This is a genomic window from Pseudomonas sp. SDO524_S393 (assembly GCF_054071875.1).
The window spans coordinates 56080-111847 of the sequence record NZ_JBSVVZ010000007.1; the positions used below are offsets into that span (position 1 = coordinate 56080).

Below are 55768 nucleotides of genomic sequence, written 5' to 3' on the forward strand. Positions count from 1 at the left end.
CGGGGCGCTGTACATGCAAGTGGTGTTGGGCGAGGCGCCGTGCCCGCTGTGCATCCTGCAACGCTATGCCTTGCTGCTGATCGCGATCTTCGCATTCATTGGCGCAGCCATGCGCAGCAAAGGCGCGATCACCCTGTTCGAGGGGCTGGTGGTGCTGAGCGCACTCGGCGGCGTGGCGGCGGCGGGTCACCATGTGTACACCCAGTATTTCCCCAAGGTCAGTTGCGGCATCGATGTGTTGCAGCCGATCGTCGATGACCTGCCCCTGGCCAAGGTGTTCCCCCTGGGCTTCCAGGTCGACGGTTTCTGCGACACCCCGTACCCGCCGATCCTGGGCCTGTCCCTCGCCCAATGGGCATTGGTAGCGTTTGTGCTGACGGTCATCCTGGTGCCGTTGGGTATCTATCGGAATCGTCAACGCCACGCCTGAACCGGTCATGGAAAACGCCCCGTCCTTAATAGAGTGAAGGACGGGGCGTTTTTGTTCGTAGGGAATTGTGAAAGGGGTGTGACGGGGAGCAATTTCAGGTGTGCGCAGTGTGCGACATGTTGTCACACGGATGCTGTCGCAGGACGTTTCCGACTCGATCGACGGCGGCATAAATTTGCGTCAACCGCTCGAATTGTGCTGTCAGTTCGTCGTTCGCGCGCCGCTATGGCGCTGGCGGCGCGCGTGGCATTCGGTGATGTCTGAATGCCTTGTTTTCTGGGGGCTTGGATCCGTTTGCGATGCCCTTACGCGGCGTAAGGACAGCGTCGATTTACCCAATAGCACGGCAATTTTTGTGGTTTTTGTTGAGAATCGAACGCGATAAGATCGCGAACCTTTGCAATATTGGTGAAGGATTATTGCTGTAATCGATAAAAATTATTTCTTTATAAGACATGGTTTATACATCGCCAGCTCACTACAATCGCCCGCACTGAATGTCCGGTGCTGTTCAATATTTGAGCATCGGAGCGGTCGAGGGGCAGATGGAAGGCTCCGTGCGACCCCAAGGTTCCGGCAGCCTTTCAACTATCCGCACCAAATGGAATTGGTCTGTAACAAGGCCTTTAACCACGAAATCGAATAAGAACTCACCGCAGGCTCGTGAAACGCATGGTTATGACGTGACGGGCAGGCTCTTATTCAATCGAAGAGAAATGCCAACCCTTGGCAGGGTGAAGTGTTGGCGATCAAAACCCAACTGCATTGCGCAAGCTGCTTTAGAGGTCGTGAGATGAGTAAAAACAGGTACCCCCGATTACTAGGCTTTTTGCCGCTGCTCGGCATGCTGTTAATGCTGGGAGGCTGCAAGTGGACCTTGATGGACCCAAAAGGACAGATCGGTCTGGATCAACGAAACCTGATCATCACCGCTACTCTGCTGATGCTGCTGGTCGTGGTTCCTGTGATCATCATGACCTTCGCCTTCGCCTGGAAATACCGCGCGTCGAACACCAGCGCCACCTACGCGCCCAAGTGGTCGCACTCCACCAAGATTGAAGTCGCGGTGTGGCTGGTACCGGTCCTCATCATCATCGCCCTGGGTTACATCACCTATAAGTCGACCCACGAGCTGGACCCCTACCGTCCGCTGGAATCCGACGTCAAGCCGATCAACATCGAAGTGGTCGCGCTGGACTGGAAATGGCTGTTCATCTACCCGGACCAGGGTATCGCCACGGTCAACGAGATCAAGTTCCCAGAGAACACCCCGCTTAACTTCCGGATCACCTCCGACGCCGTGATGAACTCGTTCTTCATCCCGGCCCTGGGCGGTCAGATCTACGCGATGGCAGGCATGCAGACTCGCCTGCACCTGATCGCCAACGAAAAAGCTGAAATGGAAGGCATCTCCGCCAACTACAGCGGCGCTGGCTTCACCGGCATGAAATTCAAAGCGATCTCGACGAGCCAGGACGATTTCAACGCCTGGGTAGCCGAAGTCAAGGCCGCACCTAAACAGCTTGATCAAGCTGAATACGATGCCCTGACCAAACCAAGCCAGAACAACCCAGTCGCCCTGTACTCCACGTACGAGCCGAACCTGTTTCAGAAAATCGTCGACAAGTACGAAGGTATGAAGCCAGGCAAGCCGGTCAAGCACGAGAAGAAAGAAGTGGCCGCGGTTGAAGGTTCTGAAACGGGCGCGCATTCAACTGCTGGGGCAGAGGAGTAAACGATGTTTGGTAAATTAAGTTGGGATGCGGTCCCGTTCCACGAGCCGATCGTAATGGTGACTATCGCCATGATCGCGCTGGGTGGTCTGGCGCTCGTAGCAGGTATCACCTATTTCAAGAAATGGTCCTACCTGTGGACCGAGTGGCTGACGTCGGTCGACCACAAGAAAATCGGCGTCATGTACGTCATCGTTGCCATGGTCATGCTGCTGCGTGGTTTTGCCGACGCCATCATGATGCGTACCCAGTTGGCCATGGCCACCGAGGGTTCGCCTGGCTACCTGCCTCCTGAACACTATGACCAGATCTTCACCGCCCACGGTGTGATCATGATCATCTTCATGGCGATGCCATTCTTCACCGGCTTGATGAACCTTGCCTTGCCGCTGCAGATCGGTGCCCGTGACGTTGCCTATCCGTTCCTGAACTCCCTGAGCTTCTGGCTGCTGGTTTCCGGCGTTGTGCTGATCAACGTTTCCCTGGGCGTCGGCGAATTCGCCAAGACCGGCTGGGTTGCGTATCCGCCATTGTCGGGCCTGCAATACAGTCCGGGCGTGGGTGTGGACTACTACATCTGGGCGCTACAGCTATCAGGGCTCGGGACGACGCTGACGGGGGTCAACTTCCTGGCCACCGTCCTGAAAATGCGCGCCCCTGGCATGAAACTGATGGACATGCCGATCTTCACCTGGACCTGCACCTGGGCAAACGTCCTGATCGTGGCTTCGTTCCCGATCCTGGCCGCTACCATGGCGTTGCTGTCGCTTGACCGTTATCTGGATTTCCACATTTTCACCAACGAACTTGGTGGCAATCCAATGATGTACGTGAACCTGTTCTGGGCATGGGGTCACCCTGAGGTGTACATCCTGATCCTGCCAGCGTTCGGTATCTTCTCCGAAGTGATCTCGACCTTTACCGGCAAGCGCCTGTTCGGTCACCACTCGATGATCTACGCATCGGGCGCCATCTCCGTACTGGGCTTCATGGTTTGGCTGCACCACTTCTTCACCATGGGTTCGGGTGCCAGCGTCAACGCCTTCTTCGGCCTGGCGACGATGCTGATTTCCATCCCGACGGGGGTGAAGCTGTTCAACTGGCTGTTCACCATCTACCACGGTCGTCTGCGCTTCACCAGCCATGTGCTGTGGACCCTGGGCTTCATGGTGACCTTCGCCATCGGCGGCATGACCGGCGTACTGCTGGCCGTTCCGGGTGCTGACTTCGTGCTGCACAACAGCCTGTTCGTGATCGCGCACTTCCATAACGTGATCATCGGTGGTGCTGTATTCGGTTACATCGCAGGTTTCGCGTTCTACTTCCCGAAAGCGTTCGGCTTCAAACTGCACGAAGGCTGGGGCAAGGCTGCATTCTGGTTCTGGATCTCGGGCTTCTTCGTCGCGTTCATGCCGCTCTATGCACTGGGCTTCATGGGCATGACCCGTCGTCTGAACGCCACGACCAACCCTGAGTGGGTACCGTACCTGTACGTTGCCATGTTCGGTGCGGTGATGATCGCGGTAGGTATCGCCTGCCAGCTGATCCAGCTGTACGTGAGTATCCGTGACCGCAAGCAGAACGCGTGCGACTCCGGCGACCCATGGAATGGCCACACCCTGGAATGGTCGACTTCGTCGCCACCGCCGTTCTACAACTTCGCCGTGATCCCGACTGCGAACACCGTCGATGCGTTCACCGAAGCCAAGGAAGACGGTACTGCGTACCAGAAGCCGAAGCACTACGAACCGATCCACATGCCAAACAACACCGCCACTGGCGTGGTGATGGGCGGCCTGCTGACCGTATTCGGTTTCGCGATGATCTGGCACATCTGGTGGCTGGCCATCGTGAGCCTGGTGGGCACTATCGGTTACTTCATCATTCACGCTGCCCGTGATGATCAAGGCTACATGGTGCCGGTCGAAACGATCGAGCGCATCGAAGCCGAGCAGCACGCTCGCCTGGTAGCCGAGAAGAAGATTCCGGCCAACCGTGTAGAAACCTCGTTGGAACAGGCTTAAACCATGTCGAACTTAGTGACCAATGCTGGACACGCCCATGTCGATGACCATGGGCACGATGACCATCACCACGACTCGGGGCCAATGACCGTTTTCGGTTTCTGGCTCTACCTGATGACCGACTGCATCCTGTTTGCGTCGATCTTCGCGGTGTACGCGGTACTGGTAAACAACGTAGCGGGTGGCCCGTCGGGCCACGACATCTTCGAACTGCCTTACGTGCTCGGCGAAACCGCCTTGCTGTTGTTCAGTTCGATCACTTACGGCTTCGCCATGTTGGCCTTCTACAAAGGCAACAAGAAAGGCGTTCTGAGCTGGTTGGCACTGACCTTCCTGTTCGGCCTGGGCTTCATCGGCATGGAGATCAACGAGTTCCACCTGCTGATCTCCGAAGGCTATGGCCCGCACCGTAGCGGCTTCCTGTCGGCGTTCTTCACGCTGGTAGGCACCCACGGTCTGCACGTTTCGGCTGGCCTGCTGTGGATGGCGGTGATGATGTATCAGGTCAATAAGCACGGCCTGACCAACACCAACAAGACTCGCCTGACCTGCCTGAGCCTGTTCTGGCACTTCCTGGACGTGGTCTGGATCTGCGTATTCACCGTCGTTTACTTGATGGGGACTCTGTAATGGCTAATGCACACTCCCATGACCATGACAGCCATGATGCAAGCCACGGCAGCGTTAAGTCCTACGCTATCGGCTTCATCCTGTCGGTCATCCTGACGCTCATCCCGTTTGGTCTGGTGATGTACCCGACCCTGCCAAAGTCGATCACTTTGATGATCGTGCTGGCATTCGCGGTGATTCAGGTTCTGGTTCACCTGGTGTACTTCCTGCACCTGGATCGTTCCAAGGAACAGCGCGATAACGTGGTTGCCTTCGTGTTCGCAGGGATCGTAATCGTGCTGCTGGTTGGTCTGTCGATATGGATCATGTTCAGCATCCACACCTACATGATGGCGAAGTGAGGTAAGACCCGATGTCGCTTAAGCACTTTATCCAAATCACCAAACCGGGGATCATTTTCGGTAACGTGCTTTCTGTGGCAGGCGGCTTCTTCCTGGCCTCCAAGGGACATGTCGATCTGGCCATTTTCCTGGCCGCGATGATCGGCACGTCCCTGGTGGTAGCTTCCGGTTGCGTGTTCAACAACTGCATCGACCGCGACATCGACTTCAAGATGGAGCGCACCAAGAATCGGGTGCTGGTCCAGGGCCTCATCTCCCTGAAGCTGGCGCTGATCTACGCGACCGTTCTGGGCGTTGCCGGCGTGGCGTTGTTGTACCAGGTGGCCAACCCGCTGGCGGCGCTGTTTGCCGTGATCGGCTTTGTCATCTACGTCGGCCTCTACAGCCTGTACCTCAAGCGCAAGTCGGTTCACGGCACGCTGGTGGGCAGTCTGTCGGGGGCGATGCCGCCGGTGATTGGTTACGTGGCCGTGACCAATAGCTTCGACATGGCCGCGCTGACGCTACTGGTGATGTTCAGCCTGTGGCAGATGCCGCACTCTTATGCCATTGCGATCTTCCGCTTCAATGACTACCTGGCTGCCTCGATTCCGGTTCTGCCGGTCAAGCGTGGTATCCGCGTGGCCAAGAAACACATCCTGCTCTACATCCTGGCCTTCCTCGTGGCGACCTTGATGTTGACCTTCAGTGGCTACGCCGGCATGAGCTACCTCGCCGTTGCCGCCGCCATGGGCATGTACTGGCTGTACATGGCCTGGACCGGCTACAAGGCGGTGGACGACACCGTCTGGGCGCGCAAGCTGTTCGTGTTCTCGATCTTCACCATCACCGCGCTGAGCGTGATGATGTCGTTGGATTTCCAGGTGCCCAAGGAGCTGTTGCTGACCTACGCACACTGAGTGATGACGCAGTGAAAGAGCCCCGCCTTCGAGAGAAGCGCGGGGCTTTTTCTTGGGCACGGGTTAAATCCGTCGAGGTTTTTCTCGTCATACCCCTCTGTACGCGCTGTGCGAATCCATCACTCGGCTCAAGGAGCAGTCACCATGGTCAGCGTAAGTCGTCGTTCTCTGCTTGCCCTGGGCGCAGCCCTGCCGTTGCTCGGCCGCCTGGACCTGGCCGTGGCCGGCCCGGCGCCGGCCACCCCGGACAAAGTGCGCCTGAACTACAACGAAAGCCCCTATGGCCCGTCCGCCACCGCGCGCGAGGCGATGCAGCGCGGCATTGCCACGGCCGGCCTCTACCCTTACGGACACATGTACGCCCTGGCCGCGCAGTTTGCTCGTCTTCAAGGAATCGATGAAGATCAGGTCGCCGTGTTTTCCGGCTCGATGGCCGCCCTGCGCTATGCGGTGCTGGCGTTCACCAGCCAGACCCGAGGCCTGGTGATGGGCACGCCGTCCTATGAAGTGCCGCGCCAGGCGGCCGAAGCCTGGAAGGCACCGGTACAGGAAGTGAACCTCACCGCCGAACACGCCCACGACGTGCCGGCGATGCTCGCTGCCGATCCCCAGGCCGGCATGCTCTACCTCTGCAACCCCAACAACCCCACCGGCACCCTGACCCCAACCGAGGCCATCCGCGAGGCACTGGCAAACAAACCCAAGGGCAGCGTGCTGGTGGTGGACGAGGCCTATATCGATTTCTCCGACGCACCCAGCTGCGTGAGTTGGGTCAAGGCGCATGACGACCTGCTGGTGCTGCGTACCTTCTCGAAAATCTACGGCATGGCCGGCGCCCGTGTAGGCCTGGCGATCGGTCACCCGGCGCTGCTGGAGCGCCTGGCGGTGTTCGGTGGTGACAACGTGCCCGCCGGCCCCAGCCTGCTCGCCGCCCGCGCGAGTCTCGACGACGTCAAACTGCTGCCCCAGCGCAAGGCGCTCAATGCCAAGGCGCGCGACGAGACCATCGCCTGGCTCCAGGCTCGCGGTTTCACCTGCACGCGGTCCCACAGCAACTGCTTCATGATCGACGTGAAACGCCCTGCCGAAGAGGTCATCGAGCAACTGGCGGCCCAGGGCGTGCTGGTCGGGCGGGTGTGGAAAAACTGGCCGCAGTGGGTACGCGTCACCGTGGGCAGTGCGCAGCAAATGCAGCGGTTCCGCGAAGTGTTCGCGTCGCAGGTGGCTTGATTCGACGGATTGCGCTGCCCCATGGTCGCCCCGCCATGGGAAGCACTGGACAAGGTCTGTAGGGCGTGTTTCATTCTCGTTGTTGCGTAAGGATATTTCTTACGGTGTGAGTCGGCTCCGGGCGGGGCGCTTTGGGATTGATGTGGTCCCGGCAGAACGCTAGCCTCACCCGTAGTCACTCATCAGGGACGAGATTCATGCGAAGCAATGGCCAACCCGACAACACCTCCCCACTTCAGCCCGCCGACGTGCGTCAATTGCTCGATGCGGAGCTGACCCGACGCGGCCTGGGGCACTTCGAGGTCTACCAGTGCGGGCCGACGCTGGACGAGGCCGAGATCATCACCAATTATCCCGATGCCCTGGACCGTGCCGACTCGGCCGACGACTTCTACCAGCGCGGCCAGTTGCTCTCTTTGTCCAAGGGGCGGGTCAAACCGTTTTTCTGGAGCGACGAAAACCTGCTGGCCCCTGCCGAGCAAGCCGTGCCGGTCCCTGGCCCTTGCGCACCGGTGGAGGAGGGGGCGAGTTTCATCGTGCACGGCAACCGTGGGTTCTACTCCATCCTCAACCTGTGCAGCTTCGGCGAAGGCCAGCAGTTTCGTGACACCGTGCTGGCGAACAAGAGCGAGCTGCAAATGTTGCTGGTTTCGGTCTACGACGAAGCGCTGGAGAACTGTGCGCCTCCTGCGTCCCAGCAAAGCGTGCTGACCCCGCGCGAAACCGAAGTGCTGTCATGGACCAGCCTGGGCAAAACATATAACGAGATCGCGCTGTTGACCTCCATGAGCCCGCGCACGGTCAAGTTCCACATGAAAAACGTCTTCGACAAACTGGACGTTACCAACGGCAAATCCGCCATTCGCAAGGCCCTGCAACTGGGCTATATCCGCGAACAAGCCTGATCCCTTCCGTTTGACCCAACGCCCGCCTGCGCCCTTGCGCAGGCGGGCGTTCGCGTGTGCGCGTCACGCTGGCCTACCTGTCTAAAAGGGCAGCTTGTTAGCGATAGGGCGGTGCTTTAGCTTTTTTTGCAGCCGATGAGTTTAGCTCAGGCCAAAAAAACGTTAGCCGCAACCCCCAAAAAAATGCCCGGACCGGCAATGAGCCTTTTGTCCGGGCGGGGTGTTGCAGCGTGCCGCTTAATTATGGAGTGATTATGCTGGTCGATCAGAACAAAGCACCTGTTGGCGAATACGCCGCGGGCATTTCCCGGGAGACCTTCGGGATGCTCAAACACCTGTGCAAAAAAGACAACTATCACTGGGCTATCGCGCTGGGCAAGGACTACGCAATCATCGCCTTTGCCATCTACCTCTCGCTGGGGATCAGCTACTGGTTCTACCCGGTTTCACTGTTTTTGATTGGCACCACGCAGCGTGCCCTGGCCAATGTGTTGCACGAATCGGCCCACAAGCTGTTGGCGCAGAACCGCTTTATCAACTGGGTCTCCGGCACCTTTCTGTCCGGTTACCTGATCTTCCACCTGCACCAGTCCTATAGCAATTCGCACATCAAGAACCACCATGTGCACCTGGGCCACCCGGAAAAAGACCCCGACTACAACTTCCACCTCAAGTGCGGTCTGTACGACGTTCGGCAGAGTGAGCGCGAGTTCTTCCTGAAAAACGTGCTGCTGGCACTTTCCGGCTACCGCACCGTGCAATACATCCGTTACATCATCAAGGACCGCGTCAAAGCCCAGGGTTCGGACAGGATCATCCGCAACGAACGCCTCATGCTGTGGACCTACTGGGCGGTGATCTTCGCTGCCGCCGCCGCGTTCGGCGTGGTCACTGAACTGCTGCTGTTCTGGCTGGTGCCGCTGTTCACCACTGCCGTGGCGGTGGGCTGGATCATCGAGCTGGCCGAACACTACCCGCTGCCGGCCGCCGAGACCGAGAAGCTGCTGCTGACCCGCAACCGCAAAGGCAACGCGCTGGAGAACTTCTTCTTCGGCCGCCATGACGACAACTACCACCTGGTGCACCACCTGCACCCGGCCATTCCCCACTGGAACATGCGCAAGGCCCATGAGCTGCTGATGTCGCACCCCGAGTACGCCCGTTGGGACAACCTCTGGGCCGGGATCTTCACCCGTGACCGTCAGAGCCGCCACAAGGAAACCATGCTCAGCTACGCCGCCAAGTTCCGCGCGCACAAGCTCGCCAACCATGCCGACGACTCGAGTTTCGCCCGGCGCATGCTCAACCAGGCCTACGGGGTTTAAGCCATGACCGACATCGATAACAGCCTGCTGGCGACCCTGGCCCTGAAAAAACTCGCGGCCAACAAGACCTACCGCGACCTGTTTCTGGCCAGCGACACCCTGCGCGATTTCCTGCGTCCGGCGGCCCTGCGCTACATCATTTCCGAAGACCGCCTGGAGATGCTCGACAAACTGGCCGCCCTGCAAGGCAAGGGCTACCGCACGGGCGTCGAATACGTCGGCGAAGAGGCCACCACCCTGGCCGAAGTCACCACGGCCACTGAGGAATACCTCAAGCTGATCGACCTGATGGCGCTGCACCCCACGCTGGCCGAACCGCCGCAACTGGGCTTCGACCTGTCCAACGTCGGCACCATTATTTCCCGTGATCTGGCGATCGAGAACTGCTCGAAAATCCTTACCCATGCCGCCGACAAGGATGTCGGCGTGATCCTCAGCATGGAACGTTCGCAATGGACCGACTCGATCCTGGACATCTTCCTGCACCTGAGCGCGCGCTTTCCCAACCTGGGCATCACCCTTCAGGCGCAGCTCAACCGTACCCCGGATGACCTCGGCGCCATCCTTGAGACCGGCTGCAAGGTGCGCCTGGTCAAGGGCGTCTATGCCGAGCCGGCAGCCATTGCCTTGCCCCGTGGCGCGCAACTGAACGAGCGATATCTCGGGCTGCTGGACCGCATCAACGGCGCCAGCCCGCGCTACGCCTTCGCCACCCAGGACCCACTGCTGGTCGAGGAGATTCTCGCCAGTGGCATCGCCCACCGTGGCGAGCTGGAGATGCTCCACGGCGTGCGCCCCGAGCTGATCAAGGCGGTCAAGGACCAAGGCAGGGTCAAGACGCGCGTCTCCGCGGTCTACGGCACCAACTGGTACCTGCACTTGCTGCATCGCGTGGCGGAGTTCCCGCAGAACATTTTCCTGGCGCTGGACGACGTGGCGTCGCCACGACCTTCCGAAACCGCCACTTTTTACTGAAGAGGACATCCTCATGAAGCCGTACGTTGCCCTGGTTGACGTCTACTCGAGCGGTAACTTCCTGCCGCAATTCTTTCGCGAGGCCGGTGTGGGGCTGATTCATGTGCAAAGCACGCCCGAGCTGATGCCCAGCATGCTCGGGCCGAACCTGGCCGAGTTCGAACACAACCTGATTTTCAACGGCAGCGCCGATGCGGTCGTGCGCCGCCTGCGCGATTTCAACGTAGTCGCGGTGATCGCCGGCCAGGAGCCGGGCGTGCCGTTCGCCGACTACTTGAGCGAGCAGCTGCAACTGCCGACCTCCAACGGCAGCGCCGGCTCCCGGGCCCGTCGCGACAAGTTCGAGATGATCAATAAGGTCGCTGCCGCCGGCCTGCTGACCGCGCGGCAGATCAAGTCCGCCGACCCTGCCGAACTGCTGGCGTGGGTGGAGGCCGGGCACGTGTTTCCGTGTGTGATCAAACCGCTGAGTTCGGCGTCGACCGATGGGGTTTCGATCTGCCACACCCTCGACGATGTGAAGCGTGCCTGCACCGAGGTGGTGTCCAACCTGGACATCTTCGGGCTGGCCAACACCGAAATTCTCTGCCAGTCGTACCTCAAGGGCCCGGAATACATCGTCGACACCGTCAGCCGCGACGGGCAGACCTACGTGTGCGGTATCTGGCGCTACGTGAAGCGTGAAATCAGCGGCGGCAAGAACATCTATGACCGCGACGTGCTGATCGCCTCAGACAGCCCCGAAGCCAATGCGCTGGTGCACTACATCGTGCAGGTGCTCAAGGCGCTGGGTATCGACAACGGCCCGGCCCACTCCGAAGTGATCCTCACCGAGGGCGGCCCTGCGCTGGTGGAAGTGGGCGCGCGCCTGAACGGCAACATGGAGCCCAACTTCCACGACATCAGCCTGGGCGCCAACCAGGCGCAACTGACGTACCTGGCCTATTGCGACGGTGAAACCTTCAAGGCCCGTTATGCCGGCAAGCGTTATCGCAAGCTCAAGGAAGCGTGCGTGATCAACACCGACACCACGCTGCAAGGCGAGGTGACGGGCTTCAACGAAGCGGCCATCCACCTCATCGAAGCATTGCCATCGGTGCACAAGCTGAGCGTGAAGTACAAGGCCGGCAAGCTGATGAAGAAGACCGTGGACCTGCTCAGCAGCCCGCTGCGGGTGTTCCTGTTGTCGGAGAACCAGCGTGAAATCGACCAGGACTATGAACAGATCCGTCAGTACAAAGACAACGTCTATGTGATCCGCTGATGGGTACTTATCGCGCGTTACGCGGGCTCAACGCTCGGCTGCAGTCGCTGTTCCTGATCACCCTGGTGTTCCGCATGGGCACCATGGCGTTTCCCTTCTACGCGGCGTACCTGATTCACCAGCACGCCGTGTCGGCGGGCACCGCCGGCTTGCTGGTGGGCGTGTATGGCGCGGGTGCGCTGTTCGTGGACCTGATCATCGGCGCAGTGATCAAGCGCTTCACCGCCGGCCGGGTGATCCTCGGCTCGCTGTTGCTCAACGCCGTGCTCCTGCTGGTGATCCCGTCGGTGGATAACACCGCCGCGCTGTTCGTGTTGTCGTTCCTCTGGGGCGGCTGTTACGAGGCGTTCACCCCGGCGACGTTCTCCGAGACGGTGACCCACAGCAGCAGCGAGACGCGCAAAGTGGCGTTCTCGTGCAACCGTCTGGCGATCAATATCGGCATGGCGATCGGGCCACTGTTGGGCAGCCTGATTTTCCTGAGCAATGCCGACGCGGTGTTCTACCTCAATGCCGGGTTGTCCTTGGTGGCATTCGCGGCGTGCCTGTGGTTCGGGCGTGCGGTGCCGGCGGTCGCAGGGCAGGGCGCGGCCGTGGTGGGCAAGGGCAACGGCTTGCCCGAGACCGCGCCGTTCGAGCGCTCGCGCTTGCTGGTGATCCTGCTGGCCGCCTTGCCGGTGCATGTGGCCTACGCGCTGCCGCCGACGTTTCTGTCGGCCTACATCATCAATTACACCGAGCTGCCGGCGTACTACGTCGGCGTCATCTTTTTCATCAATGCGCTGCTGGTGATCCTCTTCGAAGTGCCGATCAACCAGCGCATGGCGCACCTGTCGAGCAGCCGCTCGCTGGTGGCGGGCTTCCTGGTGGCGGGCGTCGGGTTCTTCCTGATGGGCTTCAGCCACCTTGGCGCGCTGTTGCTGGTGGCCACCGTGTTGTGGAGCCTGGGCGAGATGATCGTGTTTCCGGGCATTACCCACTACGTCAGCAGCATCTCCAGCCGCCACACCGTGGACCGCAACCTCGGCTACTACTCGGCGGGGGTCAATATCGGGGTGATGATCACACCGTCGCTGGCCTTCATGCTGGTGTCACGGCCTGAACTGCCCTCGCCCTGGCTGCTGGCCGGTACCGTGCTGTTGCTGTTCGCCGTGGCGGTGGGGGTGATGAAAAGCTCGACTCTTTTGTGGAACAAGGAAGCCTGAGATGAACCTTGTGCATTTGAACACCGCCGGCGCGGGCCTGATGTCCCCGGCGACTCTGGACGCCATGCAGCGTTTCACCGCCAGTGAGGCGCGTATCGGCAGCTACGAGACTGAACTGGCCTACGACACGTTGCTCAATGTCGACCTGTATCGCGTCGCTGCCGGGCTGCTGAATGCGCAGCCGTCGGACATCGCGTTCTTCAGCAGTGCCACCGAAGCCTGGACCAGCATCCTTGGCAAGCTGGAGTTTCCAAGGGGCGCGCGGGTGTGGGTGTCGACGTCGGAATACGCGGCGAACCTGATCTTTTTCAATTACCTCAAGCAGTCGCGCGAGATTCGCGTCGAAGTGATCCCCACCACGCCGACCAGCCCCTTGGACCTGGATTGGGTGCGCCGCCACCTGGATGACGAGGTGTTTCTGGTCAGCGTGTCGCACCTGCCATCGTGCTGCGGGGTGATCAACCCGGTGCAAGCGTTGGGCGCGCTGCTCAAGGACTCCGGCGCGCTGTATGTGGTGGATGCCTGCCAGTCCCTGGGGCAATTGCCGCTTAACGTGCGGGATATCCACTGTGACCTGCTGACCGGCGCCGGTCGCAAGTTTCTCTGCGGTCCGCGTGGCAGCGGCATTGCTTATGTCTCGCCGCGCTTGCTCAACCGGCTGCGATTGAATTTCGCCGACCTGCACGCCGCCAGCACCGACGGCCAGGTCAACCGGGTGGAGGTAGCGGGGGCGCGGGTATTGGAGATTGCCGAGAAGAGTTTTTCGGCGTTGGTGGGATTGCACACGGCATTGCAGGAGTTCGCGCAGGTGGAGGCCGAGGTGAACACCGAGCCCTATGCCCTGCTGGTGCAGGAGCTCTGGCGCATGCCCCGGTTGCAACTGATGTGCGACCAGTTTCGGCAAACCGGGATTGCCTCGTTCGTACCGCGTAACCTGGCGGCCAAGGCGTTTGTCGGCCAGGCCCGCGAGTTGGGCCTCAACCTGTGGGCGGGCACCGCCGCCCATACGCCGTTATTGCTCAAGGACCTGGGCGCGACACATTTCGTGCGCGCTTCGGTGGGTCGGCACGTGACGCTACAGCAGGTGGAGCAGGCCGTGAGCATCCTGCGCACGTTGTAGCGTCAACAGGTTACTGAGCGGCGATGGCGTAACCGTCAAAGGCGCTTTGCTGTTGCAGGGCGGTGATGATGCTCTTGCGGGTGACCGGCTGCTCCACGCCACTGTTGTCGACGAAGGTTTCGCTTTCCAGCTCGGCGTCGTTGCCTTCACCCACGAACGCGAAGCCGAGGAACTCGAAGGCTTCGCGGTCGACGCTGGGCTTGGAGCGTGGCGTGCGCAGCGGCAGGGTGACGCTGATGCCATCCTTGCTGATCACGAACACTTCGGTGTCTTTCTTGGCCCGTGCGGCCTTGCTCTTGCCGGCGCTCGGGTTGCTGATGGCCTGGTGGCTCTGGTTCAGCACCTTGAGGGCCAGGCCGTAGACCAGTTCCTGAAATGCCGGGTCGTCCTTGAAGCTGGACAGGATGCGGCTGATCGAGAACTGGCTGCTGAGGTTTTCCAGGGCGGCGTTGTCGGCGGCTTCGGCGTCCTTCAATTGCTTGAGCTGGCCCATCAGCTCGTAGGCCTTGTCGTCATCGAAGGCGTCATGGGCCTGGCGAATGGCCGCGCGCAGTTCGCGGATCTGGTCGCTTTCTTTGGAGGTGTGAAAGGCGTCCAGCACCATCTCACTGATGATCTTGGCCGCAGGCACATGCTGTGAAAGATTGATGGCGTTTTCGTATTGGGCCTTGGATTGCAAGGTGACCACGAGGGCTTCGGCGGATTCTTCGGTGTACGAATCGGACATTGAAATTTCACTACTTCAGTAAACGGAAAAAAGCGTCGGGCATTTTCAGGGGGGAGGGGAGTCAGGTCAAGGCAGCCGGCTGTCAGTAGTGATAGCGGCACATCAGGATTTGCACCTCATCGTCTTCGAATCCATACACAAGGCGATGCTCGGCAGTGATTCGTCGTGACCAGAAACCACTCAGGTTGTGTTTGAGGGGTTCGGGCTTGCCAACGCCGTCAAACGGATCTCTTTGGATAGCCTTGATCAGCAGGTTTATTCGCTTGAGCCCTGCTTTGTCGTTTTGTTGAAACCAGAGATAGTCGTCCCATCCCTCGGGGGTAAACAGAATTTTCATTCTTCTATCAACCGCCTTGGTTTGGCTTTACCGCCTCGCAAACTGTTGATCGAGTTGATGAGGCGCTCGGCATTTTTAGGCGAGCGCAACAGATAAGCCGTCTCTTCGAGCGCATTGAATTCTGATAGGGAAATCATCACTACGGGTTCGCCTTTTTGTCGGGTCAGCAGCAGCGGGATGTGATCTTCGTTTACCCGATCCATCGTGTCGGATAGATGAGCGCGGGCTTTGGTGTAGTTGATGGTTTCCATAATCATGTCCTAGGTTGATGAGCGGAACGTACAGAAATAAGTACATGTTCTCAAGCGGCATCTTATCAACGGTCAAGTGCTCTGCTCGATCAGCCATTCGGTTCTGACTTGCAAGTCCACGGCAGTCGCCCTGTTGATGCCCGTTGTTAACTCAATTGCCTGAGGCACGCCTCAAGCCGATCCAACCCCTCTTCCAGCACCGCCAGCTCAATGGTCAGTGGCGCCAACAGGCGGATGATGTGCCGCGACTTGCCGCTGGGCATCAGCAGCAACCCCGCGTCCCGTGCCAGGCTGAGCAGTTGGCTGAGTTGCCGGGGCGCGGGGCTGCCGTCGGCGTGGGCCAGTTCGATGCCGCGCATGGCGCCGACACCGGTAAGACGACCCAGGTAGGGCGACAGCCTTTGCGCATGCCATTGTTCATAGCGGCTGACGATGGCTTCTTCCTGCTGCGAGCCCCAGGCGCTCAGGTGCTCGTCGGTCATTGCATCGAGGGTGGCCAGCGCCGCCGCGCACGCGATGGGGTTGCCCGAGTAGGTGCCACCCAGGCCGCCCTTGGGCAGGTTGTCGAGCAACGTCTTGCGGCCCACCACGGCGCCCAGCGGCACGCCGCCGGCAATGCTTTTGCCGAGCAGGAGCAGGTCCGGCTCGATGCCCAGGCGCGAGAAGGCGAAACGCGCGCCGGTGCGACCGAACCCCGACTGGATTTCATCGGCGATCAGCAGGATGTTTTTCTCGTCGCAGAAGCGCCGCAGGGCCTGGGCGAACTCGACGTCCAGGGCCAGGAAACCGCCTTCGCCCTGCACCGGCTCGATGATGAAACAGGCTACATCGTCGACATCCAGTTCCACGCTGAACAGGCGGTCCATGGCCTTGAGCGCTTCAGCGCAGGTCACGCCGTTGTCGGCGCTGGGGTAGGGCAGGTGGTACACCGGGCCGGGCAGTACGCCGACTTTTTGCTTGTAGGGAGCGACCTTGCCATTGAGGTTGAGGGTGGCCAGGGTGCGGCCGTGGAAGGCGCCGTCGAAGGCGATCACCGCCGTACGGCCCGTAGCGCCGCGCACGATCTTCAAGGCGTTTTCCGCCGCTTCCGCCCCGCTGTTGGTGAGCATGCCGCTGACCGGGTAGCTCACCGGAATGAACCCCGTCAGGCGATCCATCAGTTCGAGGTAGGGCGCATGGGGCGCAGCGTTGAAGGCGTAGTGGGTCAGACGGGTGGCTTGTTCGCGAATCGCCTCCACGACGCCCGGGTGACAATGCCCGAGGTTGAGCACCCCGATGCCGCCGACAAAGTCGATGTAGCGTTTGCCCGCCGTGTCCCAGACTTCGGCGTTCTTGCCGTGGCTGAGGCTGATGGGGTGAACGATGGAAATCGACTGGCTGATGGTTTCGCGGCTCATGACTCTCGGACTCGGCAAGGGCGGGCTTCTTTTTATCTAAGCCGGGCGCCTGCCCTTGCCGCAAACGAAATAAAGTCGCCGGGTCATGACTGAAAGTCGGGATGTGCCTTCACATAGTCGACCATCCACTTCAGGAAAGCCTTCACCTTGGGGATGTCGCCGGCATGCTCGGCATGGGCGATGAAGTGCGCACCGGCGCTGGGCATCGCGTAGTCCCAGGGGATCGTCAAACTGCCCGCGGCCAGTTCTTCGGCCACCAGGTATTGCGGCACCAGCGCCACGCCGTATCCCGATTGCGCGGCGCGAATGCACATGTAGAACGTGTCGAAGCGCGGCCCGTGGTAGCTGTTCTGCGAATGCAGGCCCTGCTCCAGGAACCATTCATGCCAGGCCTCCGGGCGTGAAGTGCATTGCAACAGGGTGTGATGGGACGAGGCGTCGCTGCCCGGCGCGACAAAACCCGGCGCGCACACCGGTACCACGGCTTCGCGAAACAGCTCGATGCACGTCGCACCCGGCCACGCACCCTGGCCAAAGAAAAACGCAATATCGGCCTTGGCTTGCAGTACGTCGAAGGGCTCCAGCTCGTTGCGCACGTCCAGGTGAATGGTCGGGTGCCGGGCGGCGAAGTCCTTGAGCTTGGGCACCAGCCAGCGATCACCGAAGGTGGGTTGGGTGGCGATGCGCAGCACTTCGGTCTCGCCGCCGTAGGTGAGGATATAGCGGCTGGAGATATCCACCTGGTTGAGGATCTTGCGCACTTCGGCCAGGTACAGCGCGCCGGCCGGCGACAGGTACAGGCGCTGGCGCACCCGTTCGAACAGGTTGTGGCAGAGCATTTCTTCCAGCTGGGCCACCTGCTTGCTCACCGCGCTCTGGGTGAGGTGCAGCTCTTCGGCGGCGCGGGTGAAACTCAGGTGGCGGGCGGCGGCTTCGAAGCACTGCAAGGCCGTCATCGAAGGGGTCAAGCGTTTTGAAATCATGCAGTTCATTCCAAATCGGAAGGAGCCTTTGCCTAAAGGTCGTTTGTGGCAGCGGTGTAAAGCCGTCGATACTGCCCGCCAGCACTATAAACCGGCGCGGGCTGTGCAGCGCCGAATAATAAAGTTCGCAGGGAGTGCCTCGCATGAAAAACCTCAAGACCACCTTGGCCGCCATTATCGCCGCCGCAACCCTGGGCCTGGCTGCCGGCGCCCAGGCGGGTACAACGTTGGACGCCATCCAGAAAAAGGGTTTCATCCAGTGCGGCGTCAGCGACGGTTTGCCGGGCTTCGGCGTGCCGGACAGCAAGGGCAAGATGATCGGCATCGATGTGGACGTGTGCCATGCCGTCGCCGCTGCCGTGTTCGGCGATGCCTCGAAGGTCAAGTTCAGTCAGTTGACCGCCAAGGAGCGTTTCACTGCGCTGCAATCGGGCGAGGTCGACGTGATATCCCGCAACACCACCTGGACCAGCTCCCGCGATGCGGGCATGGGCCTGGTGTTCACCGGCGTGACCTATTACGACGGTATCGGCTTTCTGGTGAACACCAAATTGGGTGTCACGGCGGCCAAACAACTGGACGGCGCCACCGTGTGCCTGCAGGCCGGCACCACCACTGAACTTAATGTTTCTGATTACTTTCGCACCCACGGCATGAAGTACACGCCGATCACTTTCGACACTGCCGATGAAAGCGCCAAGGGCCTGGAGTCGGGGCGCTGCGATGTGCTGACCACCGACCAATCAGGCCTCTACGCGCAACGCATCAAGATGGCCCACCCCGACGAGTTTGTGGTGCTGCCGGAAGTCATCTCCAAGGAGCCTTTGGGGCCGCTGGTGCGCAAGGGCGATGACGAGTGGTTCAGCATCGTCAAGTGGACCCTGTTCGCGATGATCAACGCCGAGGAGATGGGCATTACCTCGCAGAACGTCGAAGAACAGGCCAGAACCACCAAGAACCCGGACATCGCGCGACTGTTGGGCGCCGACGGGGAATACGGCAAGGACCTCAAGCTGCGCAAGGACTGGGTAGTGCAGATCGTCAAGCAGGTGGGGAACTATGGCGAGGTCTTCGAGCGCAACATTGGCCAGGGCAGCGTGCTGAAGATCAAGCGCGGGCTCAATGCGTTGTGGAGCGATGGCGGCATCCAGTACGCGCCGCCGGTTCGATAAGCCTGCAGGCGTTACACGGACACGCTGTCCTTGCCCTTTGCCTTGGCGCGGTACAACGCCTGATCGGCGCGCGCCATCAGGTCGACGGGGGACTCTCCCGGACGGCGCTCGGCCACGCCCAGGCTCAGGGTCACCCGGAAATCGCTGGACACCGGGGTGTTCCTGACCTGCCGGCGAAGCGTCTCGGCCTGCGCGCGCGCGTCCTCCAGTGAGCTGTCAGGCAGCACCACCATGAATTCATCGCCGCCCCAACGGGCCAGCAGGTCGTCGGGGCGCATGCGACTTTCCAGGGCCTCTGCAACCCGTACCAGCGTCTGGTCACCGACGCTGTGGCCATAGCGGTCATTGATCGGTTTGAAATCATCGATGTCCATGGCGATCAGTGCCAGTGGCAAGCGAAAGCGCTCGGCTCGATCAGTGGCCTCCAGCAGAACCTTTTCCAGGCGATAGCGGTTGGCCACGCGCGTCAGGGCATCACGCTCGGCCAGGAAGCGGTTCTCGTCCAGTTGCAATTGCAGTTGCAGGTTGACCCGCGACAACTCGCGCGTGCGCTCGGCCACCAGCGCTTCCAGGGACTGATTGCGCTGTTCGAGCAGTTCGATGGAGTGCTTGCGTGCATGGATATCCCGGTGGGCGCCGACCATGCGCGCCACTGAGCCGTCGGCGTTGCGTGCAATGACGTAGCCACGGTCTTCGATCCACAGGTAGGTGCCATCTTTCTTGCGGCAGCGGTATTCGATTTGGTAATGGGGCGCGCGACGGTGGATGTAGTCATCGAACAGTGTCATGACCTGAGGATAGTCATCGGGATGGATCACGTTTTCCCAGGTGAACACGGTGTTGGCCAGGGCATGGCGGGGGTAGCCCAGCATTTCGTACCAGCCCGGGTTGCGGTAGACGAATCCGGTATTGGCGTTCCAGTCCCAGATGCCGTCGCTGACCAGCTCGAGGATGGTGTGCAGCATGTCGGCATTGAGATGAGCGCAGTCATGGCTCAATGGCGGGGTATCGGGAATATCGTCCATTCGCATGCTCCTTGCGTGAGCGGGCTCCAGCGCCTGTCAGTTTTAATGCCGATACTCCGTGGCTGGGGCTACTGTACAACGGGTGCAAGGCGATTGGGATAGGACATATGTGCTGTTGATCACTGCGGTGGCAGCATGCGGGTGCGGGGTTTGCCATTGGCGTTGTACTGATAAATGGTTTCAGGCTGGCCCTGTTCGTTGAAGAACACCTGGCCAATCCCCGCCGAATTCCACAACCGCTCGCCTGCCCGGGCATGTTCCGGCGTATACGGCACTACCTGCAAGGGGCGTCGGCGGGTGAAGCGGTTGAGGGGCGAGCGGGGTGAGTAGAGCCAGCGGTTAAGGCGGTCGAACCAGTCCAGCAGGCGCGGCGGGAATTCGTTCTTGATGCCGCTGCTGGTGATCTGCCAGATTTTTGGGCCAGCGTTGCGATGGCGGACCAGCACTTCGTAGACGAACGAATAGTGCACGTCACCGGAGAGGATCACGTAGTTGCCCGGTGTACGGGAGTGGCGAAAGATGTTGAGGATGACCTGGGCGGCGCCGCGATGGGCCATCCAGTTTTCGGCGTCCACCAGCAGCGGATGGCCGCACCAACTGAAGATTTTCTGCACGGTCTCGATCAATTTCACGCCAAAGACCGGCGCAGGGGAAACGATGATGGCCGACGGGTGGTCAAGCAGTGCCTGTTGCAGTTCGCTCAAGGCTTCCCAGTCCAGCAGGCCGGAGGGTTGGTGCAAGGCGTGCTCGCTGCGCCAGCGCCGGGTGCGGGTGTCGAGCACCACCAGGGCCGGGCGGGTGGGCAATACGTAGTGCCACTGCTGGAACTTCAGCAGGGCGTCGAGCAGATCATCCTGGGTGTTCGCGTCCAGATGGTTGTCGCAGGCCTGGGTGGTCAAGGCCAGTGTCTGGTCCAGCAACCCGTCGAACACCTCCGGCTGGTTGCCCCAGCCCTGGCACAAGAGATAAGCGAGCAAGGCGTTGCCGATGATGCGCTTGGAGAACGGGTGCCCGTAGGCGGTCTGCTCCCACTGGGCGCTGAGGTTCCAGTCGTCGGTGATGTCGTGGTCGTCGAAGATCATCAGTGTCGACAGGTGCGCGAATACCCGTGCGACCCCTGGCAGGCCCTCGCGAAAGTGATCGAGCTGCGCTTGCTCGCGGGCATAACGTTGTTGTGCTTCGGCACTCAATATCGGTGGCTGTGGGGCGATGAGGCTCCAGGGCACAGGCGACCACACCAGCAGGTACATCGCCAGCACTTCGGCGAAGGTTACCAGGTGGTTGTCCGCCGTGCTGCTGGTGAAGATAGGTTTTTTCACGCCACCGAAGAAGCGCTCGCGCAGCGTCGCATTACTGGCCAGTGCCGGCAGCAGGTCGGCGCGCTGGTAGTAGCTGGCGCGATGGCCGTAGAGGCTGGCGCTGTCGCTGACCACGGCGCCGTCCAGGTATTCATCGAATAAACCCAGGCGTGTGATCAGCGCATGGATGGCGCGCAGCATGGGGCCGGCCACGTCGTCGGCGTACACCTGGTCGCCGCTCATCATCAGCAAGGCCGGGCGTTCGGACGGGCTACTGGCTTCGGCCAGCAGGCGATCGACGCACAGCAGGCCCTCGTCGGCACGGTGGTGGGGTTTGCGGCAGGAGCCGTGGACCAATTGGTGAAGGCGACTATGGAGCACGAAACTCGGGCGAGGGGTGTTGGTGTAGAGCAGGTGCGGGGCCCATTCGGCGATGCCGGTGCCGTCGATGAGCAGGTCATATTCAAGGACTACGTCCTGGGGCAGGTCCTCGTCCAGCAACACATCGACCAGGTGAATGAACGCATGGCGCCCCACGGGGATAACGCGGCAGTGGTCGAGGTTGATCGACAGGAGCCTGGTCGGCAGATGCAGTTCGAGCGTCAGTTCCAGCGCCCGGCTGCCCACCAGCCACAGCACCAGTCGCCGAGGTTCCAGACGTCGCAGCAAGGGGCCGGCCAATACGGCGGGGAGCGGGGCGGAGGACGGCATGCAGGCAGAGGTTCCCTGTTGGATTGAGCCGGCAAGGTTAGCGTGGCGAATGTGATCGTTTTGTTAAGCGCAAACGAAGGGCTGTGCACAGCCCTTCGTTTGTTGGGGGTTAAAGGAGGTAGCCGCGCCCCAGGGAGTCGATGCCTCCTGTGGTCCTGCCCCTGTTCCCTCCCGTGCCCCGGCCTCGGTCGTTGGATTCTGCACCCGGGTTATCGTCGCTCAGGAAGGTCTGAGTCTCATCAATGCTGCGCTTCGTGCGCTGGGGCGCTGCATCATCCTGCTGCAGTGTGGGGTATTGAACGTTGCCCAGTGTGTGATTGATTGCGCCAAGCATGGAAGTTTCCCTCAATAAGTCATGGATGTTTCGCTCTGTGGAGCGAAGCGGGGCCAAACTTATAGAGGTCAGATCGGGTCGGCCATAAACGTCCTGCTGCAAGATATGACGGCCACAGGCGGCCGTCTTTCAGAAGTCGTCGCCAGCGCCTTTTGAGCAGTTGTCGGTCTCGGGCGAGGTCAAGCCGTCCCTGCCCTCCCGCACAAAGGCCGCACGATTGTGTGCCACCACATTGCGCAATGCGCTGTAATAGTCCGGCAGCTTCTGCAGGCTGTCGGTCAGTGGCAACAACGATGCGCGAGTGTCCACCGTACCGCCCACCAGGCTGATGGTGCCCAGCGTCTGCACCGTATCGCTATCGCCCAGCGGCGACACCAGGAAGCTCAGGACTTTACCGGCGGCATCGCGGCTGTTGCCGGTGCCCAGCAGCGGCAACTCGACAATCGGCCCGTTGCCGATACCCCACACGCCGAAAGTCTGGCCGAAATCTGCGGAATGACGCGGGATACCCAGGCGATCCGACACGTCGATCAGCCCCACCACGCCCACGGTGGTGTTGACTGCAAAACGTCCCAGGGTATTGATGGAGCGGCGCGGGTTGCCTTGCAGCAGGTCGTTGATGAACACCTTGGGCTCGCTGAAGTTGCGCGCAAAGTTATGCACACCCTGCTGGAAAAAATCCGGCAGGTAACGGTAACCGCGGGCGACCGGTGCCAGGGCGTAGTTATCCACAGCCCGGTTGAACGCGAACACCCCGCGGTTGACCGGCTCGGCTGGGTCATACACCGGTTGGTCTACCTGTGCGCAGTGGGTGATGGGAGTGACAGGCGCAGGGCTTGCGCAGCCCGTCAGGTAAGACACAGTCAGCAACAGCACGGCCTGGCGAGCCAGATGCTGGGGGTACGTCAGCGAGCGCATGGGCACAGTCTCCGCAAAAGGGAGGCCGATGCTGGCAGCCAAGTCTTGCGCAAAGATGTCTGGTTTATTGCGCGCTCGTCGCTTTATTGCACGATTGAAATATATGACGGGCCGCCTCGAATGGTTTTAGATGACACGTCGAACAACCCGAGGCATGCCTGCCGGTGAGCAACCTTTTGATCGTGGACGATGACCTTGAAGTCCTCGCGCTGTTGAAGAAATTTTTCCTGCAACATGGCTACGGGGTCGAGACCGCAGCCTGTGGCGCCGAGCTGTGGGCTGCGATGGAGCACCGGCCCGCCGACCTGATCATTCTCGACCTGATGCTCCCCGGCGATAACGGCCTGCTGCTGTGCCAACGCCTGCGCCAGCAATACGCCACGCCGGTGATCATGCTTACCGCCATGGGGGAACTCAGTGACCGTGTCGTCGGCCTGGAAATGGGCGCCGACGACTACTTGAGCAAACCTTTCGACGCCCGCGAATTGCTGGCCAGGGTGCGTGCGGTGTTGCGCCGCGCGGGTGAAAGCCGGCCTGCGCCGGGTGAAGCCGCCCGTCCGTTGATCCGCTTTGCCGGTTGGCAGCTGGACCTCACTCGCCGCGAGTTGCGTTCGCCGGACCAGGTGATGATCCCGTTGTCGTCCGGCGAATTCGACCTGCTGCTGGTGTTCGTCGAGCATCCCCAGCGGGTGCTGACCCGTGAACAGTTGCTGAACCTGGCGCGTGGTCATTGTCACGACGCCTTCGACCGCAGCATCGACGTGCAGGTCAGCCGGCTGCGCCGCAAGCTGGAGTTCGATACCAAGCGTCCGGCGATGATCCGCACCGTGCGTAACGGCGGTTACCAGTTCACGGCCAGCGTGACCCGTTCATGAGCCGGCGACCGCGTGACACCGTGGCCCGCTGGATCGCGCTGACCATCCTGATTGCGATGTTGACCGCGCTGGCCTTTAACGCCTTGTTCGTGCAATTGGCGGGCGTCTGGGCGCGGCCACCCTTGACCGAAACCGGCCTGCTGGAAAAGATCGCCGTGGTGGTGCGCGCCATCGAGGCATCGCCGCCCGAACAGCGCACGTATCTGGCTCAGGCGATGGCCGACCCGGGGTTCGGCGTGGACTGGGCGGTTCATCGCGAGGTGTTTGGTTTACCCGTCCTGCAAGACTCCAACTTCCATTCGGGCGAGAACGCCTTCAAGCACCTGCTTCAGGGACCGCCGCGGCCCATGGAAGGTTATGAGCCCGCCGACTGGCCCGGTGATAACGGTCGCTACGCGTTGCTGGTGCAACTGCCGGATCAATCCTGGCTGATGTTCAGCGCTTCTGCGCGCAGTTGGGGCATGTCCGAAGGTGCACGCAGTGTGGTGGTGCTGGTGTTGGTGTTGATTTCCACAGCGTTGGTCACTCTGGTGGCGACCCGTCGCCTGGCGCGCCCGCTGCAACACTTCGCCCAAGGCGCGCGGCGCTTCGGTGCCGATTTTCGCGCCCCGCCCATCGAGCCGGTGGGGCCCCACGAAATCCGTCAAGCGATCCTTGCGTTCAACAGCATGCAGGCGCAGTTGCGGCACTTCATCCAGGACCGCACCCAGATGCTCGCCGCCATTTCCCATGACCTGCGCGCACCCTTGACGCGTTTGCGTCTGCGCGGGGAGTTCATCGAGGATGCCGACCAGCAACAGCGCTTGTTTCGTGATGTCGACGAAATGCAGGCGATGATCAACACCGCCCTGGCGTTCTTCCGTGATGATGCACGCCTGGAACAGGCGACCCAACTGGACTTGGCGGAGCTGTTGCAAACCCTGATCGATGACTACCGTGACCAGGCCATCGACATCACCTTTCGCGGCCCGCCGCGGCTGGTCTACTTTGGCCGGCCCCTGGGGCTCAAGCGAGTGATGACCAACCTGGTGGACAACGCCATCCACTACGGCGTGGCCCCTGAAATCGAGCTGCTGCACAACTCGACAGAGGTGGTAGTACGCGTGCTGGACCGTGGCCCGGGTATCCCGGCTGAACATCGTGAACAGGTGTTTCTGCCGTTCTATCGCCTTGAAGGCTCACGCAACAAAAGCACCGGCGGCACTGGGCTCGGGCTTTCCACCGCACGTGCAATTGTGCTGGAGCACGGTGGCACCCTGACCCTGGCCGAACGCCAGGGCGGCGGCTTGGAAGCGGTGGTGGTGTTGCCTGTCTAGCCGTGAGGTTGTTGTGTTGAGCGGGCAAGCCCGGCTCAACACAGGGGAGGCGGTCAGGTATGCGAATCCCCCGCCACCTTCGGCACTGTAAAGCGGAACTCACTGCCACGGCCCACTTCACTTTCGGCCACGATGGTGCCGCCGTGGGCCTGGACGATGCCTTGGGTGATGTACAAGCCCAGGCCGCTGCCGGTGGGGTTGTTTTCGGCCTGGGTCCAGTAACGGTCAAACACATGGGGCAGTTGTTCTGGGGCGATACCTTCGCCCGAATCGCGGACTGAAAACACGATTTCCTCGCCATTGTTCATCGCGCTGATGCCGATATTGCCCTGGCGTGGCGTGAACTTGATGGCGTTGCCGATCAGGTTGGACAACACCTGGAACAGACGCTCCGGGTCGGCATTGATCTGCAGGCCAGGCTCGGCGTTGAACGACAGGTCGATGCCTTTTTCCATCGCCAATGGCGCCAACAGTGAATAGGCCTCTTCGAAAATCTGGCCGACATCCAGCGCCACCGGTTTGACCACATAGCGCCCGGCTTCGATTTTCGAGGTGTCGAGCAAGTCTTCCAACAGCACGTTCATGCGCCCGGCGGCCTGTTGCATGGTGTCGATGGCCGAGGAAATCCGCCGCGATGTGTGTGGGCCGTCAGAGCTGAAGGCCTTTTGCATCATGCCGCACAGCATGGAAATGACGGTCATCGGGTTACGCAGGTCGTGGGACACCACGGCCACCAGTTCATCACGGGCGCGTACGGCCTGTTGCTCGCGCAGCACTTGGCGCGCCAAATCGTTTTCCAGCGCGGAACGGCGCAGGTCATTGGCCGCAAAACGGTCGCCATGGCTCCACTTGGTGGAAATACCGGCCATTTCCACCTTCCAGATTTCAAACGAGGTGCGTGGGCGAAGGCGCAAGCCGGCTTCGGAATTTTCCAGGTTCAACGGCTTTTGCGGGTCGCCGCTCCAATTGATGTTCTCTTTCACTTCCGGGCGAAACCACAGCACGCCATTGTCCACCGGCTTGGGCAGGCTCATGGCCAATACCCCGCTGGCCACCTGCTGGAATTCGGCGGCAGGCGGGTAGACCGAGACCAGATTGTGGCTGGCGAACACGGGCTCGCCGCTTTCTTGCAGCCATTTATGCAGGGCGCGGATCTGCGCCGGTTCCGGGCAGTTGCCGTAGCGGTGCAGCTGTTTGTCTTCGATGATCGCCACGCCTCCCGACAGGGTCAGGGCCATCAACACTTGTGGTTGCTGGGCCAGGCCGTCGAAGACGTTTTCATCCGAACGTTTCATCGCTTGATCGAGGAGCGCCAGGGCTTCGACTTTCTCTTCGCGCTGGCGACTCAGGTCCAGGGCCTCCATGGCGCTGATCTGTAGCGACAGTACCTGGCCAATGGTCTGGCACGCCGTGCGCAGATCGTTGGGTACCAGCAGCGGCTGGCGGTTGCCGCAACTGATCAGGCCCCAGAGCTTGTCGCCCTTCATCAGCGAGATGCTCATGGACGACAACACGCCCATGTTCTGCATGTACTGGCAGTGGATCGGCGACACACTGCGTAACGTTGCGAAGCTCAAGTCCAGCGGCTGGCCGGTATCCGGACGCAATTTGGGCACCAACGGTACTGGCTCGTAAGATGCGTTCGGGATGATGCGCAGCCAGTTGGTGCGATACAACTCGCGGGCTTGTTCGGGGATGTCGGACGCGGGGAAGAACAACCCGTTGAAAAGCTCCATGGACGGTGCCGACGCTTCGGCGATGACCTGGCCATGGCCTTCTTCTTCGAAGCGATAGATCAACACCCGGTCGTAACCGGTCATGGCCTGGATTTCAGTCACGCTGATTTCGTACAGCGCTTGCAGGGTTTTCGCTGACTGCAGGCGTTGCAGCATTTTGCCCAGGTTGCTGGTGCGGCCATTCAGAGCCCGGGGTTGAAAGTTTTTGAGCAGTGGCTCGAACTCCAGCACCAGCACATCCTGATGGCGATGCAGCAAACCTTCGAACTCGCCACCGTTAAGCGTGACGTGCAGCGGTGGTGCATCGAAAAACGTATTCTGCGTGGCCATGGTTTGCACGGCCTGAGCATGTTCGGCACCGATCAGCGTGTGCAGCGGCTGGCCCAGCAGGGCTTCAGGGGCATGATTGAACAAGGTGCCGACGTTGGCGCTGACCTGGATGATATGCAGATCAGGCTCCGACAACGTCAGCAGCACGCCATGGGGCTGGATCGCCCCGGGAAAGCGGATGGGCTCGTCTGCGCAGTTGGCAAGCAGCTCTTCAAAATCTTCGGGTTTCATAGCAATACCTCCTGGCTCTCGAGCCATTGCTCAAAGCAGCTGAATGTCGACCGGGCGGCGGTCACCGCGTGTTGTGCGGCGGCTGTATCCAGCGACGGGGCGCCCAGATAATCGAGAAAATCCTTCCAGCGCCGACCGGTCTCGGCGCCATACACGTCAAGAAATGCAGCACCGTTGTGCGCATCCAGGTTCAGGCGTTGGGCCATTTCCCGGCGCAGCACCTGGCCGCCCAAGGTGGCGCCTTCGATCACATACAGCGTGCCAAGGCAGGCGGCAGCCGAGTCGAGAACCGGCAGGCGGGTACAGCGGGGCAGGGCGTGGATATCCGTCTCGCTCAGGCCAAGGGCATGAAGATCATTCAGCAGGGTAGGCGTTTTCACGCGCAGTGCCTGGTCGAAGCCTTCAGGGATCAAACCTGAGTCGTACAACGCAGCTTCCAAGGGCTGATAAAACCCGTAGTAGGCCTGCAACAAGCGCCGATACCCGTCGGCATTCAGACGCTCCGAAAAGAACGGCAGGCGCTTTTCCAGCGCGGTGTGCAGCAGGGCCGTGCCTGTGCGCAACGCTTCCAGCAATGAGGGCGCACTAACGTCATGGGCCTGTGAATGCATTCAGTAAGCTCGAACTGTGGGCCTTGCGGCCATGAATGACGCGTGGAAATGGGCGACGATTCTACACAACTCATGGCCGTCAACTGAGCGCGCAACGCGAAAAGGCTGACCAGCGGATCAGAAAAGTCGCTCCGTGCCTTACCACTGACCGCACAGGCTGTCGCGAAGTTCGATTGAATGATGTCGCAGCGCTATCAATGCAGAGGAGGTTGAGTCAATGCAGTCTGCACGCACTCCAGCAAACGTTCGGTGCTCCACGGCTTGGGCAAGAACCGCACGGAACCGCCCAATTGCGAGGCCAGTTTGGTGTTGCCGGAGGTGAGCAGCACCGGCACCGACGGCCAGCGATGGGCGACTACACGGCTCAGGTCATAACCATTGAGCAAGCCCGGCATCTGTATATCGGTGACGATCAGGTCCACCGGATCGTCGCCCTGTTCCAGGTAAATCATCCCTTCATCCGCCGAAGGAAAAGACGTCACGACCGCCCCGAATTCTTCCAGCACATCCACCATCAACGAGCGAATGATCTCGTCGTCTTCCAATACCAAAATCGATGGCTGAGCCATGATCCTTCTCCACCATCAGGGTTCCAGTTAGGTGGAGTCGAGAGAGCTTTAATAGGTTCGATTGGAGATACGCGAGGCGATGGATGGTCATTCAGACGCGGGCATGTCCCTGAAAAGCAGGCTTTCGGCAGGCTGATTTTTTGCGTCTCATCGCCTGTGAGCCGGGAATAAAACGTTGCGGCCAGGCGTTTTTCCGAAACAGGTGTCGACCTTCGGCACCGCTCCTTTCGAAAAGATCGCGCCCTTGAACCGACCCGTACTGCCCATCTCCTACGAGCATCTGGATCGCTGGATTGCCTCCCTGCAACCGGCGCTGCTGGACGAAGCATTCAGCAGCGTCATTGGCATTTTGCGCGGTGGCGGGCCGCTGGCGCTGATGGTCTCCCATGTCACCGGGGTGGCCCCGGCGTTTCTGCGCTATCAGCGCGCTGACCGCGGCGTGGCATGGGACTCGTCGATCCCGATTCCGCCACCCGGCAGCAAAGTGCTGTTGTGCGAGGACATCGCCGGCACGGGGCATACGCTCAAGGATTGCTCCAACTTCCTGCAACGCCAGGGCTTGAAGGTAAAGGTCCTGACGGCGGGTTTCGACGATCTCAGCGCGACCCGCCCCGACTACGGCATCGATGGGCGTGGTTACTTCCTGCAGTTTCCCTGGGAGCGCCAGGCACGTACCGAAGCCTATCGCGATCATTGGCAGGAAACCCGTGGCGGGCGCACGGGCCACTTGGCCCAGGACCATGAGTACGACGCCTACGCCATCGACCTGGACGGCATCCTCCTGCCGGACATCCCGCCAGAGACCTACAATGCAGACCTGCAAGCCGCCCTGCGCCAGCGCGATCAACTGGCACCGTTCGAGCACCTGCCGGCGCTGGGCACCGTGAAAGCCATCGTCACGGGGCGTCCGGAAATGGACCGAGCCCGCACTGAAGACTGGCTGAGGCGCCACGGCTATGGCGACACTCCATTGATCATGCGTGACACTCAGCGTTACATCGACACACCCGAGCAAGTGGCCACCCATAAAGCCACTGCCACATTGCAATTGGCCTGCACCCACTTTGTGGAGAGCGACCCGGTGCAAGCCATCCTGATCGCTCAGCAGGCGCCCTTGCTGCGGGTAGTCTGGTGGGACGCGCAGAGTCGGCAGGGACGTTTGCTGGGGGCGGCGCAGTGGGGGTGATACAGGCATAATTGGCTCACCGTTACCGATGTGGAGCCTTTATGAAATTCGCCTTGTTCACCCTCGCCCTGCTTCTCGGTGCCGGTTCGGCCCATGCCGCCGGCGATGTCGAAGCGGGCGGCAAGCTCTTCACCAAAACCTGCGGCGGTTGCCATAGCATCGGCGAAGGCGCACGCGGCGGCTTCGGCCCGGAGCTCAACGGCATCATCGGCAGGCCCGCCGGCACCACCACGGACTATCAGTATTCCGATGCGATGAAAAATTCCGGAGTGGTCTGGACCCGGGACAAACTCGCGGCCTACATCGAAGACCCCAAATCGATCGTGAGCGGCACACGCATGATTTTCTGGGGCATCAGCGATCCGGAAAAAATTGAAGATATCCTGGCGTATCTGGAGACGTTTCAAGCCCGGTAGGCGCTGGTGCTTTTTTGTGGTGTCGCATTATCCCTCCATAACAAGACTGGCCTGCTCCGGCGTCTGGCGGTGATGCCTCATCCGTTCCCACCTATTCTTTCTTGTCATGCTCATGTGCGGGTGTTGACTGAGCGTTAGAGGAGGGGCTTTTGCTGTGCAGGCCTCATTGCATCAAGACTCCTTTTTGGGTTGTTTTGGGGGTGGGGGCCATGAGCCTTGGTAGCGGAAGGAAATTTGGTAGTCGAATTGGTCGGGTTCAATCATGTGCTGGAAGTACGGTTGAATAATCGATATCCAACCAGGCCGCACGTTGAATACGTCGGCATATATCGCAGTCTCTTCATTTAAACCCAGTGCTTCAAAAACACTGTCCGCATCTTCTATGTGTGCTGAGTACTCATCTGCCTTCAAGTCATTGCAGAGTTTTTCGTACCACCGCAATCTGATCTTCATCACCATTTTCCGAGTGCCTCTTTACCTATAAATTCGACGTTTTGGGTTTGCTGGTCCTCGACGTTCAGCGGTGTAAGGGTCGAATGCGCCGAGGTGTTTCAAATCACTGTTTCGATAGACTTCCAGCTCGCCTTTCTTGGAGTCCCATTCAAAAATTTTTCTTCCTTTGGCGTCTATCCACCGGTCACGTAAGCCGGCCCCACCTTGTCTTGGAGTCACGGGTTTTTGGGGAATCAGACCGGGAAAGCCTGTTATGTCTTCGGCTAGTGGGGCTGAGAAGTAGTCATGGTCTGGGTTTCTTAGTCCTTTTCTTGGTGTGTTAACCACCACATACAACGACCGAACCCCCGACTCCACCGGGAACACCAGAATAAAGTCCCGATACTCCGGCGGATAAACCGGGTTCACCAGAATCTCTGCCGCCTTTTCCGTCGGCGGATAGATCCACATCACCGGCGCTCGCGGCGCAGCCTCCAGGGCCGGGATGCCAAGGGTGTCGCTCGAATCTATCGCGGGCGTCCAGATCAACTCCACGCCCTCACCCAAATCCGCCACGAACTGATCGCCACGGCGTTGGAACTGCACCACATCGATCATCTGCCAATCGGTATGGCTACCCGTGTAAAACCCATAGCCCTTGAGCGTGCCGTCCTCACCTTGCTCAACCTGCAACCGCATCTGCGAACGCGCCTGTTGCATCGAACGCAACTGCTCGTCGCTGTAGAGCGCGCTGTCACCCAACGCCGAAGGCCAAGCCAGTGCGAGCAGGCCCGTCAGCAGCCCGCCGGTCACCGAGCCCGCAGCGGTTGCAGCCGACTCGAAAGCCGCCGACCGCAGCGCCAACTGCCCCAGCCCAACCGGCAGTGTGCTGCCGCTGATTTTGTGCAGGGCCACCGCGCCCTGGCTGTCCACCTCTCGTCCGCCCAACAGGCTGAAATGGCCGTAGTTCTCGATCAATTCCAGCGGTATGTAACCGGTGGGGTCGTTGTAGCGAATGAGGCCGTTGGGTAGCTGGCAGGGTTTGAGAAAGGTGCAACCGCGAGGTTCAGGTAATGGGGATATTGGGGAGGGCGATGGTTCGAAAAATTCAACAGGCGGCGAAGGCGGCAGACGCGCTGGTTGCGAAGTCAGAATTCGTTGCCTGAGCCGTTCTTTTTCGGTGGGCGGATACAAACGTTCTGACATGACCGACTCACTTCCTTGTGCGAGGAAGGGAGCCTACGGGGAGGTGTCAGTGGGCTGGAATTGGCATTGTTCGATGGTGGGTGTGGGAAAAGTAAGCGGGTGAAGTCTGGTGTATGAGGTGATAGGGGGGAGTGTTCAGGCGAGCGATTTTAGGGTGTCCGTTGAATCAGGAGTGGTGTCCGAACGCAGGTGTATGACGTTTTGCCCGCAGATCTGTATCTAACGCCGGTGTTTTCAACGGCCTACCATGGCCGGAACTGAAAACAGGAGCAGCAGCATGCCCGAAACGTCCAGTTGGCTGGCCTATGCCTTGATCTCTTTGGGTATGGTGCTGACGCCAGGCCCGAACATGATTTACCTCATTTCCCGCTCGATCTGCCAGGGGCGCACAGCCGGGTTGATTTCCCTGGGCGGTGTGGCGCTGGGCTTTCTGGTTTACATGGTGTGCGCGGCGTTGGGCATTACGGCCTTGGTGATGGCGGTGCCGTTTGCGTACGACGCGCTGCGGTTCGGCGGGGCGCTGTACCTGGCTTACATGGCCTGGCAGGCGATCAGGCCGGGCGGGCGTTCACCGTTTCAGGTGCGGGACTTGCCCAAGGACAGCCCGCGCAAGCTGTTCACCATGGGGCTGGTGACCAACCTGCTCAACCCCAAGGTGGCGGTGATGTATTTGTCGTTGCTGCCGCAATTCATCGACCCCAACGGTCACGCCAGCGTGCTGATGCAATCCCTGGTGCTGGGCTTTACACAGATTGTGATCAGCGTAAGCGTCAATGCGTTGATCGCTGCCATGGCCGGGTCCATCGCGGTGTTTTTTGTCAGCCGTCCCGGCTGGCAGGTGGTGCAGCGCTGGTTGATGGGCTCGGTGTTGATGGGGTTGGCGGTGCGGATGGCGGTGGAGGGGCGGCGATAGGTTGTGATTACAGGATGGCTTTCAGGTAGTTCTTGAGTGCGCTGAGCGGAGCACTGAGCTCGTCGAATGTCGACGCCTGACGCACCTCTGCCACCAATCGCTGCAACTCGCGACCCATCACGGTATCGGCGCCGCCCAGGGTGTCGAGTGCCACTGTCAGGCATTCATTGAGCTTCAACTGAATCCCCGTCAAATTCCCTTGCCGCATCAACAACCCAAACACCTCGCGGTCATACCCTTCCATTGCCGGATCATCCCGCAGCAGTGGGCTGCCATCGTCATGTTCATGTACGAGTTTCAGGGCAAACAGCGCAACCGCTTCGAGCAACAATTCCATGGTCCCGCTACCTCCGCTGGTGTGTCGGTCACTTTTCGACAGGCGAAAAAAAAGACCTTGAATTTCAAGGTCTTTTTTTAAGATGGTGCCCCGAGGGAGACTCGAACTCCCACTCCTTTCGAAAACGGATTTTGAATCCGCCGCGTCTACCAATTCCGCCATCAGGGCTCAATGGCGGCGAAGTATAGAGAGGTGATTACCGTTGGTCAATCACGTTTCATGGTCAATTTTGACGATTTCCGCTAGACTTCCCGGCCCTGCTAGACGAACCCCATCATGCGCGTTGCTGACTTTACTTTTGAGCTTCCTGATTCGCTGATCGCTCGCCACCCGTTGGCCGAGCGTCGCGCCAGTCGACTGCTGACCCTGGACGGGGTGAGCGGTGCCCTCGCACACCGTCAATTCACTGATTTGCTTGAGCATTTGCGCCCGGGCGATTTGATGGTTTTCAACAATACCCGGGTGATTCCGGCGCGGCTGTTCGGCCAGAAAGCCTCCGGCGGCAAGCTGGAAATTCTGGTGGAGCGGGTACTGGACAGCCATCGCGTGCTGGCCCATGTGCGCTCCAGCAAGTCGCCGAAACCGGGGTCGAACATCCTGATCGATGGGGGGGGCGAAGCCGAGATGGTGGCGCGCCATGATGCGCTGTTCGAACTCAAGTTCGCCGAGGAAGTGTTGCCGCTGCTCGAGCGCGTCGGGCATATGCCGTTGCCTCCTTATATAGACCGTCCTGACGAGGACGCGGACCGCGAGCGCTATCAGACGGTGTATTCCCAGCGTCTCGGTGCGGTGGCCGCGCCAACGGCCGGACTGCACTTCGACCAACCGCTGCTGGATGCGATTGCCGCCAAGGGTGTCGAGACTGCCTATGTGACCCTGCACGTGGGGGCCGGCACGTTTCAGCCGGTGCGTGTGGATAAGATCGAAGACCACCATATGCACAGCGAATGGCTGGAAGTCAGCCAGGAAGTGGTGGATGCAGTGGCGGCGTGCAAGGCGCGCGGCGGTCGGGTGGTAGCGGTGGGTACTACCAGCGTGCGTTCTCTGGAAAGCGCGGCGCGCGATGGTGTGCTCAAACCGTTCAGCGGTGACACCGATATCTTCATTTTCCCGGGCCGGCCTTTCCATGTGGTCGATTGCCTGGTCACCAACTTCCATTTGCCGGAATCCACGCTGTTGATGCTGGTGTCGGCATTTGCCGGTTACCCGGAAACCATGGCCGCTTATCAAGCCGCCATCGACAACGGGTACCGTTTTTTCAGCTACGGTGATGCGATGTTCATCACCCGTAACCCGGCGCCGCGCGGCCCTGAGGAACAATCATGAGTCGTATGTCCTTTGAATTGCTGGCCACGGATGGTAAAGCTCGCCGCGGTCGTCTGACGTTTCCGCGTGGCACTGTGGAGACCCCGGCGTTCATGCCGGTCGGCACCTACGGTACCGTCAAGGGCATGCTGCCGCGTGACATCGTCGCCACCGGTGCCGAGATCATTCTGGGCAACACTTTCCACCTGTGGCTGCGCCCGGGCACCGAGGTGATCAAGAAGCACGGCGACCTGCATGACTTCATGAAGTGGCAGGGCCCGATCCTCACCGACTCCGGCGGTTTCCAGGTGTTCAGCCTGGGCGCCATGCGCAAGATCAAGGAAGAGGGCGTGACCTTCGCCTCGCCGGTGGACGGTTCCAAAGTGTTCATGGGGCCGGAAGAGTCGATGCAGGTACAGCGTGACCTGGGCTCCGACATCGTGATGATTTTCGACGAGTGCACGCCGTACCCGGCTGACGAAGACGTCGCGCGCGTCTCCATGGAGTTGTCGTTGCGTTGGGCTCAGCGTTCCAAGAATGCCCATGGCGACAACACCGCGGCGTTGTTCGGTATCGTCCAGGGCGGCATGCATGAAAGCCTGCGCAAGCGCTCGCTGGAAGGTCTCGACAAGATCGGTTTCGACGGCTTGGCCATTGGCGGTTTGTCGGTGGGCGAGCCAAAACACGAAATGATCAAGGTGCTGGATTATCTGCCTGGCCTGATGCCGGCTGACAAACCTCGTTACCTTATGGGCGTTGGCAAACCGGAGGATCTCGTAGAGGGTGTGCGCCGCGGGGTGGACATGTTCGATTGCGTGATGCCAACCCGTAATGCCCGCAATGGGCATCTGTTCATCGATACAGGCGTGCTGAAGATCCGTAACGCGTTCCATCGCCATGATGATTCGCCGCTGGATCCCACCTGTGATTGCTACACCTGCCAGAACTTCTCCCGTGCTTATCTGCACCATCTGGACAAGTGTGGGGAAATGCTGGGTAGCATGTTGAATACCATCCACAATTTGCGTCACTACCAAGTCCTGATGGCTGGTTTGCGCGAGGCTATTCAACAGGGTACATTGGCCGCCTTCGTCGATGCCTTCTATGCCAAGCGCGGGCTGCCCGTGCCGCCCTTGGACTGAGTTTTCCGACCCTAAGATTCACTATTTGCAACTGGAGTGCTAAATGAGCTTTTTTATCTCTAACGCCATGGCTGATGCCGCTGCGCCTGCCGCCGCCGGCCCAATGGGCGGTGGTTTCGAGTGGATTTTCCTGGTCGGCTTCCTGGTCATCTTCTACCTGATGATCTGGCGTCCACAGGCCAAGCGCGCCAAAGAGCAGAAAAACCTGCTGGGCAGCCTGCAGAAAGGCGACGAAGTCGTGACCACCGGCGGTATCGCTGGCAAGATCACCAAGGTTTCCGATGCTTTCGTGGTGCTGGAAGTGTCCGATACCGTCGAAATGAAGTTCCAAAAGGGCGCGATCGCCGCCACGCTGCCAAAAGGCACGCTCAAAGCGATCTAAAGTAACAACCTTTACCAATCGACGGGGCGCGCAAGGCGCCCCGCGTTATAAGCGGGCGGCGTGATGCTGAACAAATACCCTCTGTGGAAATACGTACTGATCGTGGCGGTGCTGGCGATCGGTTTTATTTATTCCGCTCCCAACCTCTATCCTGATGACCCGGCGATCCAGATCACTGGCGCCAGCACTTCGCTGCAGGTCAATCAGGCGGACCTGGAACGCGCGAGCAAGGCGCTCACCGATGCGGGGATCCAGGTCAAGGCGGCAACGTTGGCGGCTGATGCGAAGGGCGGCTTGTTGCGCCTGACCAAGGCAGAAGACCAATTGCCGGCCAAAGACGTCGTGCGCAAGGCCATGGGTGACGATTATGTGGTCGCGCTCAACCTGGCACAGACCACCCCGACCTGGCTGCGCAAGATCGGCGCTCACCCGATGAAGCTGGGTCTGGACTTGTCCGGCGGTGTGCACTTCCTGCTGGAAGTCGACATGGATAAAGCCCTCGACGCGCGCCTGAAAGTCTACGAAGGCGACGTGAAGAGTCTGCTGCGTAAAGAGAAACTGCGTTATCGCAGCCTGCCGCAGCTCAACGGTGCCATCCAGCTGGGCTTCTCTGATGAAGCGTCCCGCGAGCAGGCCCGTGCACTGGTTCGCAAGAACTTCAACGATTTCGACATCGTACCGGCCGACCTGAACGGTCAGCCTGTGCTGCGTCTGGCGATGACCCCGGCCAAGCTGGCGGAAATCCGCGAATACTCCATCAAGCAGAACTTGACCACGGTACGTAACCGCGTCAACGAACTGGGTGTGGCCGAGCCGATCGTGCAGCGCCAGGGCGCCAACCGTATCGTGGTTGAGCTGCCGGGCGTACAGGACACCGCTGAAGCCAAGCGTATCCTGGGTAAAACCGCCAACCTGGAGTTCCGTCTGGCGGCTGAGCCGGGTGCTACCCGTGCCACTTCCGAAGAGTTCGAATTCCGCGAAGGCAACCGTCCTCCAGCACTGATCGAGCGTAGCCTGATCATTACCGGTGACCAGGTGACCGACGCCAAGGCCGGTTTCGGCGAGCACGGCACCCCTGAAGTGAACATCCGTCTGGATGGCCACGGTGGTGAGCTGATGAGCCGCGCTACGCGCAGCAACGTTGGCCGCAGCATGGCGGTGATCTTTATCGAGCAGCGTCCGGTCACTACCTACACCAAGCAGGTGGTCAACGGCGTCGAGAAAGATGTGCCGGTTCAGTCCTTCAAGGAAGAGAAAAAGATCATCAGCCTGGCGACCATTCAGTCGCCGCTGGGTGCGCAGTTCCGCATCACCGGCCTGAACGGCCAGGGGGAATCGTCCGAACTGGCCCTGCTGCTGCGTGCCGGTGGTCTGGCCGCGCCGATGTACTTCGCTGAAGAACGTACCATCGGCCCGAGCCTGGGTGCCGACAACATCACCAAGGGTATCGATGCGGCCTTGTGGGGCATGCTGTTCGTATCCTTGTTCATCATCGCCATCTACCGCTTCTTCGGCATCATCGCCACCGTTGCCCTGGCGGGCAACATGGTGATGCTGCTGGCCCTGATGTCGCTGCTGGGCGCCACCCTGACCCTGCCAGGTATCGCCGGTATCGTACTGACCATGGGTATGGCGGTGGACGCCAACGTACTGATCTTCTCGCGGATCCGTGAAGAGATCGCGGCGGGCATGACCGTACAGCGTGCAATCAACGAAGGCTTTGGCCGGGCATTTACCGCGATTCTCGACTCCAACCTGACTACCTTGCTGGTCGGCGGGATTCTCTTTGCCATGGGCACAGGCCCCGTCAAAGGCTTTGCGGTGACCATGTCCCTCGGTATCTTTACCTCGATGTTCACGGCCATCATGGTGACCCGCGCAATGGTCAACCTGATCTTTGGCGGGCGTGACTTCAAGAAGTTGTGGATTTAAGGGGCTGCCATGTTACGTACAATCAACTTCATGGGCGTTCGCAACGTTGCGTTCGGCGTCACTGTGCTCCTTACCGTTCTGGCCTTGTTCAGCTGGTTCCACAAGGGGTTGAACTACGGCCTGGACTTCACCGGCGGTACGCTCATCGAGCTGACCTACGAGAAGCCGGCCGATGTGACCCTGGTGCGCAACGAGCTGGTCAAGGCCGGCTATCACGAAGCCATCGTCCAGAGCTTTGGTGCGACCACTGACCTGCTGGTGCGCATGCCGGGTGAAGACCCGCAACTGGGTCATCAGGTTGCCGATGCCTTGCAGAAGGTCGGCGGCGATAACCCGGCGTCGGTCAAGCGCGTCGAGTTCGTAGGGCCGCAGGTGGGTGAAGAACTGCGCGATCAGGGCGGCCTCGGCATGCTGATGGCGCTGGTCGGGATCATGATCTACCTGGCGTTCCGCTTTCAGTGGAAGTTCGGTGTCGGCGCCATTGTGTCGCTGGTCCACGACGTGATCGTGACCGTGGGTATCCTGGCGTACTTCCAGGTGACCTTCGACCTGACCGTGCTGGCGGCGGTACTGGCGATCATCGGTTACTCCCTCAACGACACCATTGTGGTATTCGACCGGGTTCGTGAGAATTTCCGCGTGCTGCGCAAGGCGTCGTTGATCGAGAACATCAATATCTCCACCACCCAGACCCTGTTGCGGACCATGGCGACGTCGATCTCCACGTTGCTGGCGATCGCTGCGCTGATGATCTTCGGTGGCGACAACCTGTGGGGCTTCTCCCTGGCCCTGTTCATCGGGGTTTTGGCGGGTACCTACTCGTCGATCTACATCGCCAACGTGGTGCTGATCTGGCTGAACCTCAACAGCGAAGACCTGATCCCTCCGGCCAGCACTGGCAAGGAGGTCGACGACCGCCCTTGATGGGTGATTGTCGATACGCTGTTACAAGAAAGGCGCGAGTATTGAACTCGCGCCTTTTTTTTTGCTCCAAGGCTGGGTATAGCGCGGACGTATCGGTCCGTTTGTGATGGTCAGGAGGTTCACGTGAACAAGTCGTTGCTGGTTGGTGCGGTATTGGGTGCTGTCGGTGTGACTGCCGGGGGTGCTGTTGCCACCTACAGCTTGGTGAAAAGCGGCCCTGAGTATGCGCAAGTGCTGGCGGTGCAGCCGGTGAAAACCCAGATTAAAACCCCGCGAGAAGTCTGTAAGGATGTCGCCGTGACGCGTCAGCGTCCGGTGCAGGACCAGCATCAGATCGTGGGTACCGTGGTCGGTGCCTTGGCTGGTGGCCTGCTGGGCAACCAGATCGGTGGTGGTAATGGCAAGAAGCTGGCTACCGTGGCCGGTGCTGTCGGTGGCGGTTATGCCGGTAACAAGGTTCAGGAAGGCATGCAGAACCGCGATACTTACACGACTACGCAAACGCGCTGTAATACCGTCAATGACATTAGTGACAAGGTTGTTGGCTATGACGTGCGTTACAACCTGGATGGCAAGGAAGGTTCGGTACGCATGGACCGTGATCCGGGTAGCCAGATTCCAGTCGATAAAGAAGGTCGCCTGATCCTCGGACAGAACCAGCAGTAATCCCTGAGCGGGGTGCAATTCAAATTGTGTGGGGCGGGTATTGGTTGAGGCAGGAAATGCAGCGTTACCCTAATCCCAGGCACAAAAAAGCACCCTAAAGGGTGCTTTTTTGTGCTCGCTCGCTTAGCGCTTCAGCGAGGCTGGCAGGTGTGGCTGGATCGCCGTCAGGACTGCCTTGAAGCATTTGGTGTTACCGGCAACCACGTGGCCTTTTTCCAGGAAGTCATGACCGCCGGTGAAGTCGCTCACCAGGCCGCCGGCCTCTTGAATCAGCAGGGCGCCTGCCGCCATGTCCCACTCGGACAGGCCCGACTCCCAGAACGCATCGAAACGACCGGCGGCCACATAGGCCAGGTCCAGGCTGGCAGCGCCTGCGCGACGGATGCCGGCGGTCTGGCCAACCAGGGCGCGGAACATGCCCAGGTAGTTTTCCAGGTTGTCCATCTGGTCATCGCGGAATGGGAAGCCGGTGCCCAGCAGGGCGCCGTCCAGGCTGGTGCGGCCGCTGACGCGCAGGCGACGACCATTGAGCTGGGCGCCACGGCCACGGCTGGCGGTAAATTCTTCCTGGCGAACTGGGTCCAGCACGACGGCGTGTTCCAGGCGACCGCGGTATTTGCAGGCGATGCTCACGGCAAAATGCGGGATGCCGCGCAGGAAGTTGGTGGTGCCGTCCAGGGGGTCGATGATCCAGAGGTAGTCTTCGCCTTCGCCGCTGCCTTTGTGCAGGCCCGACTCTTCGCCGAGGATGCCATGGGTCGGGTAGGCCTTGCGCAGGGCTTCGATGATTTTCTGTTCGGCGGCGCGATCGACCTCGGATACGTAATCCTTGGCGTCTTTTTCGTCGACCTTGATGGTATCCAGGCGCTCGATGGAGCGGAAGATCAATTCACTGGCGCTGCGGGCGGCGCGCAGCGCGATATTCAGCATGGGCTGCATGGATGTGTCACCTAAGGTTGTTAAAGAAAGCCGAGCATTCTAGCAGAAACTTTCTTCAGGTGAAGGATGACGTTCGCTTTCATGGCATAACCTTAGGCTGTTCTGTAAGCTTTGCTCCCCTTTCCCGTGTCCGAGAGCGCCTCCCTTGCTGCAAAACATCCGTGTCGTCCTCGTCAATACCAGTCATCCCGGCAACATCGGCGGGGCGGCGCGCGCCATGAAAAACATGGGGCTGTCGCGCCTGGTACTGGTGGAACCGCGACTGTTTCCGCACCACGAGGCCGATGCGCGCGCCTCGGGCGCCAATGACATCCTTGAAAACGCGCAAGTCGTCGCCACCTTGGAGGATGCGCTGGTGGGCTGCAACCTGGTGCTGGGTACCAGCGCCCGTGATCGGCGCATTCCCTGGCCCTTGCTGTCGCCCCGCGAGTGCGGCAGCAAAGTCGTGGAGGAGGCGGCGGGCGGCGCTGAAATTGCTCTGGTGTTTGGCCGTGAAGATTCCGGCCTGACCAACGAAGAGCTGCAGCGATGTCATTACCACGTGCACATTCCCTCCAATCCCGATTTCAGTTCGCTGAATCTGGGGGCGGCGGTGCAGGTGTTGAGTTATGAAGTGCGCATGGCATGGCTGGCGGCCGAAGGGCTGCCGGAAAAGCTTGAAAAGACCGAAGTCGCATCGCCGAAAAGCGATGAGTTGGCGACTATGGACGAGCTGGAGCGGTTCTATGAGCACCTGGAACAGACCCTGGTGTCCATCGAGTTCCTCGATCCTGAAAAGCCGCGGCACTTGATGGCGCGCCTGCGCCGCCTGTACGGACGTAGCTCGGTCAGTCGGGCCGAAATGAATATATTGCGTGGCATCCTCACGGAAACCCAGAAAGCGGCCCGTGGTGAGCTTCTTAAGCGGAAGGATTAAAAATGTTCGAGCGTTTGCGAGAAGATATCCAGAGTGTTTTCCACCGTGACCCGGCGGCGCGCAACGCCTTTGAGGTGCTGACCTGCTACCCGGGCATGCATGCAATCTGGATTCACCGCCTGTCTGGCGCGCTGTGGGGTATGGGCTGGAAGTGGCTGGCGCGACTGGTGTCTAACTTTGGACGCTGGCTGACCGGTATCGAAATTCACCCGGGTGCCAAAGTGGGGCGTCGTTTCTTCATCGACCATGGTATGGGGATCGTTATTGGTGAGACTGCGGAAATCGGCGATGACGTGACCCTCTATCAAGGCGTTACCCTGGGGGGGACCAGTTGGAACAAAGGCAAGCGCCACCCGACGCTGGAAAATGGTGTGGTGGTGGGAGCGGGTGCCAAGGTGCTCGGTCCGTTTACCGTGGGTGCTGGCGCCAAAGTGGGTTCCAATGCGGTGGTGACCAAGGCCGTGCCGCCGGGTGCTACGGTGGTGGGCATTCCTGGCCGGATCATCGTCAAGCCGGAAGTGGCTGACGAGCAGGAAGCCAAGCGCAAGGCCATGGCCGAGAAAATCGGCTTCGATGCCTATGGTGTCAGCGAAGACATGCCTGACCCGATCGCCCGTGCCATTGGCCAGTTGCTCGATCATTTGCAGGCAGTCGACGGCAAGCTGGACGGTATGTGCGGTGCGCTGAAGGATCTGGGTAGCCCTTACTGTGCGAAAGATCTGCCAGAGCTGCGCGAAGAAGACTTCGCCGAAATCAAGGATGAAGCAGCCACTACCAAGGCAGGTTGAGCCTTGGCAGTCACTGTCGGCCCCTGTGGGAGCGAGCAAGCCCGCTCCCACATTTGATCTCGGTCGGTCCCGCAATTTTTTGTTGAGCTCGCTCTCGCCTGTTCGATCCCGCCCCATCCTGCTATTATTCGCGCGCCTTTTTACGGGTAATCCTGACTAAAGTACTAGGTCTTATAGTTGACTTAAATACTCGGGAATCGCATACTTGCTCCCATTCTGAAACACCTTGGTACTTGTCCATGAGACTGACTACAAAAGGCCGATACGCGGTGACCGCCATGCTTGACTTGGCCTTGCACGCGCAAACTGGGCCGGTGTCCCTGGCCGATATCTCCGAGCGCCAAGGCATTTCCCTGTCCTATCTCGAGCAACTGTTTGCCAAATTGCGCCGTAGCAATCTGGTTTCCAGTGTGCGGGGGCCGGGGGGCGGCTATCAATTGTCCCGTGACATGAAGGGCATCCAGGTGGCGCAGGTCATCGATGCGGTGAATGAGTCCGTCGATGCCACCAAATGCCAGGGACTGGGTGACTGCCATGCCGGTGACACCTGCCTGACGCACCACCTGTGGTGTGACTTGAGCCTGCAGATCCATGAGTTTTTGAGTGGTATCAGCTTGGCTGATCTTGTGACTCGCCGTGAGGTGCAGGAAGTAGCCCAGCGTCAGGACCAGCGCCGTTGCAACACCAAGGCGCCGCGTCTGGACAAGATTGAAGCGTCCGCCGTCGAGTGACAGCCGAAGAGCTAACGGCGCGCCAGCCAGCCTGATTTAGGAGAAAGTCCATGAAATTGCCGATTTACCTTGATTACTCTGCGACCACCCCGGTTGATCCGCGTGTTGCGCAGAAGATGAGCGAATGCCTGCTGGTTGACGGAAACTTCGGCAACCCGGCCTCCCGTTCCCACGTATTTGGCTGGAAAGCCGAGGAAGCAGTCGAGAATGCTCGTCGCCAGGTTGCAGATCTGGTGGGTGCAGACCCGCGCGAAATCGTCTGGACCTCCGGTGCCACCGAGTCCGACAACCTGGCAATCAAGGGTGCGGCGCATTTCTATGCGACCAAGGGCAAGCACCTGATCACTACCAAGATCGAGCACAAGGCGGTCCTGGACACCATGCGTCAACTGGAGCGTGAAGGTTTCGAGGTCACCTACCTCGAGCCCACCACCGACGGTATCGTCACTCCGGCCATGATCGAAGCTGCCCTGCGTGAAGACACCATCCTGGTTTCCGTCATTCACGTGAACAACGAAATCGGCACCATCAACGACATCGCAGCCATCGGCGAACTGACTCGTTCGAAGGGGATCCTGTTGCACGTCGACGCTGCCCAGTCCACAGGCAAGGTCGATATCGATCTGTCGAAACTGAAAGTCGACCTGATGTCGTTCTCTGCCCACAAGACCTACGGCCCTAAAGGCATCGGCGCCCTGTACGTGAGCCGCAAGCCACGTGTGCGCATCGAAGCCACCATGCACGGTGGCGGTCACGAGCGCGGCATGCGTTCCGGCACCCTGGCGACCCACCAGATCGTCGGCATGGGCGAAGCCTTCCGCGTAGCCAAAGAAGACATGGCCGCCGAAAATATTCGTATCAAAGCCCTGAGCGACCGCTTCTACAAGCAGGTCGAGGGCCTTGAAGAGCTGTACATCAACGGCAGCATGACCGCCCGTGTACCGCACAACCTGAATTTGAGCTTCAACTATGTCGAAGGCGAGTCGCTGATCATGGCGCTCAAGGATCTGGCGGTTTCGTCCGGTTCGGCCTGCACCTCGGCGTCCCTTGAGCCTTCGTACGTGCTGCGCGCCCTGGGTCGCAACGACGAACTGGCACACAGCTCGATCCGCTTTACGTTCGGCCGTTTCACCACCGAAGAGCAAGTCGACTACGCCGCGCAGAAAGTCTGCGAGGCCGTCAACAAGCTGCGCGTCCTGTCGCCGTTGTGGGACATGTACAAAGACGGTGTCGATATTTCCAAGATCGAGTGGGCGGCACACTAACTATAGAAGCCGCCACCCCGGCTCTGTAGGAACGTGGCGGAAAACGCAGGCGTTTCTACAGGGTTCCAGAGCGGCCCTGATGAGTGAGGATTCAGTACCATGGCTTACAGCGAAAAGGTCATTGACCACTACGAAAACCCGCGTAACGTCGGCAAGATGGACGCGGAAGACCCAGACGTGGGCACCGGCATGGTCGGCGCCCCGGCGTGCGGCGATGTGATGCGCCTGCAGATCAAGGTCAACGACAACGGTGTTATCGAAGACGCCAAGTTCAAGACCTACGGCTGCGGTTCGGCCATCGCCTCCAGCTCCCTGGCGACCGAATGGATGAAAGGCAAGACCCTGGATGAGGCTGTCACCATCAGCAACACCCAGCTGGCCGAAGAACTGGCCCTGCCGCCGGTGAAAATCCACTGCTCCGTACTCGCTGAAGACGCCATCAAGGCAGCCGTTCGCGACTACAAGCAGAAGAAAGGCTTGATCTAAGCATTTGGCGACGAGTAAGGAGTCAACGATGGCTATCAGCATGACAGAAGCGGCTGCGCAGCACATTCGCCGCTCCCTGAATGGGCGCGGTAAGGGTGAGGGGATTCGTCTGGGTGTGCGCACCACGGGCTGCTCCGGCCTTGCCTATGTGCTGGAGTTTGTCGACGAGGTGGTTGCGGAAGACCAGGTGTTCGAAAGTCACGGTGAAAAAGTGATCATCGACCCTAAAAGCCTGACCTACCTGGACGGCACCGAGCTCGATTTCGTCAAGGAAGGGTTGAACGAAGGCTTCAAGTTCAACAACCCCAACGTGCGCGGTGAATGTGGCTGCGGCGAAAGCTTCAACATCTGAGGCTATTCGTGGGTACTCCTTGTCATTTCGCTTTATTCGAGCTGCAGCCGAGTTTTCGGCTGGACCTCGAGCAGCTTGCCACGCGCTACCGAGAGTTGGCGCGTGGGGTGCATCCGGACCGCTTCACTGATGCGTCCGAGCGCGAGCAGCGCCTGGCGCTCGAGCAGTCGGCCAGCCTCAACGAAGCCTATCAGACCCTGAAAAGCCCGCCCAAGCGCGCCCGCTATCTGCTGGCGATGAAGGGGGGTGAGTTGCCGCTGGAGGTTACGGTGCATGACCCGGACTTCCTGATGCAGCAGATGCAGTGGCGTGAAGAGCTCGAGGACTTGCAGGACGAAGCCGACCTGGCGGGTGTCGCGGTCTTCAAGCGTCGTCTGAAAACTGCCCAGGATGCGCTCAACGAAAGTTTCGCGGCCTGTTGGGATGATGCGGCGCAACGCGAACAGGCCGAACGCCTGATGCGGCGCATGCAGTTCCTGGACAAGCTCACCTACGAAGTGCGCCAGCTAGAAGAGCGCCTCGACGATTAACCCCGTGTGCTGCCCGTGATGCACGCCTGATAGACAGATAAGACCTGATTACCATGGCCCTACTGCAAATCGCCGAACCCGGCCAAAGCCCTCAACCGCACCAGCGTCGCCTGGCGGTCGGGATTGACTTGGGCACCACCAATTCCCTGGTTGCTGCTTTGCGCAGCGGCCTGTCCGAGCCGCTTCCCGATGCGGATGGCCGGGTGATCCTGCCATCCGCCGTGCGCTACCACGCCGATCGCACCGAAGTCGGTGAATCGGCCAAGCTGGCTGCGTCTTCCGACCCTTTGAATACCGTGCTTTCGGTCAAGCGCTTGATGGGTCGTGGTCTGTCCGACGTCAAGCAATTGGGTGACCAACTGCCGTACCGCTTTGTCGGCGGCGAATCCCACATGCCGTTCATCGACACTGTCCAAGGGCCGAAAAGCCCGGTGGAAGTGTCAGCCGATATCCTCAAGGTGCTCCGCCAGCGCGCAGAAAGCACGTTGGGCGGTGAACTGGTTGGTGCGGTGATCACGGTTCCGGCTTACTTCGACGATGCTCAGCGCCAGGCCACCAAGGACGCGGCAAGACTCGCTGGCCTTAACGTCTTGCGCCTGCTCAACGAGCCGACCGCTGCGGCGGTGGCCTACGGCCTGGACCAGCACGCCGAGGGGCTGGTCGCCATCTACGACCTGGGCGGCGGTACCTTTGATATTTCGATCCTGCGCCTGACGGGTGGTGTCTTCGAAGTGCTTGCTACCGGCGGCGATAGTGCCTTGGGTGGTGATGACTTCGATCATGCAATCGCGAGCTGGATCATCAGCAACGCCGGCTTGTCGGCGGATCTGGATCCAGGCGCGCAGCGTAACCTGCTGCAAACCGCCTGTGCGGCCAAAGAAGCGCTGACGGATGCTGCTTCTGTAGATGTTTCCTACGGCAACTGGTCTGCCCGGTTGAGCCGTGACGCCTTCGACGCGTTGATCGAACCGATGGTGGCCCGCAGCCTGAAAGCCTGCCGCCGTGCAGTGCGTGATTCCGGTATCGAGCTGGAAGACGTCGGCGCCGTGGTGATGGTCGGCGGTTCCACTCGTGTGCCGCGTGTTCGCGAAGCGGTTGCTCAAGCCTTTGGCCGTCAGCCACTGACCGAAATCGATCCGGATCAAGTCGTTGCCATTGGCGCTGCGATCCAGGCCGATACCCTGGCCGGTAACAAACGCGACGGTAGCGAACTGCTTCTGCTCGACGTGATTCCATTGTCTCTAGGGCTGGAAACCATGGGCGGCCTGATGGAGAAGGTGATTCCTCGCAACACCACCATCCCGGTTGCTCGTGCCCAGGACTTCACCACTTACAAAGACGGCCAGACGGCCATGATGATTCATGTGCTGCAAGGCGAGCGCGAGCTGATCAGCGACTGCCGCTCCCTGGCACGCTTCGAATTGCGTGGTATTCCGGCCATGGTCGCGGGGGCGGCAAAGATTCGCGTGACCTTCCAGGTCGACGCCGATGGCCTGCTCAACGTCGCTGCTCGCGAACTGGGCTCGGGCGTGGAAGCGAGCATCCAGGTCAAGCCGTCCTATGGCCTCACCGATGGCGAAATCGCCAAGATGCTCAAGGATTCGTTCCAGTACGCCGGTGACGACAAGGTCGCCCGTGTCTTGCGTGAGCAGCAGGTCGATGCCCAGCGTCTGATCGAAGCGGTGCAGGGCGCCCTCGAGGTCGACGGCGAGCGTTTGCTGGACGCCGAAGAGCGCATGGTCATTGACCTGCAAATGCAGGAACTGTCTGAACTGATGAAAGGCACCGATGGTTATGCCATCGAGCAGCAGACCAAGCGTCTGTCGCAAGTGACCGATGCCTTTGCCGCCCGCCGTATGGACCAGACGGTAAAAGCCGCCCTGGCGGGACGCAACCTGAATGAAATCGAGGAATAATTAATGCCGCAGGTCATTTTTCTGCCACACGCCGAGCATTGCCCGGACGGTATGGTCGTGGAGGCTGAGACCGGCAAGTCCATCCTCGAAGTCGCCCATGACAACCATATCGAGATCGAAAGCGCTTGCGGCGGTGTCTGCGCCTGCACCACCTGCCACTGCATCATTCGCGAAGGGTTCAATACCCTGGAAGAGGCGGACGAGCTGGAGGAGGACTTTCTTGATCGCGCCTGGGGCCTGGAGGCGCATTCGCGCCTAAGCTGTCAGGCAAAGGTCGGGACGGAAGACATCACCGTGGAAATTCCGAAATATTCGCTCAACCATGCAGCCGAAGCGCCGCATTGATTCAAGGAAATGTCATGAGCCTGAAATGGGTTGATGTACAAGAAATCGCCATTCTGTTGGCTGATGGTTATCCGGATCTGGACCCTTATTCGCTGAACTTTGTCGCTTTGCGTGACATGGTCATGGCGTTGCCAGGGTTTGAAGATGAGCGGGACCGGGGCGGCGAAAAGGTCTTGGAAGCTATCCAGACTGCCTGGAAAGAAGAACAGGACTGACGCCTCCTTTACGCAGTTAGGCAATACCCAATAACCCGCGTATAATTCGCGGGTTTAATTTTTCGTAAATTACCGTTTCTGGAGTTACACCATGGCTGTTCAACGTACTTTCTCCATCATCAAGCCTGACGCTGTTGCAAAAAACGTCATCGGCAAGATCACCACCCGTTTTGAAGAAGCCGGTCTGAAAATCGTAGCTTCCAAAATCAAGCAACTGTCCAAGGCTGAAGCCGAAGGCTTCTACGCCGAGCACAGCGCTCGCGGTTTCTTCGGTGACCTGGTTGCTTTCATGACCTCCGGTCCTGTCGTTGTTCAGGTTCTGGAAGGCGAAAACGCCATCGCTCTGAACCGTGAGCTGATGGGCGCTACCAACCCTAAAGAAGCTGCTGCCGGCACCATCCGTGCTGACTTCGCCGAGTCCATCGACGCCAACGCCGTACACGGTTCGGACTCCGAAGCCGCTGCTGCTCGCGAAATCGCTTACTTCTTCGCAGCTACTGAAGTAACCACTCGCTAAGCACCGGCTTAAAGAGTGAGGGTGAATCCATGACGACATCGACTGTAAAAACCAACCTGCTGGGTCTGACTCAGCCGGAAATGGAGAAATTCTTCGACTCAATCGGGGAGAAGCGTTTCCGTGCCGGTCAGGTAATGAAATGGATTCACCACTTTGGCGTCGACGATTTCGATGCCATGACGAACGTCAGCAAGGCCCTGCGTGAAAAACTCAAGGCTGTCGCTGAGGTTCGTGGTCCTGAAGTGGTCAGCGAGGACATTTCCAGCGACGGCACCCGCAAGTGGGTGGTGCGCGTGGCGTCCGGCAGCTGCGTCGAGACTGTTTACATTCCCCAGGGCAAGCGCGGCACCTTGTGCGTTTCGTCCCAGGCAGGCTGTGCCCTGGACTGCAGTTTCTGCTCCACCGGCAAGCAAGGCTTCAACAGCAACCTCACCGCCGCCGAAGTCATTGGCCAGGTGTGGATCGCCAATAAATCCTTCGGCAGCGTTCCGGCCACCATCGACCGGGCCATCACCAACGTGGTGATGATGGGGATGGGGGAACCGCTGCTGAACTTCGACAACGTCATTTCGGCCATGCGCCTGATGATGGACGACCTGGGCTACGGCATTTCCAAGCGCCGCGTGACCCTGTCGACATCCGGCGTGGTTCCGATGATCGATGAATTGGCCAAGCACATCGACGTCTCCCTGGCGTTGTCGCTGCACGCACCCAATGACGCATTGCGTAACCAATTGGTGCCGATCAACAAGAAGTATCCGCTTAAGATGCTCCTCGATTCCTGCCAGCGCTACATGTCGGCCCTGGGCGAAAAGCGTGTACTGACCATCGAGTACACCTTGCTCAAGGACATCAACGACAAAGTCGAGCACGCGGTCGAGATGATCGAGCTGCTCAAGAACGTGCCGTGCAAGATCAACCTGATTCCGTTCAACCCGTTTCCCCATTCTGGCTACGAGCGGCCAAGCAACAACGCCATCCGCCGTTTCCAGGATCAACTGCACCAGGCGGGCTTCAATGTCACCGTGCGCACCACCCGTGGTGAGGACATCGATGCGGCCTGTGGCCAATTGGTAGGGCAGGTGCTGGATCGCACCCGCCGCAGCGAGCGTTATATCGCGGTGCGTGAACTGAGCGCAGCTGACGACATGCCGCAAAGCGCTGCAAACCGAAACTGAGAGAGGATCTCTATGCCCTTGCGCCTTGCGCTGCTTTTGCTTGTTACCGGCCTTGCGACCGGTTGCGTTTCATCGGGCCATGAGAGCCCCCTGCAAACCGGCAAAGGTCGTGACGAGGCGCGGGTTGCCTATGTGCAATTGGGCCTGGGTTACCTGCGCCAGGGCATGAGCGAGCAAGCCAAGGCACCGTTGAAAAAGGCCCTTGAGCTGGACAGCGACGATGCCGACGCCAATGCCGCGCTGGCCTTGGTGTTCCAGGCCCAGGCCGAGCCTGAACTGGCCGATCGATACTTCAATAAAGCCCTGGCCGCACGGCCTGCCGACCCTCGGCTGCTGAACAACTACGGCAGCTTCCTGTTCGAGCAGAAACGTTATGACCAGGCTTCCCGTTATTTCCAGCAGGCCAGCGCCGATACGCTCTATCCTGAGCGCTCGCGTGTATTCGAGAACCTCGGTGTGACGTCGGTGCGCCTTGGCCAGCGCGACGTTGCGCGCCAGCAACTGGAAAAAGCCCTGCACCTGAACAGTCGCCAGCCACGGGCGTTGCTTGAAATGGCTGAGTTGTCCTACGAAGACAGGCATTATGTGCCGGCACGTGACTATTACGAGCGTTTTAGCCTGCTCAGCGGGCAAAATGCACGTAGTCTATTGCTCGGTGTGCGTCTGGCGACGGTTCATGAAGAACGCGACACGGCCGCACGATTTGGCCAGCAACTCGAACGACTCTATCCCGGTACGCCGGAATATCAGCAATACCTGTCGGAGCAATGATGAAAGCGGCGCACCCGGAAGTTGTAGCAGCTAATCGCGTAAACCCAGGCGAGACCTTGCGTCAGGCCCGTGAAAGCAAAGGATGGTCCCTGGCAGAGGTGGCCCTCAAGCTCAATCTGACCGCCACATCCCTGGCCAACCTGGAAGCCGGCGCGTTCGACAAGCTGCCTGGGCACACCTTCGCCCGGGGTTATATCCGTGCCTACGCCAAGTTGCTGGGCATCGACCAGGCCGTGCTGGTCCAGGAATTCGATCAGTTCACCGGCACCGACTCCCAGGGCAGCAATGTGCATGGCCTGGGACGTATTGAAGAGCCGGTACGGGTTTCCCACACCATTTTGCGCATTGTCAGCCTGCTGCTGCTGATCGCCGTGATCGGCGGTGGCTTTGTCTGGTGGCAAGACCAGACGTCCTTGCGTACCAAGGACCTGGTCAGCAACGCCATGGAGCACGTCGAGGTCGAGAGCGCCGACGGCACCACACAGATTCACCCACTGGATGAGCCGGAAGACCAGGCGGTAGCCGAAGGTCAAGCGGCGTCCGAAGCGCCAGCCACTGCCGAAACACCCGCGCCGGAAACGGCGCCTGCGGTGACTGCTCCAGCACCAGCCGCACCAGCCACGCCGGCAGCGCCGCAGGCTCAGGCCCATGTGCCTGCCACACCTGCTGCGCCTGCCACGCAAGCCCCTGTGGCCCCGGCTACCCCGGCGGCGCCTGCGATTTCGCCGCCCACCACTCCAGCGTTGATCGCCGGTGATGGTCGTGTACAGATCACCTTCATCGCTGACTGCTGGACGCAGGTCACCGATGGCAATGGCAAAGTGCTGTTTAGCGGTCTGAAGCGTAAGGGAGATACGCTTGACCAGGGCGGCAAGCCTCCTCTGACGCTGCGTCTGGGCTTTGCCCGTGGTGCGCAAGTGGCCTACAACGGCCAGCCTGTGGACGTGGCGCCGTTCACCACTGGCGAGACCGCTCGCCTGAAGCTGGGACAATAGTCATGCACGGCGAATCTCCAATCAAACGTCGCGTATCGCGCAAGATCTGGGTCGGCTCGGTGCCGGTGGGTGGCGATGCCCCCATCGCGGTACAGAGCATGACCAACAGCGACACCAATGATGTGGCTGCCACCGTTGCCCAGATCAACCGCCTGGAAGCGGCCGGTGTGGACATCGTGCGTGTATCCGTGCCGGACATGGACGCGGCCGAGGCCTTTGGTCGTATCAAGCAACTGGTCAAGGTGCCGCTGGTGGCCGACATCCACTTCGATTACCGGATCGCCTTGCGCGTCGCGGAGCTGGGCGTTGACTGCCTGCGCATCAACCCGGGCAACATCGGTCGCGAAGACCGGGTGCGTGCCGTGGTGGATGCGGCACGTGATCGGGGTATTCCAATCCGCATCGGCGTCAACGCCGGCTCCCTGGAAAAAGACCTGCAAAAGAAGTACGGCGAGCCCACCCCGGCAGCGCTGGTCGAGTCGGCGTTGCGCCATGTTGAACACCTTGAACGGCTGAATTTCCAGGATTTCAAGGTCAGCGTAAAGGCTTCCGACGTGTTCATGGCCGTCGAAGCCTATCGCCTGTTGGCCAAGGAAATCGTGCAACCGCTGCACCTGGGGATCACCGAAGCAGGTGGTTTGCGCTCAGGTACGGTGAAATCTGCGGTGGGTCTCGGTATGCTGCTCGCCGAAGGAATTGGCGATACTATCCGCATCTCCCTGGCGGCAGACCCGGTAGAGGAGGTGAAAGTCGGCTACGACATTCTCAAATCCCTGCATTTGCGTTCCCGTGGCATCAACTTCATTGCCTGCCCGAGCTGCTCGCGGCAGAACTTCGACGTGGTGAAAACCATGAACGAACTGGAAGGGCGCCTCGAGGACCTGCTGGTGCCGCTGGATGTTGCGGTGATCGGTTGCGTGGTCAACGGACCAGGTGAGGCCAAAGAGGCCCATATAGGCCTGACCGGTGGTACACCGAACCTGATTTACATCGACGGCAAGCCGTCGCAGAAACTGACGAATGACAATCTGGTGGATGAGCTCGAAAGGTTGATCCGCGAGAAGGCCGCCGAAAAGGTCGCCGCCGACGCAGCGCTGATCGCGCGCGGCTAAGAACGAATTTAAGGATTTGATGTGAGCAAGTCTCTGCAAGCCATTCGTGGCATGAACGACATCCTGCCGGAACAGACGCCGCTGTGGCGCTATTTCGAAGGTACTGTCGCGCGCCTGCTGGATAACTACGGTTACAAGCAGATTCGCATGCCGATCGTCGAGTTCACCGAGCTGTTCAAACGCTCCATCGGTGAAGTGACCGACATCGTCGAAAAAGAGATGTACACCTTTGAAGATCGCAACGGCGACTCCCTGACCCTGCGTCCGGAAGGTACCGCCGCATGCGTGCGCGCGGTGCTCGAACATGGCCTCACCGGGGGCGGTCAGCCGCAGAAGCTTTGGTACATCGGCCCGATGTTCCGCCACGAACGCCCGCAGAAAGGCCGTTATCGCCAGTTTCACCAGATCGGCCTGGAAGTGTTCAACCTCGATGGCCCGGACATCGACGCCGAATTGATCGTGCTCACCTGGCGCCTGTGGGGCCTGCTGGGCATCCGCGATGCGGTCAAGCTTGAACTGAACAGCCTGGGCACCAGCGAATCCCGAGGCCGCTACCGCGTGGCCCTGGTCGACTACCTGAGCGCCCATCTGGACAAGCTGGACGAAGACAGCCAGCGCCGCCTGAAAACCAACCCGTTGCGTGTCCTTGATACCAAGAATGCCGACACCCAGGCGATCCTGGTCGATGCGCCGAAAATGGCCGATTACCTGGACGACGAATCCCGTGCACACTTCGAGGGCCTCAAGGCGCGTCTCGACGCGGCAGGCATTCCGTACGTAATCAATCCAAAACTGGTGCGTGGCCTCGATTACTACAGCAAGACCGTGTTCGAGTGGGTCACCGACAAGCTCGGCGCCCAGGGCACCGTGTGTGCTGGTGGCCGCTACGACGGCCTGGTCGAGCAGATGGGCGGCAAGCCGACCACAGGCGTAGGTTTTGCCATGGGCATCGAGCGGCTGATCCTGCTGCTGGAAACCCTGGAGCAGGTTCCCGAAGAGATCTCCCGTCAGGTGGACGTGTACCTCTGCGCTTTTGGTGAGGCCGCCGAACTGGCAGCCCTGGCCTTGAGCGAGAAAGTACGTGACCAATTGCCTAATCTGCGTCTGCAGATCAATGCCGGAGCCGGCAGTTTCAAGAGCCAGTTCAAGAAAGCCGACAAGAGCGGTGCGCTGTACGCATTGATCCTCGGCGATGACGAGTTGGCCCAGCAAGTGATAGGTTTCAAACCCCTGCGTGGCCAGGGTGAGCAACAGAACATTGCCTTTGATGCGCTCGCTGCGCACTTGGCCACCTGCGTCGTGCAGGGTTGAAGCTGTCGAACAGCCGAATTTAGCGATTAAGGAGTATTGGGGTGTCGAGTACTGATGATGAGCAGCTGGCCGAACTGAAGGACTGGTGGCAGCGTAACGGCAAGCCCCTGGTGACCGGCGGTCTGCTGGCGTTAGTGGTGGTGTTCGGCTGGCAGGCCTGGCACAAGTATCAGGCCAACCAGTCCCAGGGCGCCTCGATCCTCTATCAGCAATTGCTGGAAACTACGCTGACTCCGGACGGCAAGCCTGACACTGCGCACGTCGCAGACCTGGCCGGCAAGCTGAAGAGCGAATTTGGTGGCAGCACCTACGCCCAATACGGCAGCCTGTTCGTCGCGAAAGTCGCGGTCGACTCCGGCAAGCTGGATGACGCCGCGGCTGAACTGAAGGCGGTTGCCGACAAGCCGGTCAACCCGACTCTGGGTGAAATCGCACGTCAACGCCTGGCTCAGGTACTGGCGGCACAGAACAAGGCTGACGAAGCACTCAAACTGCTCGACGGCGATGCGGACAAGGCATTTGTAGCCACTCGCGAAGAGCTCAAGGGCGACCTGTTGGTCCAATTGGGTCGTACCGACGAAGCCAATGCTGCGTACAAGAAAGCCAAGGCGGCGCTGTCGGATGAAGCGGCGGTCGGTGGCTTACAAATCAAGCTGGACGACTTGGCCAAAGGGGATGCGTGACGTGATCCGTTGGAAACATGCAGCATTGCTGGCTCTGGCCGTTCTGGCCGCGGGTTGCAGCAGCAACAGTAAAAAAGAACTGCCTCCGGCCGAGCTGACCAGCTTCAAGGAAGAAGTGATCCTGCAAAAGCAGTGGAGCCGCTCCATCGGTGACGGTCAGGGCGAAACCTACAACATGCTGGTACCGGCGATCGACGGTGACAACATTGTGGCCGCTGACGTCACCGGCGTGGTGATCTCCATGGATCGCATGAACGGCGATGTGAAATGGAAGAAGGACCTTGAGCTGCCGGTGTCGGGCGCCGTTGGCGTGGGTTATGGCCTGGTGATGCTCGGCACGCTGAAAGGCGAAGTCGTGGCGCTGGATTCCAGCACCGGTGAAGAGAAATGGCGCGCGCGCGTGACCAGTGAAGTACTCGCTCCGCCTGCCACCAACGGTGACGTGGTGGTGGTGCAGACCCAGGATGATCGCGTGATCGGCCTGGATGCCAGCACCGGCCAGCAACGCTGGTTGTACGACAGCACCCCTGCGGTACTGACCTTGCGCGGTACCAGTGGTCCGGTTGTGACCAACAATCTGGCCGTCGCGGGTCTGTCGACCGGTAAAGTGGTCGCCCTCGATACCCAGAACGGCGTGCCGGCCTGGGAAACCCGTGTGGCCATTCCGCAAGGTCGCTCCGAACTGGACCGCGTGGTGGACATCGACGGTGGTTTGCTGCTGTCGGGTGAAACCCTCTACGTTGCCACCTACCAAGGCCGTGTTGCGGCACTGGACCTGCAGAGTGGCCGCATCAACTGGCAACGTGATGCCTCCAGCTACGCCGGTGTCGCCCAAGGGTTCGGCAGCGTCTATGTCAGCCTGGCATCCGGTACTGTTGAAAGTGTCGACGAGCGTTCCACCACTGCATTGTGGAGCAACGATTCCCTGGCTCGCCGTCAACTGTCGGCACCGGAAGTGTTTTCCAGCTATGTCGC

General features: G+C 60.1%; 58 protein-coding genes and 1 tRNA gene (2 of these 59 running past the window's edge). 43 read left to right on the forward strand and 16 right to left on the reverse strand.

The annotated features are described in order from the left end of the window. From ACW9IB_RS05200 to ACW9IB_RS05260, 13 genes are all read left to right on the forward strand, one after another. Positions 1–430, forward strand: the 3' portion of a protein-coding gene (locus ACW9IB_RS05200; protein WP_457365850.1) for a disulfide bond formation protein B. The gene continues 77 nt to the left of window position 1, outside the view; the window shows 430 of its 507 coding nt (coding positions 78–507); the start codon falls outside the window, past its left edge; its stop codon occupies positions 428–430. A 793-nt stretch (positions 431–1223) separates the two neighbouring features. After that, on the forward strand, positions 1224–2165 hold the full coding sequence (gene cyoA, locus ACW9IB_RS05205; protein ID WP_457412616.1) for a ubiquinol oxidase subunit II: 942 nt from the start codon (positions 1224–1226) through the stop codon (positions 2163–2165). Positions 2166–2168: 3 nt separating this feature from the next. Beyond that, positions 2169–4187: a cytochrome o ubiquinol oxidase subunit I gene (gene cyoB / locus ACW9IB_RS05210; protein WP_457365848.1), complete on the forward strand. Its 2019-nt coding sequence runs from the start codon at positions 2169–2171 to the stop codon at positions 4185–4187. A gap of 3 nt (positions 4188–4190) precedes the next feature. Further along, the gene (locus tag ACW9IB_RS05215; protein WP_058426759.1) at positions 4191–4817 is read left to right on the forward strand and encodes a cytochrome o ubiquinol oxidase subunit III; all 627 of its coding nucleotides are present in this window, start codon (positions 4191–4193) and stop codon (positions 4815–4817) included. Further along, the gene (cyoD, locus tag ACW9IB_RS05220) at positions 4817–5158 is read left to right on the forward strand and encodes a cytochrome o ubiquinol oxidase subunit IV (RefSeq protein WP_457365847.1); all 342 of its coding nucleotides are present in this window, start codon (positions 4817–4819) and stop codon (positions 5156–5158) included. The genes ACW9IB_RS05215 and cyoD overlap by 1 nt, the downstream gene beginning before the upstream one ends. Positions 5159–5169: 11 nt before the next feature. Beyond that, on the forward strand, positions 5170–6057 hold the full coding sequence (cyoE, locus tag ACW9IB_RS05225) for a heme o synthase (protein ID WP_457412617.1): 888 nt from the start codon (positions 5170–5172) through the stop codon (positions 6055–6057). A gap of 144 nt (positions 6058–6201) precedes the next feature. Beyond that, positions 6202–7287 (forward strand): pyoverdine biosynthesis transaminase PtaA, encoded by a 1086-nt coding sequence (gene ptaA / locus ACW9IB_RS05230; protein ID WP_457412619.1) that lies wholly within the window; start codon positions 6202–6204, stop codon positions 7285–7287. A gap of 197 nt (positions 7288–7484) precedes the next feature. After that, positions 7485–8192, forward strand: coding sequence for a LuxR C-terminal-related transcriptional regulator (locus tag ACW9IB_RS05235; RefSeq protein ID WP_457365844.1), 708 nt, complete (start codon positions 7485–7487; stop codon positions 8190–8192). Between the two features lie 254 nt (positions 8193–8446). Next, complete coding sequence (locus ACW9IB_RS05240; protein WP_457412621.1) at positions 8447–9517, forward strand: fatty acid desaturase; 1071 nt, start codon at positions 8447–8449, stop codon at positions 9515–9517. A gap of 3 nt (positions 9518–9520) precedes the next feature. Beyond that, positions 9521–10492 (forward strand): proline dehydrogenase family protein, encoded by a 972-nt coding sequence (locus ACW9IB_RS05245; RefSeq protein ID WP_457412623.1) that lies wholly within the window; start codon positions 9521–9523, stop codon positions 10490–10492. Positions 10493–10505: 13 nt separating this feature from the next. Beyond that, on the forward strand, positions 10506–11756 hold the full coding sequence (locus tag ACW9IB_RS05250; RefSeq protein WP_457412625.1) for an ATP-grasp domain-containing protein: 1251 nt from the start codon (positions 10506–10508) through the stop codon (positions 11754–11756). Further along, positions 11756–12961: an MFS transporter gene (locus ACW9IB_RS05255; protein WP_457412627.1), complete on the forward strand. Its 1206-nt coding sequence runs from the start codon at positions 11756–11758 to the stop codon at positions 12959–12961. Before ACW9IB_RS05250 ends, ACW9IB_RS05255 begins: the two co-directional genes overlap by 1 nt. Before the next feature lies 1 nt (position 12962). Next, entirely contained in the window at positions 12963–14081 is a 1119-nt protein-coding gene (locus ACW9IB_RS05260; protein ID WP_457365839.1) for an aminotransferase class V-fold PLP-dependent enzyme, read from the forward strand. 10 nt (positions 14082–14091) lie between these two features. Here ACW9IB_RS05260 and ACW9IB_RS05265 read toward each other — a convergent pair whose 3' ends face one another. The 5 genes from ACW9IB_RS05265 to ACW9IB_RS05285 form a co-directional block, all read right to left on the reverse strand. After that, positions 14092–14808, reverse strand: coding sequence for a hypothetical protein (locus tag ACW9IB_RS05265; protein WP_457412629.1), 717 nt, complete (start codon positions 14806–14808; stop codon positions 14092–14094). 82 nt (positions 14809–14890) lie between these two features. Next, positions 14891–15145, reverse strand: coding sequence for a Txe/YoeB family addiction module toxin (locus ACW9IB_RS05270; RefSeq protein WP_457412631.1), 255 nt, complete (start codon positions 15143–15145; stop codon positions 14891–14893). Beyond that, the gene (locus ACW9IB_RS05275; protein ID WP_457365837.1) at positions 15142–15396 is read right to left on the reverse strand and encodes a type II toxin-antitoxin system prevent-host-death family antitoxin; all 255 of its coding nucleotides are present in this window, start codon (positions 15394–15396) and stop codon (positions 15142–15144) included. The genes ACW9IB_RS05270 and ACW9IB_RS05275 overlap by 4 nt, the downstream gene beginning before the upstream one ends. A 146-nt stretch (positions 15397–15542) precedes the next feature. Next, positions 15543–16793, reverse strand: coding sequence for a 2-aminoadipate transaminase (locus tag ACW9IB_RS05280; protein ID WP_457412633.1), 1251 nt, complete (start codon positions 16791–16793; stop codon positions 15543–15545). An 83-nt stretch (positions 16794–16876) separates the two neighbouring features. Continuing rightward, positions 16877–17776 (reverse strand): LysR substrate-binding domain-containing protein, encoded by a 900-nt coding sequence (locus tag ACW9IB_RS05285; RefSeq protein ID WP_457365835.1) that lies wholly within the window; start codon positions 17774–17776, stop codon positions 16877–16879. A gap of 143 nt (positions 17777–17919) precedes the next feature. On the opposite strand from ACW9IB_RS05285, the gene ACW9IB_RS05290 reads away from it, so the two are divergent. Further along, complete coding sequence (locus tag ACW9IB_RS05290) at positions 17920–18948, forward strand: amino acid ABC transporter substrate-binding protein (protein ID WP_457412634.1); 1029 nt, start codon at positions 17920–17922, stop codon at positions 18946–18948. 11 nt (positions 18949–18959) lie between these two features. On the opposite strand, the gene ACW9IB_RS05295 is transcribed toward ACW9IB_RS05290, so the two are convergent. The 3 genes from ACW9IB_RS05295 to ACW9IB_RS05305 all read right to left on the reverse strand — a co-directional run bounded on the left by ACW9IB_RS05295 (position 18960) and on the right by ACW9IB_RS05305 (position 23234). Continuing rightward, entirely contained in the window at positions 18960–19973 is a 1014-nt protein-coding gene (locus tag ACW9IB_RS05295; protein WP_457412636.1) for a diguanylate cyclase, read from the reverse strand. A gap of 119 nt (positions 19974–20092) precedes the next feature. Beyond that, on the reverse strand, positions 20093–21982 hold the full coding sequence (locus ACW9IB_RS05300) for an alkaline phosphatase D family protein (RefSeq protein ID WP_457412637.1): 1890 nt from the start codon (positions 21980–21982) through the stop codon (positions 20093–20095). 463 nt (positions 21983–22445) lie between these two features. After that, positions 22446–23234, reverse strand: a complete 789-nt coding sequence (locus ACW9IB_RS05305; RefSeq protein WP_457412638.1) for an MlaA family lipoprotein — start codon at positions 23232–23234, stop codon at positions 22446–22448. 164 nt (positions 23235–23398) lie between these two features. Between ACW9IB_RS05305 and ACW9IB_RS05310 the strand changes: the two genes are divergently transcribed. Both ACW9IB_RS05310 and ACW9IB_RS05315 read left to right on the forward strand, forming a co-directional pair. Beyond that, entirely contained in the window at positions 23399–24109 is a 711-nt protein-coding gene (locus ACW9IB_RS05310) for a response regulator (protein ID WP_457412639.1), read from the forward strand. Next, positions 24106–25425, forward strand: a complete 1320-nt coding sequence (locus ACW9IB_RS05315) for a HAMP domain-containing sensor histidine kinase (RefSeq protein WP_457412640.1) — start codon at positions 24106–24108, stop codon at positions 25423–25425. The genes ACW9IB_RS05310 and ACW9IB_RS05315 overlap by 4 nt, the downstream gene beginning before the upstream one ends. A 53-nt stretch (positions 25426–25478) precedes the next feature. On the opposite strand, the gene ACW9IB_RS05320 is transcribed toward ACW9IB_RS05315, so the two are convergent. The 3 genes from ACW9IB_RS05320 to ACW9IB_RS05330 all read right to left on the reverse strand — a co-directional run bounded on the left by ACW9IB_RS05320 (position 25479) and on the right by ACW9IB_RS05330 (position 28902). Continuing rightward, positions 25479–27722: an ATP-binding protein gene (locus ACW9IB_RS05320; protein ID WP_457412641.1), complete on the reverse strand. Its 2244-nt coding sequence runs from the start codon at positions 27720–27722 to the stop codon at positions 25479–25481. Continuing rightward, positions 27719–28333 carry a biliverdin-producing heme oxygenase gene (locus tag ACW9IB_RS05325; RefSeq protein ID WP_457412643.1) on the reverse strand — a complete coding sequence of 205 codons (615 nt, stop codon included), beginning with the start codon at positions 28331–28333 and terminating at the stop codon, positions 27719–27721. Before ACW9IB_RS05325 ends, ACW9IB_RS05320 begins: the two co-directional genes overlap by 4 nt. A gap of 194 nt (positions 28334–28527) precedes the next feature. Further along, positions 28528–28902, reverse strand: coding sequence for a response regulator (locus tag ACW9IB_RS05330; protein WP_457365826.1), 375 nt, complete (start codon positions 28900–28902; stop codon positions 28528–28530). 244 nt (positions 28903–29146) lie between these two features. Between ACW9IB_RS05330 and ACW9IB_RS05335 the strand changes: the two genes are divergently transcribed. Both ACW9IB_RS05335 and ACW9IB_RS05340 read left to right on the forward strand, forming a co-directional pair. Further along, on the forward strand, positions 29147–30088 hold the full coding sequence (locus tag ACW9IB_RS05335; protein WP_457412644.1) for a phosphoribosyltransferase family protein: 942 nt from the start codon (positions 29147–29149) through the stop codon (positions 30086–30088). Between the two features lie 41 nt (positions 30089–30129). Then, a complete protein-coding gene (locus tag ACW9IB_RS05340; RefSeq protein ID WP_457412646.1) occupies positions 30130–30504 on the forward strand; it encodes a c-type cytochrome in 375 nt (124 codons plus the stop codon). 171 nt (positions 30505–30675) lie between these two features. Here the strand turns inward: ACW9IB_RS05340 and ACW9IB_RS05345 are convergent, their stop codons facing one another. Then, positions 30676–30963, reverse strand: a complete 288-nt coding sequence (locus tag ACW9IB_RS05345; protein ID WP_457412648.1) for a colicin E3-like toxin immunity protein — start codon at positions 30961–30963, stop codon at positions 30676–30678. A gap of 15 nt (positions 30964–30978) precedes the next feature. Further along, the gene (locus ACW9IB_RS05350) at positions 30979–32142 is read right to left on the reverse strand and encodes an S-type pyocin domain-containing protein (RefSeq protein WP_457412650.1); all 1164 of its coding nucleotides are present in this window, start codon (positions 32140–32142) and stop codon (positions 30979–30981) included. A gap of 277 nt (positions 32143–32419) precedes the next feature. On the opposite strand from ACW9IB_RS05350, the gene ACW9IB_RS05355 reads away from it, so the two are divergent. Continuing rightward, positions 32420–33055: a LysE family translocator gene (locus ACW9IB_RS05355; RefSeq protein WP_457412651.1), complete on the forward strand. Its 636-nt coding sequence runs from the start codon at positions 32420–32422 to the stop codon at positions 33053–33055. 7 nt (positions 33056–33062) lie between these two features. Here ACW9IB_RS05355 and ACW9IB_RS05360 read toward each other — a convergent pair whose 3' ends face one another. Both ACW9IB_RS05360 and ACW9IB_RS05365 read right to left on the reverse strand, forming a co-directional pair. Further along, complete coding sequence (locus tag ACW9IB_RS05360; protein WP_457412652.1) at positions 33063–33392, reverse strand: hypothetical protein; 330 nt, start codon at positions 33390–33392, stop codon at positions 33063–33065. Between the two features lie 83 nt (positions 33393–33475). Continuing rightward, a tRNA-Leu gene (locus ACW9IB_RS05365) sits at positions 33476–33560 on the reverse strand. A 108-nt stretch (positions 33561–33668) separates the two neighbouring features. Between ACW9IB_RS05365 and queA the strand changes: the two genes are divergently transcribed. The 6 genes from queA (at position 33669) to ACW9IB_RS05395 (ending at position 39743) form a co-directional block, all read left to right on the forward strand. Beyond that, positions 33669–34718: a tRNA preQ1(34) S-adenosylmethionine ribosyltransferase-isomerase QueA gene (queA, locus tag ACW9IB_RS05370; RefSeq protein WP_457412653.1), complete on the forward strand. Its 1050-nt coding sequence runs from the start codon at positions 33669–33671 to the stop codon at positions 34716–34718. Between the two features lie 5 nt (positions 34719–34723). Beyond that, positions 34724–35839 carry a tRNA guanosine(34) transglycosylase Tgt gene (tgt, locus tag ACW9IB_RS05375; RefSeq protein ID WP_010565220.1) on the forward strand — a complete coding sequence of 372 codons (1116 nt, stop codon included), beginning with the start codon at positions 34724–34726 and terminating at the stop codon, positions 35837–35839. A gap of 43 nt (positions 35840–35882) precedes the next feature. After that, positions 35883–36221: a preprotein translocase subunit YajC gene (gene yajC, locus ACW9IB_RS05380; RefSeq protein ID WP_003175975.1), complete on the forward strand. Its 339-nt coding sequence runs from the start codon at positions 35883–35885 to the stop codon at positions 36219–36221. Between the two features lie 63 nt (positions 36222–36284). Next, a complete protein-coding gene (secD, locus tag ACW9IB_RS05385) occupies positions 36285–38153 on the forward strand; it encodes a protein translocase subunit SecD (RefSeq protein ID WP_457412654.1) in 1869 nt (622 codons plus the stop codon). Positions 38154–38162: 9 nt separating this feature from the next. Beyond that, entirely contained in the window at positions 38163–39077 is a 915-nt protein-coding gene (gene secF, locus ACW9IB_RS05390) for a protein translocase subunit SecF (protein ID WP_457365817.1), read from the forward strand. 123 nt (positions 39078–39200) lie between these two features. Further along, positions 39201–39743: a glycine zipper 2TM domain-containing protein gene (locus ACW9IB_RS05395; RefSeq protein ID WP_457365816.1), complete on the forward strand. Its 543-nt coding sequence runs from the start codon at positions 39201–39203 to the stop codon at positions 39741–39743. A gap of 123 nt (positions 39744–39866) precedes the next feature. Here ACW9IB_RS05395 and suhB read toward each other — a convergent pair whose 3' ends face one another. Continuing rightward, entirely contained in the window at positions 39867–40682 is an 816-nt protein-coding gene (gene suhB, locus ACW9IB_RS05400; protein WP_457365815.1) for a type III secretion system regulator SuhB, read from the reverse strand. Between the two features lie 145 nt (positions 40683–40827). Between suhB and trmJ the strand changes: the two genes are divergently transcribed. From trmJ to bamB, 18 genes are all read left to right on the forward strand, one after another. Next, entirely contained in the window at positions 40828–41598 is a 771-nt protein-coding gene (gene trmJ, locus ACW9IB_RS05405) for a tRNA (cytosine(32)/uridine(32)-2'-O)-methyltransferase TrmJ (RefSeq protein WP_457365814.1), read from the forward strand. Positions 41599–41600: 2 nt separating this feature from the next. Further along, on the forward strand, positions 41601–42386 hold the full coding sequence (gene cysE / locus ACW9IB_RS05410; protein WP_457365813.1) for a serine O-acetyltransferase: 786 nt from the start codon (positions 41601–41603) through the stop codon (positions 42384–42386). Between the two features lie 239 nt (positions 42387–42625). After that, positions 42626–43117, forward strand: coding sequence for a Fe-S cluster assembly transcriptional regulator IscR (gene iscR / locus ACW9IB_RS05415; protein WP_457365812.1), 492 nt, complete (start codon positions 42626–42628; stop codon positions 43115–43117). Positions 43118–43167: 50 nt separating this feature from the next. After that, on the forward strand, positions 43168–44382 hold the full coding sequence (locus tag ACW9IB_RS05420; RefSeq protein WP_016971998.1) for an IscS subfamily cysteine desulfurase: 1215 nt from the start codon (positions 43168–43170) through the stop codon (positions 44380–44382). 99 nt (positions 44383–44481) lie between these two features. After that, positions 44482–44868, forward strand: a complete 387-nt coding sequence (gene iscU / locus ACW9IB_RS05425) for a Fe-S cluster assembly scaffold IscU (RefSeq protein ID WP_010207899.1) — start codon at positions 44482–44484, stop codon at positions 44866–44868. A gap of 28 nt (positions 44869–44896) precedes the next feature. Continuing rightward, a complete protein-coding gene (gene iscA, locus ACW9IB_RS05430) occupies positions 44897–45220 on the forward strand; it encodes an iron-sulfur cluster assembly protein IscA (RefSeq protein ID WP_003175963.1) in 324 nt (107 codons plus the stop codon). Positions 45221–45228: 8 nt separating this feature from the next. Then, a complete protein-coding gene (hscB, locus tag ACW9IB_RS05435) occupies positions 45229–45750 on the forward strand; it encodes a co-chaperone HscB (RefSeq protein ID WP_457365811.1) in 522 nt (173 codons plus the stop codon). A 53-nt stretch (positions 45751–45803) separates the two neighbouring features. After that, entirely contained in the window at positions 45804–47666 is a 1863-nt protein-coding gene (gene hscA / locus ACW9IB_RS05440; protein WP_457412656.1) for a Fe-S protein assembly chaperone HscA, read from the forward strand. A 3-nt stretch (positions 47667–47669) separates the two neighbouring features. After that, positions 47670–48011, forward strand: a complete 342-nt coding sequence (fdx, locus tag ACW9IB_RS05445; RefSeq protein ID WP_017736823.1) for an ISC system 2Fe-2S type ferredoxin — start codon at positions 47670–47672, stop codon at positions 48009–48011. 14 nt (positions 48012–48025) lie between these two features. Further along, positions 48026–48226, forward strand: a complete 201-nt coding sequence (iscX, locus tag ACW9IB_RS05450; protein WP_060754320.1) for a Fe-S cluster assembly protein IscX — start codon at positions 48026–48028, stop codon at positions 48224–48226. A 91-nt stretch (positions 48227–48317) separates the two neighbouring features. Next, positions 48318–48743 (forward strand): nucleoside-diphosphate kinase, encoded by a 426-nt coding sequence (gene ndk, locus ACW9IB_RS05455; protein WP_008092560.1) that lies wholly within the window; start codon positions 48318–48320, stop codon positions 48741–48743. A gap of 29 nt (positions 48744–48772) precedes the next feature. After that, positions 48773–49921 (forward strand): 23S rRNA (adenine(2503)-C(2))-methyltransferase RlmN, encoded by a 1149-nt coding sequence (rlmN, locus tag ACW9IB_RS05460; RefSeq protein ID WP_457365809.1) that lies wholly within the window; start codon positions 48773–48775, stop codon positions 49919–49921. A gap of 12 nt (positions 49922–49933) precedes the next feature. Next, complete coding sequence (gene pilW / locus ACW9IB_RS05465; protein WP_457365808.1) at positions 49934–50692, forward strand: type IV pilus biogenesis/stability protein PilW; 759 nt, start codon at positions 49934–49936, stop codon at positions 50690–50692. Then, positions 50692–51687, forward strand: a complete 996-nt coding sequence (locus ACW9IB_RS05470) for a RodZ domain-containing protein (RefSeq protein WP_457365807.1) — start codon at positions 50692–50694, stop codon at positions 51685–51687. Before pilW ends, ACW9IB_RS05470 begins: the two co-directional genes overlap by 1 nt. A gap of 2 nt (positions 51688–51689) precedes the next feature. Beyond that, complete coding sequence (ispG, locus tag ACW9IB_RS05475; protein ID WP_123715341.1) at positions 51690–52799, forward strand: flavodoxin-dependent (E)-4-hydroxy-3-methylbut-2-enyl-diphosphate synthase; 1110 nt, start codon at positions 51690–51692, stop codon at positions 52797–52799. Positions 52800–52820: 21 nt separating this feature from the next. Next, the gene (hisS, locus tag ACW9IB_RS05480) at positions 52821–54110 is read left to right on the forward strand and encodes a histidine--tRNA ligase (RefSeq protein WP_457365806.1); all 1290 of its coding nucleotides are present in this window, start codon (positions 52821–52823) and stop codon (positions 54108–54110) included. Between the two features lie 41 nt (positions 54111–54151). Next, complete coding sequence (locus tag ACW9IB_RS05485; protein ID WP_457412657.1) at positions 54152–54793, forward strand: YfgM family protein; 642 nt, start codon at positions 54152–54154, stop codon at positions 54791–54793. Then, positions 54786–55768, forward strand: the 5' portion of a protein-coding gene (bamB, locus tag ACW9IB_RS05490) for an outer membrane protein assembly factor BamB (RefSeq protein WP_457365804.1). The gene runs 169 nt beyond the window's last position; 983 of the gene's 1152 nt are visible here — the first part of the coding sequence; it begins with the start codon at positions 54786–54788; its stop codon lies off the right edge, out of view. The genes ACW9IB_RS05485 and bamB overlap by 8 nt, the downstream gene beginning before the upstream one ends.

Bases quoted from the DNA above. Each gene is read 5' to 3' on its own strand.
- cyoA (WP_457412616.1), top strand. From the start codon at position 1,224: ATGAGTAAAAACAGGTACCCCCGATTACTAGGCTTTTTGCCGCTGCTC.
- cyoB (WP_457365848.1), top strand. From the start codon at position 2,169: ATGTTTGGTAAATTAAGTTGGGATGCGGTCCCGTTCCACGAGCCGATC.
- ACW9IB_RS05215 (WP_058426759.1), top strand. From the start codon at position 4,191: ATGTCGAACTTAGTGACCAATGCTGGACACGCCCATGTCGATGACCAT.
- cyoD (WP_457365847.1), top strand. From the start codon at position 4,817: ATGGCTAATGCACACTCCCATGACCATGACAGCCATGATGCAAGCCAC.
- cyoE (WP_457412617.1), top strand. From the start codon at position 5,170: ATGTCGCTTAAGCACTTTATCCAAATCACCAAACCGGGGATCATTTTC.
- ptaA (WP_457412619.1), top strand. From the start codon at position 6,202: ATGGTCAGCGTAAGTCGTCGTTCTCTGCTTGCCCTGGGCGCAGCCCTG.
- ACW9IB_RS05235 (WP_457365844.1), top strand. From the start codon at position 7,485: ATGCGAAGCAATGGCCAACCCGACAACACCTCCCCACTTCAGCCCGCC.
- ACW9IB_RS05240 (WP_457412621.1), top strand. From the start codon at position 8,447: ATGCTGGTCGATCAGAACAAAGCACCTGTTGGCGAATACGCCGCGGGC.
- ACW9IB_RS05245 (WP_457412623.1), top strand. From the start codon at position 9,521: ATGACCGACATCGATAACAGCCTGCTGGCGACCCTGGCCCTGAAAAAA.
- ACW9IB_RS05250 (WP_457412625.1), top strand. From the start codon at position 10,506: ATGAAGCCGTACGTTGCCCTGGTTGACGTCTACTCGAGCGGTAACTTC.
- ACW9IB_RS05255 (WP_457412627.1), top strand. From the start codon at position 11,756: ATGGGTACTTATCGCGCGTTACGCGGGCTCAACGCTCGGCTGCAGTCG.
- ACW9IB_RS05260 (WP_457365839.1), top strand. From the start codon at position 12,963: ATGAACCTTGTGCATTTGAACACCGCCGGCGCGGGCCTGATGTCCCCG.
- ACW9IB_RS05265 (WP_457412629.1), bottom strand. From the start codon at position 14,808: ATGTCCGATTCGTACACCGAAGAATCCGCCGAAGCCCTCGTGGTCACC.
- ACW9IB_RS05270 (WP_457412631.1), bottom strand. From the start codon at position 15,145: ATGAAAATTCTGTTTACCCCCGAGGGATGGGACGACTATCTCTGGTTT.
- ACW9IB_RS05275 (WP_457365837.1), bottom strand. From the start codon at position 15,396: ATGGAAACCATCAACTACACCAAAGCCCGCGCTCATCTATCCGACACG.
- ACW9IB_RS05280 (WP_457412633.1), bottom strand. From the start codon at position 16,793: ATGAGCCGCGAAACCATCAGCCAGTCGATTTCCATCGTTCACCCCATC.
- ACW9IB_RS05285 (WP_457365835.1), bottom strand. From the start codon at position 17,776: ATGATTTCAAAACGCTTGACCCCTTCGATGACGGCCTTGCAGTGCTTC.
- ACW9IB_RS05290 (WP_457412634.1), top strand. From the start codon at position 17,920: ATGAAAAACCTCAAGACCACCTTGGCCGCCATTATCGCCGCCGCAACC.
- ACW9IB_RS05295 (WP_457412636.1), bottom strand. From the start codon at position 19,973: ATGGACGATATTCCCGATACCCCGCCATTGAGCCATGACTGCGCTCAT.
- ACW9IB_RS05300 (WP_457412637.1), bottom strand. From the start codon at position 21,982: ATGCCGTCCTCCGCCCCGCTCCCCGCCGTATTGGCCGGCCCCTTGCTG.
- ACW9IB_RS05305 (WP_457412638.1), bottom strand. From the start codon at position 23,234: ATGCGCTCGCTGACGTACCCCCAGCATCTGGCTCGCCAGGCCGTGCTG.
- ACW9IB_RS05315 (WP_457412640.1), top strand. From the start codon at position 24,106: ATGAGCCGGCGACCGCGTGACACCGTGGCCCGCTGGATCGCGCTGACC.
- ACW9IB_RS05320 (WP_457412641.1), bottom strand. From the start codon at position 27,722: ATGAAACCCGAAGATTTTGAAGAGCTGCTTGCCAACTGCGCAGACGAG.
- ACW9IB_RS05325 (WP_457412643.1), bottom strand. From the start codon at position 28,333: ATGCATTCACAGGCCCATGACGTTAGTGCGCCCTCATTGCTGGAAGCG.
- ACW9IB_RS05330 (WP_457365826.1), bottom strand. From the start codon at position 28,902: ATGGCTCAGCCATCGATTTTGGTATTGGAAGACGACGAGATCATTCGC.
- ACW9IB_RS05340 (WP_457412646.1), top strand. From the start codon at position 30,130: ATGAAATTCGCCTTGTTCACCCTCGCCCTGCTTCTCGGTGCCGGTTCG.
- ACW9IB_RS05345 (WP_457412648.1), bottom strand. From the start codon at position 30,963: ATGGTGATGAAGATCAGATTGCGGTGGTACGAAAAACTCTGCAATGAC.
- ACW9IB_RS05350 (WP_457412650.1), bottom strand. From the start codon at position 32,142: ATGTCAGAACGTTTGTATCCGCCCACCGAAAAAGAACGGCTCAGGCAA.
- ACW9IB_RS05355 (WP_457412651.1), top strand. From the start codon at position 32,420: ATGCCCGAAACGTCCAGTTGGCTGGCCTATGCCTTGATCTCTTTGGGT.
- ACW9IB_RS05360 (WP_457412652.1), bottom strand. From the start codon at position 33,392: ATGGAATTGTTGCTCGAAGCGGTTGCGCTGTTTGCCCTGAAACTCGTA.
- queA (WP_457412653.1), top strand. From the start codon at position 33,669: ATGCGCGTTGCTGACTTTACTTTTGAGCTTCCTGATTCGCTGATCGCT.
- tgt (WP_010565220.1), top strand. From the start codon at position 34,724: ATGTCCTTTGAATTGCTGGCCACGGATGGTAAAGCTCGCCGCGGTCGT.
- yajC (WP_003175975.1), top strand. From the start codon at position 35,883: ATGAGCTTTTTTATCTCTAACGCCATGGCTGATGCCGCTGCGCCTGCC.
- secD (WP_457412654.1), top strand. From the start codon at position 36,285: ATGCTGAACAAATACCCTCTGTGGAAATACGTACTGATCGTGGCGGTG.
- secF (WP_457365817.1), top strand. From the start codon at position 38,163: ATGTTACGTACAATCAACTTCATGGGCGTTCGCAACGTTGCGTTCGGC.
- suhB (WP_457365815.1), bottom strand. From the start codon at position 40,682: ATGCAGCCCATGCTGAATATCGCGCTGCGCGCCGCCCGCAGCGCCAGT.
- cysE (WP_457365813.1), top strand. From the start codon at position 41,601: ATGTTCGAGCGTTTGCGAGAAGATATCCAGAGTGTTTTCCACCGTGAC.
- iscR (WP_457365812.1), top strand. From the start codon at position 42,626: ATGAGACTGACTACAAAAGGCCGATACGCGGTGACCGCCATGCTTGAC.
- ACW9IB_RS05420 (WP_016971998.1), top strand. From the start codon at position 43,168: ATGAAATTGCCGATTTACCTTGATTACTCTGCGACCACCCCGGTTGAT.
- iscU (WP_010207899.1), top strand. From the start codon at position 44,482: ATGGCTTACAGCGAAAAGGTCATTGACCACTACGAAAACCCGCGTAAC.
- iscA (WP_003175963.1), top strand. From the start codon at position 44,897: ATGGCTATCAGCATGACAGAAGCGGCTGCGCAGCACATTCGCCGCTCC.
- hscA (WP_457412656.1), top strand. From the start codon at position 45,804: ATGGCCCTACTGCAAATCGCCGAACCCGGCCAAAGCCCTCAACCGCAC.
- fdx (WP_017736823.1), top strand. From the start codon at position 47,670: ATGCCGCAGGTCATTTTTCTGCCACACGCCGAGCATTGCCCGGACGGT.
- iscX (WP_060754320.1), top strand. From the start codon at position 48,026: ATGAGCCTGAAATGGGTTGATGTACAAGAAATCGCCATTCTGTTGGCT.
- ndk (WP_008092560.1), top strand. From the start codon at position 48,318: ATGGCTGTTCAACGTACTTTCTCCATCATCAAGCCTGACGCTGTTGCA.
- rlmN (WP_457365809.1), top strand. From the start codon at position 48,773: ATGACGACATCGACTGTAAAAACCAACCTGCTGGGTCTGACTCAGCCG.
- pilW (WP_457365808.1), top strand. From the start codon at position 49,934: ATGCCCTTGCGCCTTGCGCTGCTTTTGCTTGTTACCGGCCTTGCGACC.
- ACW9IB_RS05470 (WP_457365807.1), top strand. From the start codon at position 50,692: ATGAAAGCGGCGCACCCGGAAGTTGTAGCAGCTAATCGCGTAAACCCA.
- ispG (WP_123715341.1), top strand. From the start codon at position 51,690: ATGCACGGCGAATCTCCAATCAAACGTCGCGTATCGCGCAAGATCTGG.